General features: G+C 56.6%; 41 protein-coding genes, 6 rRNA genes and 1 pseudogene (2 of these 48 running past the window's edge). 18 read left to right on the top strand and 30 right to left on the bottom strand.

Features of this window, described 5'->3' with window-relative positions; all coding sequences use genetic code 11:
• From BBCT_RS08170 to BBCT_RS09565, 5 genes are all read right to left on the bottom strand, one after another.
• Positions 1 to 291, bottom strand: the beginning of a protein-coding gene (locus tag BBCT_RS08170) for a hypothetical protein (protein ID WP_003835939.1). It extends 300 nt beyond the left edge of the window; only the first 291 of its 591 coding nucleotides appear in the window; the start codon lies at positions 289 to 291; its stop codon lies beyond the left edge, outside the window.
• Positions 291 to 2,708: a glycoside hydrolase family 2 TIM barrel-domain containing protein gene (locus BBCT_RS08175; RefSeq protein WP_003835941.1), complete on the bottom strand. Its 2,418-nt coding sequence runs from the start codon at positions 2,706 to 2,708 to the stop codon at positions 291 to 293. Before BBCT_RS08175 ends, BBCT_RS08170 begins: the two co-directional genes overlap by 1 nt.
• A gap of 86 nt (positions 2,709 to 2,794) precedes the next feature.
• The gene (locus tag BBCT_RS08180) at positions 2,795 to 3,202 is read right to left on the bottom strand and encodes a hypothetical protein (RefSeq protein WP_226557322.1); all 408 of its coding nucleotides are present in this window, start codon (positions 3,200 to 3,202) and stop codon (positions 2,795 to 2,797) included.
• Positions 3,203 to 3,211: 9 nt separating this feature from the next.
• Entirely contained in the window at positions 3,212 to 4,792 is a 1,581-nt protein-coding gene (locus BBCT_RS09560; RefSeq protein WP_231858059.1) for a glycoside hydrolase family 3 N-terminal domain-containing protein, read from the bottom strand.
• Between the two features lie 39 nt (positions 4,793 to 4,831).
• Positions 4,832 to 6,262 (bottom strand): glycoside hydrolase family 3 C-terminal domain-containing protein, encoded by a 1,431-nt coding sequence (locus tag BBCT_RS09565; RefSeq protein ID WP_231858060.1) that lies wholly within the window; start codon positions 6,260 to 6,262, stop codon positions 4,832 to 4,834.
• A 184-nt stretch (positions 6,263 to 6,446) separates the two neighbouring features.
• Here BBCT_RS09565 and BBCT_RS08190 point away from each other — a divergent pair, with 184 nt between their 5' ends.
• From BBCT_RS08190 to BBCT_RS08200, 4 genes are read left to right on the top strand one after another with little or no spacing between them, the layout of a single operon-like run.
• On the top strand, positions 6,447 to 7,163 hold the full coding sequence (locus tag BBCT_RS08190; RefSeq protein ID WP_003835946.1) for a LytR/AlgR family response regulator transcription factor: 717 nt from the start codon (positions 6,447 to 6,449) through the stop codon (positions 7,161 to 7,163).
• Positions 7,160 to 7,546 (top strand): hypothetical protein, encoded by a 387-nt coding sequence (locus BBCT_RS09570; RefSeq protein ID WP_003835949.1) that lies wholly within the window; start codon positions 7,160 to 7,162, stop codon positions 7,544 to 7,546. The genes BBCT_RS08190 and BBCT_RS09570 overlap by 4 nt, the downstream gene beginning before the upstream one ends.
• 5 nt (positions 7,547 to 7,551) lie before the next feature.
• Entirely contained in the window at positions 7,552 to 8,460 is a 909-nt protein-coding gene (locus BBCT_RS08195; protein ID WP_226557324.1) for an ATP-binding protein, read from the top strand.
• Positions 8,461 to 8,508: 48 nt separating this feature from the next.
• Entirely contained in the window at positions 8,509 to 9,288 is a 780-nt protein-coding gene (locus BBCT_RS08200) for a nitroreductase family protein (protein WP_033512957.1), read from the top strand.
• Between the two features lie 8 nt (positions 9,289 to 9,296).
• Here BBCT_RS08200 and BBCT_RS08205 read toward each other — a convergent pair whose 3' ends face one another.
• From BBCT_RS08205 to BBCT_RS08225, 5 genes are all read right to left on the bottom strand, one after another.
• Complete coding sequence (locus tag BBCT_RS08205) at positions 9,297 to 9,548, bottom strand: hypothetical protein (RefSeq protein WP_003835954.1); 252 nt, start codon at positions 9,546 to 9,548, stop codon at positions 9,297 to 9,299.
• Between the two features lie 293 nt (positions 9,549 to 9,841).
• Positions 9,842 to 9,958 (bottom strand): 5S ribosomal RNA (rrf, locus tag BBCT_RS08210).
• A 222-nt stretch (positions 9,959 to 10,180) separates the two neighbouring features.
• Positions 10,181 to 13,254: ribosomal RNA gene (locus BBCT_RS08215) — 23S ribosomal RNA — on the bottom strand.
• A 453-nt stretch (positions 13,255 to 13,707) separates the two neighbouring features.
• Positions 13,708 to 15,235, bottom strand: a 16S ribosomal RNA gene (locus BBCT_RS08220).
• Together the 16S, 23S and 5S rRNA genes form the textbook arrangement of a ribosomal RNA operon.
• 886 nt (positions 15,236 to 16,121) lie before the next feature.
• Positions 16,122 to 16,460, bottom strand: coding sequence for an MFS transporter (locus BBCT_RS08225; RefSeq protein ID WP_160245618.1), 339 nt, complete (start codon positions 16,458 to 16,460; stop codon positions 16,122 to 16,124).
• A gap of 222 nt (positions 16,461 to 16,682) precedes the next feature.
• Here BBCT_RS08225 and BBCT_RS08230 point away from each other — a divergent pair, with 222 nt between their 5' ends.
• Positions 16,683 to 17,444, top strand: coding sequence for an SIR2 family NAD-dependent protein deacylase (locus BBCT_RS08230; protein WP_003835355.1), 762 nt, complete (start codon positions 16,683 to 16,685; stop codon positions 17,442 to 17,444).
• A 107-nt stretch (positions 17,445 to 17,551) separates the two neighbouring features.
• Here BBCT_RS08230 and ilvA read toward each other — a convergent pair whose 3' ends face one another.
• The 4 genes and pseudogenes from ilvA to BBCT_RS09230 form a co-directional block, all read right to left on the bottom strand.
• Positions 17,552 to 18,817, bottom strand: a complete 1,266-nt coding sequence (gene ilvA, locus BBCT_RS08235) for a threonine ammonia-lyase (protein ID WP_003835354.1) — start codon at positions 18,815 to 18,817, stop codon at positions 17,552 to 17,554.
• A 234-nt stretch (positions 18,818 to 19,051) separates the two neighbouring features.
• Positions 19,052 to 20,872 carry a glycoside hydrolase family 13 protein gene (locus tag BBCT_RS08240; protein WP_034248212.1) on the bottom strand — a complete coding sequence of 607 codons (1,821 nt, stop codon included), beginning with the start codon at positions 20,870 to 20,872 and terminating at the stop codon, positions 19,052 to 19,054.
• 136 nt (positions 20,873 to 21,008) lie between these two features.
• A pseudogene (locus tag BBCT_RS08675) lies at positions 21,009 to 21,419 on the bottom strand (Sip1-related alpha-galactosidase); the annotation flags it as partial.
• A 69-nt stretch (positions 21,420 to 21,488) separates the two neighbouring features.
• Positions 21,489 to 21,668, bottom strand: coding sequence for a hypothetical protein (locus BBCT_RS09230; protein ID WP_147522595.1), 180 nt, complete (start codon positions 21,666 to 21,668; stop codon positions 21,489 to 21,491).
• A 238-nt stretch (positions 21,669 to 21,906) separates the two neighbouring features.
• Between BBCT_RS09230 and BBCT_RS09030 the strand changes: the two genes are divergently transcribed.
• Positions 21,907 to 22,128 carry a LacI family DNA-binding transcriptional regulator gene (locus BBCT_RS09030; RefSeq protein ID WP_035136283.1) on the top strand — a complete coding sequence of 74 codons (222 nt, stop codon included), beginning with the start codon at positions 21,907 to 21,909 and terminating at the stop codon, positions 22,126 to 22,128.
• 441 nt (positions 22,129 to 22,569) lie between these two features.
• Here the strand turns inward: BBCT_RS09030 and BBCT_RS08255 are convergent, their stop codons facing one another.
• The 3 genes from BBCT_RS08255 to BBCT_RS08265 are packed head-to-tail and all read right to left on the bottom strand — an operon-like array spanning position 22,570 to position 25,726.
• Positions 22,570 to 23,445 (bottom strand): carbohydrate ABC transporter permease, encoded by an 876-nt coding sequence (locus tag BBCT_RS08255; protein WP_003835369.1) that lies wholly within the window; start codon positions 23,443 to 23,445, stop codon positions 22,570 to 22,572.
• A 38-nt stretch (positions 23,446 to 23,483) separates the two neighbouring features.
• The gene (locus tag BBCT_RS08260; protein WP_003835368.1) at positions 23,484 to 24,419 is read right to left on the bottom strand and encodes a carbohydrate ABC transporter permease; all 936 of its coding nucleotides are present in this window, start codon (positions 24,417 to 24,419) and stop codon (positions 23,484 to 23,486) included.
• 14 nt (positions 24,420 to 24,433) lie between these two features.
• Positions 24,434 to 25,726 (bottom strand): ABC transporter substrate-binding protein, encoded by a 1,293-nt coding sequence (locus BBCT_RS08265; RefSeq protein WP_003835367.1) that lies wholly within the window; start codon positions 25,724 to 25,726, stop codon positions 24,434 to 24,436.
• A 207-nt stretch (positions 25,727 to 25,933) separates the two neighbouring features.
• Between BBCT_RS08265 and BBCT_RS08270 the strand changes: the two genes are divergently transcribed.
• On the top strand, positions 25,934 to 27,136 hold the full coding sequence (locus tag BBCT_RS08270; protein ID WP_033513429.1) for an ROK family protein: 1,203 nt from the start codon (positions 25,934 to 25,936) through the stop codon (positions 27,134 to 27,136).
• Between the two features lie 75 nt (positions 27,137 to 27,211).
• Here the strand turns inward: BBCT_RS08270 and BBCT_RS08275 are convergent, their stop codons facing one another.
• Both BBCT_RS08275 and BBCT_RS08280 read right to left on the bottom strand, forming a co-directional pair.
• Positions 27,212 to 29,524 carry an alpha-galactosidase gene (locus BBCT_RS08275; RefSeq protein ID WP_003835365.1) on the bottom strand — a complete coding sequence of 771 codons (2,313 nt, stop codon included), beginning with the start codon at positions 29,522 to 29,524 and terminating at the stop codon, positions 27,212 to 27,214.
• 129 nt (positions 29,525 to 29,653) lie between these two features.
• Positions 29,654 to 30,103: a nucleoside deaminase gene (locus BBCT_RS08280; RefSeq protein ID WP_003835363.1), complete on the bottom strand. Its 450-nt coding sequence runs from the start codon at positions 30,101 to 30,103 to the stop codon at positions 29,654 to 29,656.
• 107 nt (positions 30,104 to 30,210) lie between these two features.
• Between BBCT_RS08280 and BBCT_RS08285 the strand changes: the two genes are divergently transcribed.
• The 5 genes from BBCT_RS08285 to BBCT_RS08685 all read left to right on the top strand — a co-directional run bounded on the left by BBCT_RS08285 (position 30,211) and on the right by BBCT_RS08685 (position 35,813).
• Positions 30,211 to 32,283: a cation:proton antiporter gene (locus BBCT_RS08285; protein ID WP_033513434.1), complete on the top strand. Its 2,073-nt coding sequence runs from the start codon at positions 30,211 to 30,213 to the stop codon at positions 32,281 to 32,283.
• 469 nt (positions 32,284 to 32,752) lie between these two features.
• Positions 32,753 to 33,556, top strand: a complete 804-nt coding sequence (locus BBCT_RS08290) for an alpha/beta hydrolase (RefSeq protein ID WP_003835361.1) — start codon at positions 32,753 to 32,755, stop codon at positions 33,554 to 33,556.
• 232 nt (positions 33,557 to 33,788) lie between these two features.
• Positions 33,789 to 34,370, top strand: a complete 582-nt coding sequence (gene dcd, locus BBCT_RS08295) for a dCTP deaminase (RefSeq protein ID WP_003835360.1) — start codon at positions 33,789 to 33,791, stop codon at positions 34,368 to 34,370.
• A gap of 255 nt (positions 34,371 to 34,625) precedes the next feature.
• Positions 34,626 to 34,748 carry an IS3 family transposase gene (locus BBCT_RS09235; RefSeq protein WP_003835359.1) on the top strand — a complete coding sequence of 41 codons (123 nt, stop codon included), beginning with the start codon at positions 34,626 to 34,628 and terminating at the stop codon, positions 34,746 to 34,748.
• A 189-nt stretch (positions 34,749 to 34,937) separates the two neighbouring features.
• Positions 34,938 to 35,813: an aminotransferase class III-fold pyridoxal phosphate-dependent enzyme gene (locus tag BBCT_RS08685; protein WP_003835358.1), complete on the top strand. Its 876-nt coding sequence runs from the start codon at positions 34,938 to 34,940 to the stop codon at positions 35,811 to 35,813.
• A gap of 302 nt (positions 35,814 to 36,115) precedes the next feature.
• Here the strand turns inward: BBCT_RS08685 and rrf (BBCT_RS08305) are convergent.
• From rrf (BBCT_RS08305) to BBCT_RS09035, 4 genes are all read right to left on the bottom strand, one after another.
• A 5S ribosomal RNA gene (gene rrf, locus BBCT_RS08305) occupies positions 36,116 to 36,232 on the bottom strand.
• Between the two features lie 222 nt (positions 36,233 to 36,454).
• Positions 36,455 to 39,528, bottom strand: a 23S ribosomal RNA gene (locus tag BBCT_RS08310).
• A 453-nt stretch (positions 39,529 to 39,981) separates the two neighbouring features.
• Positions 39,982 to 41,509: ribosomal RNA gene (locus BBCT_RS08315) — 16S ribosomal RNA — on the bottom strand.
• Between the two features lie 100 nt (positions 41,510 to 41,609).
• Positions 41,610 to 41,906 (bottom strand): hypothetical protein, encoded by a 297-nt coding sequence (locus BBCT_RS09035; RefSeq protein ID WP_082125120.1) that lies wholly within the window; start codon positions 41,904 to 41,906, stop codon positions 41,610 to 41,612.
• 222 nt (positions 41,907 to 42,128) lie between these two features.
• Here BBCT_RS09035 and BBCT_RS08320 point away from each other — a divergent pair, with 222 nt between their 5' ends.
• Positions 42,129 to 42,590 carry a helix-turn-helix transcriptional regulator gene (locus tag BBCT_RS08320; protein ID WP_033513029.1) on the top strand — a complete coding sequence of 154 codons (462 nt, stop codon included), beginning with the start codon at positions 42,129 to 42,131 and terminating at the stop codon, positions 42,588 to 42,590.
• A gap of 158 nt (positions 42,591 to 42,748) precedes the next feature.
• On the opposite strand, the gene BBCT_RS08325 is transcribed toward BBCT_RS08320, so the two are convergent.
• Positions 42,749 to 45,745: a cation-translocating P-type ATPase gene (locus BBCT_RS08325; RefSeq protein WP_003835838.1), complete on the bottom strand. Its 2,997-nt coding sequence runs from the start codon at positions 45,743 to 45,745 to the stop codon at positions 42,749 to 42,751.
• 586 nt (positions 45,746 to 46,331) lie between these two features.
• Here BBCT_RS08325 and BBCT_RS08330 point away from each other — a divergent pair.
• Together BBCT_RS08330 and BBCT_RS09650 are read left to right on the top strand one after the other, a co-directional pair.
• Positions 46,332 to 47,210, top strand: a complete 879-nt coding sequence (locus BBCT_RS08330; RefSeq protein WP_407921707.1) for an HdeD family acid-resistance protein — start codon at positions 46,332 to 46,334, stop codon at positions 47,208 to 47,210.
• A 309-nt stretch (positions 47,211 to 47,519) separates the two neighbouring features.
• Positions 47,520 to 47,642, top strand: coding sequence for a hypothetical protein (locus tag BBCT_RS09650; RefSeq protein WP_267471485.1), 123 nt, complete (start codon positions 47,520 to 47,522; stop codon positions 47,640 to 47,642).
• A 134-nt stretch (positions 47,643 to 47,776) separates the two neighbouring features.
• On the opposite strand, the gene BBCT_RS08335 is transcribed toward BBCT_RS09650, so the two are convergent.
• On the bottom strand, positions 47,777 to 49,057 hold the full coding sequence (locus tag BBCT_RS08335) for an MDR family MFS transporter (protein WP_033513031.1): 1,281 nt from the start codon (positions 49,055 to 49,057) through the stop codon (positions 47,777 to 47,779).
• Positions 49,058 to 49,124: 67 nt separating this feature from the next.
• Here BBCT_RS08335 and rlmB point away from each other — a divergent pair, with 67 nt between their 5' ends.
• On the top strand, positions 49,125 to 50,126 hold the full coding sequence (rlmB, locus tag BBCT_RS08340; RefSeq protein ID WP_003835826.1) for a 23S rRNA (guanosine(2251)-2'-O)-methyltransferase RlmB: 1,002 nt from the start codon (positions 49,125 to 49,127) through the stop codon (positions 50,124 to 50,126).
• A 230-nt stretch (positions 50,127 to 50,356) separates the two neighbouring features.
• Here the strand turns inward: rlmB and BBCT_RS08345 are convergent, their stop codons facing one another.
• Positions 50,357 to 51,766, bottom strand: coding sequence for a DUF4032 domain-containing protein (locus BBCT_RS08345; protein WP_033513033.1), 1,410 nt, complete (start codon positions 51,764 to 51,766; stop codon positions 50,357 to 50,359).
• Between the two features lie 367 nt (positions 51,767 to 52,133).
• Positions 52,134 to 53,261: an ABC transporter ATP-binding protein gene (locus BBCT_RS08350; RefSeq protein WP_003835822.1), complete on the bottom strand. Its 1,128-nt coding sequence runs from the start codon at positions 53,259 to 53,261 to the stop codon at positions 52,134 to 52,136.
• A 318-nt stretch (positions 53,262 to 53,579) separates the two neighbouring features.
• Here BBCT_RS08350 and BBCT_RS08355 point away from each other — a divergent pair, with 318 nt between their 5' ends.
• Positions 53,580 to 54,296 (top strand): LytR/AlgR family response regulator transcription factor, encoded by a 717-nt coding sequence (locus BBCT_RS08355; RefSeq protein ID WP_033513035.1) that lies wholly within the window; start codon positions 53,580 to 53,582, stop codon positions 54,294 to 54,296.
• Between the two features lie 104 nt (positions 54,297 to 54,400).
• A complete protein-coding gene (locus BBCT_RS08360; protein ID WP_033513049.1) occupies positions 54,401 to 55,087 on the top strand; it encodes an ATP-binding protein in 687 nt (228 codons plus the stop codon).
• A 104-nt stretch (positions 55,088 to 55,191) separates the two neighbouring features.
• Here BBCT_RS08360 and BBCT_RS08365 read toward each other — a convergent pair whose 3' ends face one another.
• From BBCT_RS08365 to BBCT_RS08375, 3 genes are all read right to left on the bottom strand, one after another.
• Positions 55,192 to 56,598, bottom strand: a complete 1,407-nt coding sequence (locus BBCT_RS08365; protein WP_003835814.1) for a chloride channel protein — start codon at positions 56,596 to 56,598, stop codon at positions 55,192 to 55,194.
• Positions 56,599 to 56,601: 3 nt separating this feature from the next.
• Positions 56,602 to 56,943 carry a DUF4143 domain-containing protein gene (locus tag BBCT_RS08370; RefSeq protein ID WP_231858061.1) on the bottom strand — a complete coding sequence of 114 codons (342 nt, stop codon included), beginning with the start codon at positions 56,941 to 56,943 and terminating at the stop codon, positions 56,602 to 56,604.
• A gap of 383 nt (positions 56,944 to 57,326) precedes the next feature.
• Positions 57,327 to 57,671, bottom strand: the end of a protein-coding gene (locus tag BBCT_RS08375; protein WP_003835811.1) for an isopeptide-forming domain-containing protein. It continues 444 nt past the right edge of the window; the window shows 345 of its 789 coding nt (coding positions 445-789); its start codon lies beyond the right edge, outside the window; it ends in the stop codon at positions 57,327 to 57,329.

Here is a 57,671-nt window from a genome sequence, read left to right on the forward strand (position 1 = left end):
GAAATATCCAAGGCCACCGCCGATCACCACTTCCCCGGCCGCATTGCGCGCCACCCCATAGCCAAGCACATTCCACGAGTAGTCGATGCCTGCGAACGATATCGGAATATGCGGCCACATGAATGCCGTGGAGGCCAGCCCCTCGCCAAACAGATACGGCAGGAACGTGAACAACGCATATTGCAGCACGGTGACCGCCAGACTGAACAGATAGAACACGCCTATCTGCCAGACCCATTTTGCGGCCTTCGGATGATTCCTCGCAAAGGTTCGCCAAGGATTGACCGCCATTATCTCACCTCGATTCGAGCCGTGGCCTCACCGTACGGACTGCTTGCCTTCACGCTGAGGATTCCCGTCTCGCAAGGCCTGATGATGGCCATCGCCTCGCCGTAGTAGGTGTCGGCGGTATCGCTGCGATAGCTACGCTCGTAGTATGGGCAGGCGCTGCCAAAACCTAGGATTTCGCCGTTTTCCACTTCGATATGCACGTCACCTCGCAGTAATGGTTTGACGGTTCCCGCAGCGTCGGCATACATGAACCGCACATATGCGAGCCCGTCACCGAGCGCGATGCGCTCCGCTTCCGGCACGGCATGCAATCTCGTTTCCTTGCCCGCCGTGGCCAGTGATGTTCTCGCGATTTCCACGCCGTCGGCGTCATACGCCACCGCCGTCAGACTGCCCGGCCTGTAGACGGCCGTGAATGTCACGCGAGCGTCACGTCCGACACGAGCCGACCCGATTTCACACCCGTTCAGCAAGAGTTTCACCCTGGCGGCACGCGCATATACCTCCACTTGCGTGCGTTCACCTTCCTGACCGTCCCACGACCAACTTTCGACCGCATTGGTCATCTTCCAGGCGGACGGCGAATGTTCACGGCCAAGACCGACCGGCACCACGCCGATCGCAATCAGTTTCAGACCGAATGCGACCTGAGTGTATGAAGCCTCCGCCAAAGGCTTGCCGGTCAGGTCGAATCGACCGGCGCCCGCACTCACCCAGCCAAGTGATCCGTCGAAGTTCTTGGCATATTCCGCATACTCCTGCGAGCCGATACCGACTTCCCCGAGATAATCCATACCGGACCATACGAAATCACCGATCAGCCGCGGATTGCTCTGCGCCAAATCCCAGAATCGCGCCGCATCCGAGCAGAAGGTTTCCGAGCCGACGATCACGCGATTCGGATATCTGTTCAGGTCATGCCTGTATCGGCGGATGCCGTAGTTGTATCCGGCAACGTCCATCACGGCGAACGCGCCGCGCGTCTTCCAATCGCAAGGAGGCAAGGTCGCACCGAACTTCATGAAGTCGGCTCCCATGATGCCTGCGAGCCGATTGAAGAATTCGCTGCCGACCGCCTTCTTCTTGCCGGAATGTTCGATTTCCTTCATCGCTTTTTCGTCGGTATACACGCCAAGTCCCATAGATGACAAGAAATTGAAGAAGATATTGACGCCGCAGGTCACTGGTCTGGTCGCATCGAGCCCATGCAGATATTGCGTCATGGCATCGGTCAGAGCGATACCTCGCGGCTGCGCGGTTTCCGACACTTCATTGCCGATCGAATACATGATCACGCTCGGATGGTTATAGTCCTTGGCCACCAGATCAGCCAGATCATCACGATAGTTCGCCTCCACTTCAGTGCCGTAGTCGTAGCGGGTCTTGTGGATGTACCAGCCGTCCACATACTCGTCGAGCATCAACATGCCCAGTCGGTCATAGGCGTCAAGCAACGCCTTGGAACAAGGATTGTGCGCGGAACGGATGGCATTATAACCGCCGCCTTTCAGCAACGCCACCTTGCGTTCCTCGGCAGCCGGATATGCGCATGCACCCAGCAGTCCGTTGTCATGGTGGAGGCAGCAACCACGCAGGATCACACGTTCGCCATTGATACGGAATCCCCGTCGCGCATCACATTCCACCGTACGCACGCCGAAGACCTCACGTTGCTCGTCATCACCGAACCGCACCACACAGGTGTAGAGATTCGGCTCATCGGTGTTCCACAGGCGAACATCGGGAATCACGCATTCCTCATGCATGAGATTGCCCTGCCCATCGAGCCGATCCGACAACGCCTTGAATTGCGCCATGGACCTGCCATCGACATCAAGAACGCTCACATATACGACTCCCGGATGGCTGGTGCGTACGTCGACCGCGATGCGTCTGGTACGGTAATCGACCGTCGTTATGCGCACGCCGTCGGGCATGATATGTCGCTCCGGCATGACACATAGCCATACCGGACGATAGATGCCGGTACCGGAATACCAGCGACAGCTCGGCTGGTCGCTGTTATGCGCTTCGACCGTCAACACGTTGTCGCCTTCGGCTATGTACTCGCTCAGATCCGCATAGAAGCCGGAATAGCCATAATCATGGGAGGCGATCAGCCTACCGTTCAATCGTATGCGGGCATTACGGTAGACACCTTCGAACTCGAGCAGGGTGAGATCACCGGAAGATCTGCGAATGTCGGCGGAAGAGAAATGCTTGGTGTACAGGTAGTCGCGAGCGCTGTACCAGCCGCTGTTCACTCCGGATGGGCTGTCGGCGCTTTTCGGATCCCACTGCATGGCGTCGTGGGGAATGGTCACCGGCACTTCCTCGGCCTCGGATGCGGCCGGACGGCACATCCAGCCGGTATTGAATGGGATTCTGTTCATGATGGTGCTTTCAAAGACGTTCACGAAGGAAGGTCGTCATTCGGGCGCAAGAACGATCGTGGCGCCCCTTCGCCCGAACGACGTCTGACAAATGACGGAGGGCCGGCAGCCTACTTACGCTTACGCATAAACGACGACACCATGAGCATCAGCACGGTGACTGCGGTCAGCACGGTCACCGTCATGACCGGACCGAACAGGCTCTGGTCGCCGAACATGTTCAGATTCATGAAATGGCCGACGAACGTATACATGCATTCCATGACGAACGCACACCATGCGATCATGCCTATCGCCGGCGTTACGGCAATCAGCCAGTCATTGTCAAGAGGTATGGTCGCGGCCTGCGCAAGCACGACCAACACAAGCGGTGCGATGACCCACACGTTGTATGAGCCAGCGGCAACGGCATACATGGCGTAGGCAACCAGTGAGACGATGGCCATCACACCGGCGGCGAGTCCTAGGTAAAAGCCGATAGTTCTGTTGGAGAACATGGATGGAGTTCTGCTATTCATAATGATTCCTCACTTTCCCGTCGCGGTTTCGGATTCGACCTTGACCGTTTCCCGCGCATTCTTGCCTCGACGTCCGGAACGCCACATCATGTAGGCGCAGCCAAGCGTCATCAACGCAAACGCCGCATCCACACCGAAGATCGCGTAACGCCACCAAGGGGTGACTTTGACCACTTTGGCGTTGGCATCCAACCCGTTGATCAGGCTGGTACGAGTCAGCGCATAGTGGAAGTTCTTCATTGAGGTGCGCAGATAGCCGAGCATATCGCCGTCGTCATTGTCTTCGATCTGATTCTTGATGCCTGCGGCCGCGGTATTGCCCGGATCGATGCAGTAGGTGGTCACGCCTGCTGCCAATGATGACGGGAAATGCGACTTGTAGGAGCCGCCGGCCACGCCGTCGGTTTCGATCATGCCCTTAAAGCCCCATTCGTTGCGGATCACCTGAGTGGTCAGCGCGGTGCTGGCTGAGGACCAGACCACACCGAGTCTGTTGAACGACATCATCAAAGCGGTGGCGTTCTCGTTGCTGACGATGCCTTCCACGCCCTTGAGCGCACCCTCGCGGAATGCCTGCTCGTTGAAGAACATGTTCAGACCTTCGCGATACAGCTCCTGATCATTGCCTGCAACATGCTTGACACCCTGTGCGAAGCCTTTCTTCTGAGCAGCTGAAAGTTCCACGAGGTTGTCAAGGTAGACCATGATGCTGTCTTCGGACCAGTATTCGCCATTGCGCCCGCCGAACGGAGTGCGGTGCAGATTGCCGCCACCACCCCATCCGACCGGGGTCTTGGCATACAGGGCTTCCTCACCGACCAGTTCGCCACGACGTTGCATGCGTCCATAATCCCAAGTGCTGGCGAGCACATTGGTCGCCGGATACAGGGTGACGTCACGGGCGTCACCGTACTCTTTGGCGTAGGTATTGCCGCCGACGCTGGCGGTACCGTCACCAGCCGCATACGCCGGTCGGTTCACGGAAGCCGCTTCGGCCGTGCCGAACAAATCGGAAAGCTGGGTGGTCATCTCATCGATGGTCATTTCGTCAAGATATTTGTTCCAGGTCTCGTCATCGTTGTAATCGACGTCTTTCATCATCACGAACGTCAGACCATTGTCGGCTCCCTGCGTGTAGTCGCTGACGGACTTGGAATCCTTGGACTGCCGATACAGATCACCCTTAAGCAGTTCGATCATCTTGCCGGTAGCGGTCATCTTGACCGGTTCGGTCGGGAAGGTGCCTTTCCAATCGGAACGGGTCAGATAGGTGACGGCACCATCCTTCCAATAGTTCGCGTCGGCATCCTCGAACCGGTTGGTGACCCGTTCGCCCGCATCGGATTTGGCATAGGTCTTGGTGTCGACGTCGTCATACGACCACCGGTAGGTTTTGGCCGCATCCCCCTCCACCGGCTTGCCATCGAAGTCGGTCATACCAGTGGCGTTTTCGGCCGCAAGTACATTATTCAAAGCATCATGCGCATTGTCGCCAATGGTGAAATAGTAGTCACCGGCGCTCAGAATATAGCCCTTGGCCTTGGTGTAGTCATAGCTGGCCAACAGGTAGCGGTCCACCGTAACGTCCACGGTTTCGGAAGCACCCGGCTGCAATGTCTTGGTACGGCCTTAGCCGGCAAGCTGGATGGCGGATTTCTCGACCAGATTCTTCCGCTCATATTCACCATACGGGGTCTGCGCATACAGTTCCACTACAGAGGCACCCGCAATATCACCGGTGTTCTTCACCGTTACCTTGGCGGTGAATTCATCCTTGTCACGGTCGTAGCTCACACCGTCGAGCGTCTGTTCAAAAGTGGTGTAGCTCAGACCGTACCCAAACGGATAACTGACTTCGTCCGCATAGTTCCATGCCGAGGCACCATGCGAAGCTCCGACCGAGCTGGCCGCTCCGCTGCCCGGATTCGTCACGGCGTCCGCGTAGCGGGTCTCATAGTATTTATAGCCGACATAGATGTTCTCGGGCTGTACGGTCACATTATCGATATTGACCGGCTTATCGCTGACTGCGGCGTTCACTTCATCGACGTTCGTCCATTGGTTTGAGTTCTGGCTGGAAGTGTGCGCGGCCGGCGACGACATGGAATCGACGGCATACGTGTCGGTCAAACGGCCCGAAGGGTTGGCCTTGCCCACCAACAGATTGGCCACTCCTTCGAAACCACGCTGCCCTGGATTGCCGATCCACATGCAGGCATCCACACCGTAGTCATCAAGCCAGCCGACCTCCATCGGAAAGGCGGAATTGAGCAGCACGATGGTCTTGGAGAACTTGCCGGAATCCTTGATCATCCGCAGCAGGTCCTTCTCGTCCTGATGCAGACTCAGAGCACTGATGCCCTCCGGATCCTTCATCATCATCTCCTTGTCTTCACCGCCTTCACGGGCAAGCATGACGATGGCGACATCGTGGTAATCGTCCTGCCAGCTGGCCTTGAGCTGATCGGTATAGAACGATGCCGGCTCCTCGCCAAGCACCGGGGCGTCATTCAACGCGCCATTCGAACGTGGATCGCCGGAAACCTGCAGGTTGTTGCTGGCCACACGCTTGGTATCGCTCTTCGAATAGGCGTCAAACAGAGTGTTGTTCACCGAGAAACCGGCATGTTCCAGTGCGGATTTCAGATCAATCACATATTTGCCGATGTCGGCGGCGCTGTTGGCGCCACCCGGGCTGTAGACCGGCTGCACCACGGCGTGGCCGAACAACGCGACATGTTTGTCTGAGGCAAGCGGCAGCGTGCCGTCGTTGTTGCGCAACAGCACCGAACCCTCCTCCTGCTCAAGCACGGACTCGCCGTACGCGTCGGCGATGAGCTTCTGTAGATTTTCGGCATTCAAGTCGCCATATTCGCTGGCGTAGTACGTAGTGTTTCCGCCGCCTTCACCGGCGACGATTCTCGTGCTGGACGTTCCCAGCGCGGAGTTGATCGTTCCCGCATACATGTACGAGCATTGCGTCCCACAGATGCCAAGCACCAGCAATGTGCCTGTCACCGATGTGAGCCCTCGCCACAGCAGACCGGAATTCCCTTTCATCTCGACTCCTTCGTTGTCACATGTTGATACCGACATCAATGTCAATTCCATGGTGCGCGGCACGGCCACCCCCTACCTTCCCGGATGGCGTAACTGGTCATTCCCAGGGGCATAACTGGTTCTTTCGCCATTCGACCCGAGCATGTGACGTTTCCTATAATGGAATCCGTCGCAATGAGGAGGCATGAACACCGTGAGGATCGCAATCATCGACGATGACGCCGACGAACGCAAGACCCTGCAGGCATCGTTCGAACGGCTTGCGCAGGAGAGCGGATCCGCAATCGTCATCATTGAATTTGCCGGCACCGATGATTTTCTTGACGGCTACGACCGCTCCTTCGACCTGATCTGCATGGATATCGACATGCCCGGCACCGACGGCATGTCCGCCGCACAACGCCTACGTCAGATGGACGCCGATGTTCCACTGGTATTCGTCACCAACATGGCGCAGATGGCGATTCATGGCTATGCCGTACATGCGTTGGATTTCATACTCAAACCCATCAACTACTACTCCTTCTCCATCAAAATGCGCGGTATTCTGGCACTGATCGGCAATCGTCGTAGGAAATCGCTCGTTTTCCCGACGACGGACGGTTTTCTACGCATTTCATCCGACAATCTCTACTATGTGGAAGTGCGTGGGCACCATCTGTCCTTCCACACCACACAAGGCGTCATCCGGCAACGTGACTCCCTACGCAACTGGGAAGCCAAACTGGAGGGATTGCCGTTCGAACGCTGCAATAACAGCTATCTGGTCAATCTCAAGCAGGTTACGGCCGTGGCCAAGGACTCCGTGCAGGTCGGATGCGACTGGCTGCCAATCAGCCGAACCAAAAAGAAACCGTTTATGAACGCACTCACCGAATACATGGGAGGCACCAGCGTATGATCGACCACGCCTGGCTGCAGGTTTCCTACATGGCACAGATCATCGTGGCCTGCCTACTGTTCATGATTCCGGTCGCAAAACGACGTCGTTTCCCCGCACGATTCGCTTCATGCACCATTGTTCTGCTAATGATCGCCTATATGTTCGGCGCCGCCGTCACGGTACCCGACAACCTGCTGTTGGCCATACTGTATTGGCCTGCATTCGCGGTCATATGCCTTCCCGCAGTGGCGTTGTGTCTGCAGGCGGGATTGTCGGAAGTACTCTACTGCACCATCTGTGCGAACGCCACGCAGCATGCGGCCAACGAATGCTATCTGGCGCTCAGCATCGCACTCGGACGCACAACGCCGATCTGCCCACGCTCCTCAACGGACTGTTGACCACGGTGATCTATATCGCCATCTACGGCGCGTTCTTCATCATGTTTGCACGCAAACTCGCAGTGCATGGACATTATCGGGTGAATCGCAATGACCTGTTCCCCATGGCCTGCATTCTGCTGTTCGTGTGGGTATTGGGCGTGTTGTGCCATGATGATGTCTCGCTCCATGGCGTGGTCTACCACATCAGTGACGCATTATGCTGCTTTTACATCATGTGGGCTCAGCGCAGCAATCATGACAAGGCCGAACTGCAGCGCGAACTCGACGGCGTACGATACACGCTGCTGCAGCAACAGAAGCAGTATACGGTCAGCCAGGAGACGATCGACATCATCAATCGTAAGTGCCACGACCTGAAACATCAGATTCGCACGCTGCAGACCATGCAGGAAAGCCCGGAGCGTGACGCATACTTCGCCGAAGCCGAACGGGCGATCATGATCTATGACACCCGCATCGACACAGGCAACAAGGCCCTCAATACCGTACTGATGGAAAAAGGCCTGTACTGTCAATCTCACGATATTCAACTCACCTGCATGCCGAGCGGCGATTCACTGGACTTCATGCAGGTCGCGGATATCTATGCACTGTTCGGCAACGCGCTCGACAATGCCATCAACGCCACTATGGAACTGAATGACCCATCCAAGAGGGTAATCAACGTACGCTTCTCATCACAAGGCAACCTGATGCTGATTCAGATTCAGAACTATCATCAGCGTCGGCTGCGTTTTCGTAATGGCCTGCCCATTACGACGCATCAGGATGCCACCCGACACGGATTCGGCATGAAAAGCATGCTGCACACGGTCGAACAGTACGGCGGCACCATGCAGGTGGATGATACCGACAGTGTGTTCACGTTGCGGATCCTGCTGCCGAAGAATCCGGAATCCTCTACCGGCTGAACCAAGGCATCCTTGCGTAATCCTGCAAAACGGACGAAAATGGGTGACATGAGCAATCTTCTTCACAATGCCACTGTTGACACTCTGCTGGAACGTCGTTCCATCCGCAAATTCAAGTCGAAGCCGCTGGGGGATGATGTAATCGAAACCCTTGAAACCGTTGCACAGCATGCGGCGAGCAGCCAGTTCCTCAATGACTGGTCCGCAATCCGCGTGACCGATCCCGCAGCCAAGAAGCGTCTCGCCGAAATCGGCGGACAGCCGTATATCGCCACCGCGCCACTGCTGTATGTGTTCGTACTTGACGAACACCGCAATGCCGCAATCGCTTCCACAAAGGGCGTAGATACCACTTCCGACACGTTTACGCTGAATGGCAGTTACCGCTACTCACAGGCCCAGAACGATGCCGTACTGGCCCTGCATGCGATGGAAACGGCCGCATACTCACTCGGCCTTGGCTGCGTGATTCTCGGCTCGCTGCTGAATGACGTTCCGGCGCTGATCGATCTGCTGAATCTTCCGGAATACACGTACCCTGTGCTGGGACTTGCGATCGGTAAGCCCGATCAGGATCCTGCACTTAAGCCGCGTATGCCGCGTTCCATGCAGTTCTTTGAGAATGAGTATCCGTCGAACAATGAGACGTTGCTTGCCGGTTTGCAAGATTTCGACGAGGAAGTGCATCGATATTACGATTTACGCAATACCGAGCGCCCGGTTGATACGTTCAGCGATCAGATCGCATCAAATGCGGTCGATCCCGGTGTGACCAGCAAGACCGTGGCTCCAAACGCCAAGCGCCAAGGCTTCCGCCTCGAACGCTGACGGAACTACTACTTGCGGCGTGGTTTGTAACCTTTTTTGCGGGAATGCGGTTTAATCTGCTGATTGAAAGGCACGTACGTGTAGCTGGATTGTGGATCGCGATGCGTGAGATGCCAAGTTCCGCAGAATTCGCACCGATAGACCCAAAGTTCAGTGCCGCGTTCACGCCAACTTTGGTCGGCGGCCTGCTGGGCTGTTGCTTTGTCGTGATACATGATTTTGTTCGATTCGACACAGCGTTTGGGTACGAAATAATGCATAGTTCTTCAGTCTATTCAACCATCGGATAAGCGCAAGAGGCTCCCCCTGAAATTCCTGAAATCCCTCGGCGTTCTAGATCTCCCGGCGCGTGGAATAATCCGGACGCCGAGCAACGGGAAAGGCCCGACGGGAACCCCCGAGGCAATGGGCTCCGGTCGGCGGGCCGGCACAACAAAGCATAAAAAAGGGGGTTCCCGGAGCGTTACGCCCGACGGGAACCCCCAAGGGAAATACGAAAAGGGACCTTCCGGGAATCCCGCAGGGGACTCGACCAGAAGGTCCAGACAGTTGGATGCGGCGGCGTGCTACTCTCCCACACCCTCTCGAGTGCAGTACCATCGCCGTGCCAGGCCTTAGCTTCCGGGTTCGGAAAGGGACCGGGCGTCTCACCTGGGCCATGACCACCGCAAAACCACTCTAAACGGCCAACCCCCAACCGGGATCGGCCGGCAACGGAACCAGCCACACGACCGATTCCGGTCGTGGCGGTCCGGGAACCGGACAACGGACGCAAGCAAATCAAACGCCTTACCAGTATCGTCGTCGTGACCACAAGAAACAGCGTTCCTTGCCATCCAACGAGAAAACCACCACAGGACGAGACCCAATCCCCAACCAGGGGATCGGAAAGAGTGTGCCGCGTTCGCCCGTTAGTACCGGTCGGCTCCATCCCTCGCGGGACTTCCACCTCCGGCCTATCGAACACGTGTTCAACATGCGGGCTACAGACACCGAAGTGCCAAGGAATCCTAATCTTGGAGCAGGCTTCCCGCTTAGATGCTTTCAGCGGTTATCCCTCCCGAACGTAGCCAACCGGCCATGCCGCTGGCGCGACAACCGGCATACCAGAGGTCCGTCCACCCAGGTCCTCTCGTACTATGGGCAGGCCTCCTCAGGATTCCAACGAGCGCAGAGGATAGAGACCAAACTGTCTCACGACGTTCTGAACCCAGCTCGCGTGCCGCTTTAATCGGCGAACAGCCGAACCCTTGGGACCTGCTCCAGCCCCAGGATGCGACGAGCCGACATCGAGGTGCCAAACCATCCCGTCGATATGGACTCTTGGGAATGATCAGCCTGTTATCCCCGGGGTACCTTTTATCCGTTGAGCGATGCCGCGCCCGTGCGCCGGCACCGGATCACTATCTCCGACTTTCGTCCCTGCCCGAACCGTCGTTCTCGCAGTCAAGCCCGCTTGTGCGATTACACTCGAAACCCGATTGCCAACCGGGCTGAGCGGACCTTTGAGCGCCTCCGTTACTCTTTGGGAGGCAACCGCCCCAGTTAAACTACCCGCCAGGCACTGTCCCTGAACAGGATGACTGTTCGAGGTGAGACGTCAAACGAGAACAGAGCGGTATTTCACCTTGCGGCTCCACACGGGCTGGCGCCCGCGCTTCGAAGCCTCCCGCCTATGCTACACAATCCGCGCCTAACGCCAATACCAAGGTATAGTAAAGGTCCCGGGGTCTTTTCGTCCTTCTGCGCTTAACGAGCATCTTTACTCGTACTGCAATTTCGCCGAGCTCCTGGTCGAGACAGTGGGGAAGTCGTTACGCCATTCGTGCAGGTCGGAACTTACCCGACAAGGAATTTCGCTACCTTAGGATGGTTATAGTTACCACCGCCGTTTACCGGGGCTTGAATTCACCGCTTCACCCGAGGGCTGACGGATCCTCTTAACCTTCCGGCACCGGGCAGGCGTCAGTGCATATACAGCGGCTTGCGCCTTCGCATGCACCTGTGTTTTTGGTAAACAGTCGCTACCCCCTGGTCTGTGCCACCCCCGAAAGCTCCGGAAGCAAGTTCCATCACCATCAGGGGTCTCCCTTATACCGAAGGCACGGGAGTGATTTGCCGAGTTCCTTGACCAGGATTCGCTCGATCGCCTTGGTATTCTCTACCTGACCACCAGTGTCGGTTTGGGGTACGGGCGGCAACGCCCCTCGCGCCGAGGCTTTTCTCGACGGCCTGGACCACCGGATATCGCGCCTGAAAGGCGCCCATCATCGCACCTCACCCTGCATGTCCCACGGATTTGCCTATGGGACGGGCTGCGTGCTTGACCACGGAAAACCACCTCCGCGGCCGGCTCCCATTCCGTGTCACCCCTGTGCGCTAACCTACCAGGACTACATTCCCAACAATCGCGCGCCCCGAACCCCGAAGGGAACGACGCCACGCGACCGGAGGTTAGTACTCATCCGTTCGGCTCTTGCGGTTCGCTGCCGGTACGGGAATATCCACCCGTTCATCCATTCGACTACGCCTGTCGGCCTCGCCTTAGGACCCGACTCACCCGGGGACGACGAACGTGGCCCCGGAACCCTTGGTCATCCAGCGGACGGGATCCTCACCCGTCTCTCGCTACTCATGTCTGCATTCTCACTCCCCCGAAGTCCACGGCGCGCTTGCGCGGCCGCTTCGCCCCTCGGGGGACGCTCTCCTACCCAACAGCAAAAAACTGTTGCCGCGTCTTCGGTGGTGTGCTTGAGCCCCGCTACATTGTCGGCGCGGAACCACTAGACCAGTGAGCTGTTACGCACTCTTTCAAGGATGGCTGCTTCTGAGCCAACCTCCTGGCTGTCTATGCGACTCCACATCCTTTCCCACTTAGCACACGCTTCGGGACCTTAGACGACGATCTGGGCTGTCTCCCTCTCGACGACGGAGCTTATCCCCCGCCGACTCACTGCCGGAATACACATCAACGGTATTCGGAGTTTGGCTGCTGTTGGTACCCCATACGGGCCCGCAAGCATCCAGTAGCTCTACCCCCGCGATGCAATCAACCGACGCTGCACCTAAATGCATTTCGGAGAGAACCAGCTATCACGGAATTTGATTGGCCTTTCACCCCTAGCCCCAGGTCATCCCCCCGGTTTTCAACCCAGGTGGGTTCGGTCCTCCACGCGGTCTTACCCGCGCTTCAACCTGCCCAGGGCTAGATCATCCCGCTTCGGGTCCAGGGCACGCGACTCAAAACGCCTTTTGAGACTCGCCTTCGCTACGGCTCCCCCACGACGGGTTAGCCTCGCCACGCACCACTGACTCGCAGACTCATTTTTCGATAGGCACGCCGTCACCCCACTTGAGGAGGCTCCGACGGATTGTAGGCGCACGGTTTCAGGAACTCTTTCACTCCCCTCCCGGGGTGCTTTTCACCTTTCCCTCACGGTACTGGTACGCTATCGGTCAGACAGGTATGCTTAGACTTACCCCACGGTCGGGGCCGATTCACACGGGATTCCACGAGGCCCGCGCTACTTGGGACACATGATCGGAAGACGGCAAGCTTCCAGGTACGGGGCTGGCACCCTCTGCGGCCAGGCCTTCAAGCCTGTTCCCCTGGCAAGCCGTTTTATGACTCCCGCCCGGTCCGTCGGAACCGGGACACACGCTCCCGCAACACCACGGACGCAACCCCCGACGGGTATCACGCGCCCATGGTTTGGTCTGATCCGCTTTCGCTCGCCACTACTCACGGAGTATCCCTTCCTGCAGGTACTGAGATGTTTCACTTCCCTGCGTACCCCCGGAACAACAAGGTTCCGTGCCGGCCCATGACGGCCGGCGGGTTGCCCCATTCGGAAATCCTCGGATCGAAGCCATGTTGGAGGCTCCCCGAGGCTTATCGCATCCTCAAACGTCCTTCATCGGTACTGTCTGCCAAGGCATCCACCATACGCCCTTCAGGGCGGCACACGCCCCGAAAAAACCTAATGATAGCTTTTCTACGCCAGACGACAAATCATCACACTGTAAAAAATGATCACAAAACGATCGATCTCGAAACCAGACTCCAAAAAATAGAGCCTGGCGAAATCGCGATAAAGCAAACGATGACATCAAAATCATCGCATTGCTCGCGTCCACTATCCAGTTCTCAAACCACCACGCACCCAAGAAACGATCCGGACACGGCACACCGGCCGGCCGACCGCCCCAAGGGGACATCCGGAAAACCGCACGCGACCAAGTCGCGGGTGGCGGTCCGGGAACCCAAAAGCATACCCATACCACTGCCCGCAGGCCCCCAAAAGAACCCGCGAAGCCAACGATCTCTTCCACACCAGCACGCCCACACCACTCCGGGAACCGTTCCCGGCATGTGGGCCACACGACGGACGCCAGACCGGCGTCCTGAAAACTCCGTAGAAAGGAGGTGATCCAGCCGCACCTTCCGGTACGGCTACCTTGTTACGACTTAGTCCCAATCACGAGTCTCACCTTAGACGGCTCCATCCCACAAGGGGTTAGGCCACCGGCTTCGGGTGCTACCCACTTTCATGACTTGACGGGCGGTGTGTACAAGGCCCGGGAACGCATTCACCGCGGCGTTGCTGATCCGCGATTACTAGCGACTCCGCCTTCATGGAGTCGGGTTGCAGACTCCAATCCGAACTGAGACCGGTTTTCAGGGATCCGCTCCATGTCGCCATGTCGCATCCCGTTGTACCGGCCATTGTAGCATGCGTGAAGCCCTGGACGTAAGGGGCATGATGATCTGACGTCATCCCCACCTTCCTCCGAGTTGACCCCGGCGGTCCCCCGTGAGTTCCCACCATGACGTGCTGGCAACACAGGGCGAGGGTTGCGCTCGTTGCGGGACTTAACCCAACATCTCACGACACGAGCTGACGACGACCATGCACCACCTGTGAACCCGCCCCGAAGGGAGACCGTATCTCTACGGCTGTCGGGAACATGTCAAGCCCAGGTAAGGTTCTTCGCGTTGCATCGAATTAATCCGCATGCTCCGCCGCTTGTGCGGGCCCCCGTCAATTTCTTTGAGTTTTAGCCTTGCGGCCGTACTCCCCAGGCGGGATGCTTAACGCGTTAGCTCCGACACGGAACCCGTGGAACGGGCCCCACATCCAGCATCCACCGTTTACGGCGTGGACTACCAGGGTATCTAATCCTGTTCGCTCCCCACGCTTTCGCTCCTCAGCGTCAGTAACGGCCCAGAGACCTGCCTTCGCCATTGGTGTTCTTCCCGATATCTACACATTCCACCGTTACACCGGGAATTCCAGTCTCCCCTACCGCACTCCAGCCCGCCCGTACCCGGCGCAGATCCACCGTTAAGCGATGGACTTTCACACCGGACGCGACGAACCGCCTACGAGCCCTTTACGCCCAATAATTCCGGATAACGCTTGCACCCTACGTATTACCGCGGCTGCTGGCACGTAGTTAGCCGGTGCTTATTCGAAAGGTACACTCACCCGAAGGCTTGCTCCCGATCAAAAGCGGTTTACAACCCGAAGGCCGTCATCCCGCACGCGGCGTCGCTGCATCAGGCTTGCGCCCATTGTGCAATATTCCCCACTGCTGCCTCCCGTAGGAGTCTGGGCCGTATCTCAGTCCCAATGTGGCCGGTCGCCCTCTCAGGCCGGCTACCCGTCGTAGGCTCGGTGGGCCGTTACCCCGCCGACTACCTGATAGGACGCGACCCCATCCCATACCGATGAAATCTTTCCCGACACCCCATGCGAGGAGTCGGAGCATCCGGCATTACCACCCGTTTCCAGGAGCTATTCCGGTGTATGGGGCAGGTCGGTCACGCATTACTCACCCGTTCGCCACTCTCACCAGGCAGCAAGCTGCCTGGATCCCGTTCGACTTGCATGTGTTAAGCACGCCGCCAGCGTTCATCCTGAGCCAGAATCGAACCCTCCACAAAAAAATTTCATGAAGAGAACCAACATGTGACTCTCAAAAAATAAGAAAATTGACGATCGCCTTATAAGGAAAGGCGCATCGCACGAAAACCCCACCGTCCTTCAAAGGCCTCCCGGCCACTCCCCCACACGGGAGAAGCGGACGATGGACTGGCAATCATTGACTATAAAGAAGTAGTACAAATACGCTCTTGAGTTCTCAAACCACCACCACTCACCCACCTTACGGAACCCCGACCGGGGAACCACTCGCTGAGCGGCAGCGAAGAGTTAATTTACACGAACCCCGGCAATCACGCAACCCGGCACCCCGAAAACACCGCCAAAACCCCTGCAAAACAACACATCCACCGGCGTGTCGAAATTCCGTCCTCCCTGCCGCGCAGATCGCAAGACCGACTCCACCACCGCCAAAAAACCGTCAGAAAAACCGATCGCAGCGTGTCGCACAACGCGACGACACGGCAATCAGCAGCCCGGCAACGCATCACAGGTATCCGAAATCATCCTGATCCAAGTCGGAGATCACTTGGCAATCTTCCGGAAGCTCGTCGGTATGCGGGAAAACTTGATCTGCTCGACCGGCGTAGGAATCGGGTCAAGCTGGGTCGGCGACGGCGGCGCCACCATCGATTGCCCCGATCGCCGTAACCGTCTCGGTCATCTCGGCCGCATCGGCGCCATCATCTGTAATGCTTTGTGCAGTATCAGTAGTCATAATGCACCTCTCACTCCTTTTTTGTTCCATACATGATTATCAAGATTGCTTTTCTCGAATTTGATTGCCCGATGCTCCCTGTTTCACGTGAAACATCAGAAGTTACGTCGCGCGACCATGGCCTGAAATACATGGCCGCACATCGCTCTTGTTTTTACGATTAATCGCACTTAATTGCGTTTCTTATCGAATGCATTGAAAGCAACGATCATAATGCAGACAATCATGAGCACGGCTGCAAAATTTAGCGACTTCCACGTGCTTGTCATGCCGGTAATCGCCGAAGAGAAGATCGTGGCACCCAAGCCGACCATGGTCGACCGGATACCCATCAGGGCGTCAGCCTCGCTGCCCTTCTTAAAGCAGTCCACAATCAGCGACGCGGAAAGCGGCTGAATCAGTCCGACGCCAAAGCCACATATCGCGCGCAGCACAATCTCCAACGTGAGCGAAGGCACAAACATTGGCAGGAATCCACCAAAGAAGCACACCAGCAGAGATAGCGACAAGACAGCCGCCTTGAGCATATGTCTGCGAGGTCCAGGTTGAGGCAACGCCTCCACAGGATTGCCGACAGATCGATTACTGACAGAATGATGATGGGAGAATGATGATGAGAGATTGATGATTGGTGGATCGATTATTGACTTGCGCCGCTGCCAACTTGCGTTTTCACCAACTTGGGACTTCGCCGACTTGGGACGTTCACGAAAAACGGCTATACCTAAGATATGAGCAAAAAGATCGCAGTATTGACGGGGGCGGGGATTTCCACGTCCGCAGGTATTCCCGACTTCCGCGGACCGGACGGCGTCTGGACCAAGCACCCTGAACAAACGAAAGTGTATGATATCGACGCATTCCTCGCCAATGAGGAAGACCGCGAGTATTCCTGGCGTTGGCAGAAGGAATCGCCTGTATGGAACGCGCAGCCGGGCACCGCGCACAAGGCGCTCGTCAAACTGGAACAGGCTGGACTGCTAACACTGCTCGCCACACAGAATTTCGACGCGCTGCACGAAAAAGCAGGCAATAGCAGCGACGTCATCGTCAATTTGCATGGCACCATCGGCACCTCGCACTGCATGAAATGTCATGCAAAATACGACACCGCCGACATCATGGCGAATCTCGACAACGAACCAGACCCGCACTGCCATCGCAGACTGCCGTACAGTGGCAACATGCCATGCAACGGACTCATCAAAACCGACGTGGTCTATTTCGGCGAAGCGCTGCCGGACGGCGCGCTTGAAAAATCGTATCGCCTCGCGACGCAAGCCGACGAACTGTGGGTTATCGGATCCACGCTGGAAGTCATGCCCGCGGCAAGCATTGTGCCCATGGCCGCAGAGGCTGGCGTACCAATCACCATTATGAACATGGGGCGCACGCAATACGACCGCTTGGCAGACCGGCTCATCCACGACGATATTGCCGTCGCCCTGCCGCAACTCGTTGATGAGGCAGTCGCCGCCGAACAAGGCAAGTGACGTCAAGTACACAAAAGTACGCAAAAAAGGCTCCTCGACCCGATTGGATCGAGGAGCCTTTTTGATGAGGAAGATATGCGGAATCCGCACGTATCTACCGTGGACAATCAGTAAATACGCTTAGGCTGGAAACCGGCTTCGCGCATCGCGTCAAGAATGCGGTCGATATGCTCGGGACCGTTGGTCTCGACGGTGACGCCCAAGGAAACCGAATCAGTGTAATGGCTGGAAGCCTTGAACTGGTCATGGTCAAGCGCAATGACATTGGCGCGCTGCTCGGCCAGAATCGTAGCCACCTTGACAAGCTGGCCCGGAGTATCCGGAAGCTCGACCTCAAAGTTCATGATTCGACCGCGGGCGATCATGCCCTTCTGAATCACCGCACTGATGGAGACGGTGTCCTCATTGCCACCGGAAAGAATCGGCACCACCACATGCGGGTCCTTAGCCTCGGCGAACTTGCGCGAACGCAGGTTGAGATGTTCAAGCGCAGCCAGAGACACGGCGCCAGCAGCCTCGACAACCAACTTGTGCTTTTCGAGCATGAGCAGGATCATCTCGTTGATGTCGCGCTCGGTCACGGTGACGATGTCATCAAGGAATTCGTTGAGCAGCGCGAACGTGAGATCGCCCGGACGCTTCACAGCAACGCCTTCGGCGGATGTACGCACCTGGTCGGCGGCAACCACATGCCCTGCGGCCAGCGAGTTCTTCCACGCTGGGCTGCCTTCCGGGATCGCGCCAATCACGCGCACTTCCGGCTTGAACGTCTTGATAGCAAGCGCCACGCCGGCGCCAAGGCCTCCACCACCCAGCGGTACGACCACATCGGTGACGTTCGGCACATCTTCGAGAATCTCGAGGCCAATAGTACCTTGACCACACAGTACCTCGTAATCGTCAAACGGCGGCACGTAAATCATGCCTTCCTTGTCGCTCAATTCCTGGGCGCGGGCTGCGGATTCGTCGAATACCTCGCCGTACAGCACCACATCTGCGCCGTACGCCTTGGTGGCGTCAACCTTCAGCGGCGGGGTGATCTGCGGCATGCAGATCGTTGCTTTTGCGCCGCGTTCGCGAGCCGCATATGCCACACCCTGCGCATGATTTCCTGCGGAAGCGGTGACAATGCCGCGAGCAAGCTGCTCATCGCTCAAGGATGCGATCTTGTTGTACGCACCGCGAATCTTGAATGATCCGGTAACCTGGAGATTCTCAGGCTTGAGCAAAATCTCATGTCCAGTCATTTCGGACAGCACCTTGGACGGAATGATTTCCGTATGGCGTGCAGTGCCCTCGAGTCGTTCGGCGGCTAGTTTCAGTTCAGCTGCGTGATTGCGCTGCAATGCTTTGAGAACCTCGTTTTGTTCCATAAGCGTTATTGTAAGCGCACGTCTGCCGAAACTACCTGATCATGCGGATTTTGCAATCAAAAGTGAGATTATTTGCGCAAATACTTGCAAAATTGAGATTGCCCACAAACGCAATCGGGGCAATCGGAGGCAATCAGAAATAATCGCAGTACAACAATCGCAATAAAAAGCGTTCGCACGATTCCGTGATGAATCGTGCGAACGCTTTGCAGAGAGTTTATAGGGAAAGATCGATTAGAGCTGAATCACGACTCCCTCCCAACGAGCAAGCTCGCCACGAGCGATCGATTTCACGCCATGCGCAACATCATAAGTGCTGAGCAGTATCTGCGATTCCGCGACGCCATCGCCGAGCAGCTCCGCCACTTCCCCCGGCAGACCGGCGGATCTATCGGTGAGATTGACGACAACAAGAATCGTATCGTCGCCGCTGGTACGGGTGAAGGCATACACCTGCTCGCTGTCCGCCGCGACCAGATTCCACTCGCCCGTCGCGACGGTCGCATTGTCGTGGCGCATGGCGATGAGCTTCTTGTAGAAGCCGTACACGGAATCCGGATCGTCGAACTCCTCGGCCGCGTTGATCTCCACGTGATTCGGATTCACGCCGATCCACGGCTCCGTCGCCGCGTCCGCCGGGGTGAAGCCGGCATACCTGGAAGCGTCCCACTGCATGGGAGTGCGCGAATTGTCCCGCCCGATAAGCGCGAGGGCCGCCATCATCGATTCCGGCGACTGGCACCTGGCCTCCTCCACGCGCTGGCGGTAGGCGTTGATGGCCTCCAAGTCGCGGTACTGGCCGAGCTCGGTGAAATGGGCGTTGGTCATGCCCAGCTCCTCGCCCTCGTAAATGTACGGGGTGCCGCGGTGCATGTGCAGCAGCATGCCGAACGCCTTGGCGCTCAACTCGCGCGACTCGCGGTCAGAGTCGTTACCCCAACGGGACACGACGCGCGGCTGGTCGTGGTTGCAGAAGAACAGGCTGGCCCAGCCGGCATTCCTCACGGCCTGCTGCTGGTCGGCAAGACGAGCACGCAGATTCTTGACTTCGAACGGCACGGTGTTCCACTTGGAACCTTCCTGGTCAATGCCCACGTGGTCGAAGAGGAACAGCATATCAAGCTCACCGTTCTTCGGATCGGTGACGTGCTCGTTGCGGGCCGGAGTGATGCCCGGCGCCTCGCCGACGTTCATGTAGCCCTCACGGCCCTCGAACACTTCGCGACGCATTTCAGCGAGGAATTCGTCGATGCGCGGACCGTCGGAACACCATGGGAACGGGCTGGAATAGCCTTCCTCACCAACTGGATAATCCTCAATTTCAGAACCGTCTTCACCCGGCAGTTTGCCGTTCTTATCAACAGTCTTCGAAACCTGAGTGATCACGTCCATGCGGAAGCCGTCGATGCCGCGATCCATCCACCAGTTCATCATCCTGTACACGGCCTTGCGCACCTCCGGATTCTCCCAATTCAGATCCGGCTGCTTCCTGGAATACTGGTGGAGGTAGTACTCGCCGCGCTTCGGATCGTACTGCCAAGCGGAACCGCCGAAATACGAACCCCACCGGTTCGGCTCGGCGCCCGGAGTGCCCGGCTCATGGCCCGGCCTGGCCGGACGCCACCAATACCAGTCGGCATGCGGGTCGTCCCTGTCTCGGGAGGCCTGGAACCAGGCATGCTCGTCGGACGTGTGGTTGACCACCAGATCCATCACGATCTTCAGACCGCGCCTGTGCGCCTCGGCGAGCAGCTCGTCCATGTCCTCCAACGTGCCGAACAGCGGGTCGATGTCCTGGTAGTCGGAGATGTCGTAGCCGTTGTCGTCCTGCGGCGACCTGTAGACCGGGGACAGCCACAGCACGTCCACGCCAAGATCAGCCAAATAATCGAGACGGCTGGTGATGCCCTTCAGGTCGCCGATGCCGTCGCCGTTCGTGTCCTGGAAGGAACGCGGGTAGATCTGGTAGACCACCGCGTTGGCCCACCACGGGTTCGGGGTCGCGCCGTTGGAACGCACGGCGTCGGGAAGGACGGAACGATTGAAATCAGTCATTTCGATGAGGCTCCTTTGCTTAAGTGAAATGGGTGAACTTTACTATGTCCAATGGTATACAAAGCGTTTTTTCTTTCTTGCCCGCGGCGCGTTTCGACAAGCGGGAAATGAATGCTGGCGATGAACGAGACAATCGCTATTCCTCGAAAACCATAGCCTCCCCATAGGAGACGCGTTCCGAAATGGATTCCCCAGCTTGCAGCAATCGGACGTCGCCACTTTCGGGACGGATGACGCGGCCCGGCCTGCGTGCGGTTATGCGCGTCAAAGATTCCTTCATACGCCGGGCGACCTCGCCGTTCGGATCGACGCCGTTCCAATAGCTTTGGAACGCCTGCCACACGCCGACATACTTCACGCCGAACTCGTCCTTCAGCAGACGCACGGTGTGCGAAAGTCCTTTGGGGAAGCGGCTTGGATCCGCACCGAACGAGCGCAACGTGCCATTCTTCCGATCGACATCGGACCATCCATCGTCAAGCAGCACCCAGGATACTGGTATGTTCTTGCGACGGAATTCCTCCATTTTGGCGATGATTGCCCGTTCGCTGACGTCCTGCCCGAGCGAATCCCACGTACACCATCCAAACCCGGCAAGTTCCTTCGGGAATGCGCGTTAGGAACGCATGCGGATATGCGTCCGTGTGACGGCAGCGCGCACGCATTCATGGATGGCCCGATATGGATCATCGGACACGGCGGCAACGCCCAGCATCCCATCCAGCCGGGTGAAGCCCATCGCGTTGGTGGACGCCCGCAACCGCAACCGTCCGTCGGAAGCCTCCCAAATCGGCACGGATATTACCCTCGCGCACTGCCAGCATCGCGTACCGCGTATCGGAGGAGCGCCACAGCAGAAGCTGGGTCCGTTCGGGAATGTCAGAGAACGTCCGCTCCCATATCGGACGCATCCACCATTCCTTGTGCTGGTACAAAGACAGAATGCAGCCGTCGTGCGGCACGTCGACGTCGAAACAGACCTCGACCGCGCAGAACGGATTATACGTGTCCTGCTCCTGGAACCGTACAGCACGATGCGCGGTCTGGAAGACATGTCCGTGGCCGGGCACGACGGATCGGATGTGGCCGCCAGCATCAAACTGACCACCATGGCGCAGCCCGCGAGCGAAATCGGACGAATCGCGGCACGCAAAAACATTGGATCTCGCCGCAAAAAAACACTGGACGAGCCGCGCACAATCATCCAGACCGTGCTGACGCCCGGCGATACGACGCGGCCAATCGCTCACGAATAGCGATTGGATGGCCGGCGGACGGGAAGGGACGTCGGACGGGACTCCAGCCGATCGAGTAAATAAGCGAATAAATCGGTTTCGTATCGAAAAAATCGAGTTTTTCGGGTTTGGGGGTACGCTTTCGATGCGATTCGACGGAAATTGCGCCCCCATATATGCACCGGGATTCATTCGATGATGGAAAACCGACTTTTTCGAATACGGGGGCAGAGCGATAGAAGACAAAGGTATAAAAGGTATAAAGGTCAGGCACGCAGAATCGACGCGCAGCCGCTGATATATACGAAAAAGCGGGAATCCTCGAAAAAGGGGAAACGAGGATTCCCGCTCGGCGCTGTGAAGTGTTACTTCCTGAACGGACGGCCTACGGCCGCATTGTCCCTGCCTTCACTCGCCTATCGGCTCGCTCAGGGGGAGCCTATGAACAGACCACTGGGCTGTTCACTTAACGGCTCCCCTCATCACTCCACCGACGACCCACTTTTGAGCGAAGATGTAAACGATGAGGACCGGAGCCATGGCCATCAGGTAGGACGCGAAGGCCATCGGATAGTTCGACGTGAACTGGCTTTGGAACACATACTGTGCGAGCGGAATCGTCTGATTGCTCTGATCAGTCAGCGTGATCAACGGCAGCAGGAAGTCGTTCCAAGCCCACAGTGCGGTCAAAATCGCAATCGTGGCATTAATCGGACCCATCAGCGGGAAAATAATCGTCCAGAAAATGCGCCAAGTGGAAGCACCGTCGATGCGAGCCGCCTCTTCCAACGAAATCGGAATCGAACGAATAAAACCAATCGCAATAAACAGATTCGTACCAATACCGAGAATCGTATACAGAATAATCAGACCAAGCTGATTATCAAGATGCAGCGAACCCATTTCCTTCGCGATCGGCAGCATGATCACCGTGAACGGCACGAACATCATCGCAAGGAAGAAGTAATACAAGAAGCGGAAGAATCGCTTATCCATATTCCTTGCCACAGCATACGCGACGAACGTGTTCGTCAGCAGCGTCAACACCACCGCGCACACAGTGATGATCGCAGAATTAAGCGCGGCCTTCGGATAGTTCACCTTATTCCATGCATCGGCGAAATTATGCCATTCCCACGTGGTTGGCAGGCTGAACGTGCCAGCCTCGCCCGGCGTCTTCAGCGCGGTGACCACGGTGAAATACAGCGGCACGAGCACGGTGAGGCTCAACACGGTCACAACCGCGGTCAGCCACCAGTTGACCTTGTGATCCCGGCGGATTTTCTCCGGCCTTGCTTGCGCTTGAACGCCAGTCTTTGCAACAGTTGCGCTAGTCATGATATTTCCTCTTTACCTTCAGACTTTCAGACCCTTGCTCAGACCTTTTCCTTGCCGCTGAAGAACTTCAGCTGCACAAAGGCCAGGATTGCCAGCACGATGAAGAACGTGACCGCGTTCGCCATCTGGTAGGAGTATTCGCCATTACCAAGGCCGTTCTGGAAGATCAGGTACGAGACGGTTTCGGTCTTGGAATCCGGGCCGCCCTTGGTCAATGCCATGATCTGGTCGAACGCGCCGAGCGAATTCTTGAGGCTCAACACCATGTTGATGGTGAAGAACGGGCCGATCAGCGGGAAGGTGATCTGCCAGAAGTTCTGCCAAGCGCTCACGCCGTCGATTGCGGCTGCCTCGTAAATCTCGTTGTCGATGGTCTGAAGGCCAGCCAAGTACAACAGCGTGGAGTAGGCCACGCCCTGCCAGATCGACAGGAACACAATCGGGAACCATGCCAAATCCGGATTGGAAATCATCGACGTCGACAGCCAATCAATATGCAGCGCCTGACCGATCGCCGGCAGCGGCGTCATGAAAATGTACTTGAACACGTAGCCGATCACCAGCACCGACAAGGTGTACGGAATGAAGAAGATCGCACGGAATCCGTTTTTGAACGCGATTTTCGAATTCAGCAGCACCGCAAGGAACATGCCAAGGAAATTCGTGCCAATCGTAATCAAAATTGCGATGAAAACAGTAAACAGGTACGCGTGACCGACGCGAGAATCCTGGAACATCGCAATATAATTCTTCAATCCGATGAATTTAAAATCACCGTAACCCTGCGAATTAGTGAACGAGTATGCCGCGCCCTGCAGGAACGGCCAATACAGGAAGATGGACACCAGAATCACAGCCGGAATGGTCATCCAATAAAATGCCGGATCAACCTTGCGCTTGGAATATTTCGAAACCTTATTCTTGGAAGTTTTTGCCGATTTCTTCGCAGTATTTGCAGTATGTGCGGTAGTCATGTCCGTTCCTCCTCTCACCTGAAGTTTCTGGCTTCGATCTTGTCGTATTCGGATTGCATGCTGTTCAGGAATTTTTCGGTGTTGCCCGACTGAATCAGCGTCTGCAGGAAGCCTGCGAGATTGATGCTGGCTGGCACGTAATGGTCGCAGAAGTCGGCCAGTTTGCCCGCCCGGTAGAAGTCGAGCACGCCATTCAGCGCTTCGTCACCCACATACGTGTCTTTGTAGGGGGTAAATGCGGACTGCTGCTTGGAGTAGTCCTTGATGTTTTCGTCGTTCATCAGAAAGTCGATGAATTCGCGCACTTCCTTCTCATGCTTGGTGTGCGCACCCATGGTCAGAATCACGTCATCGCCTGCCGTGAGCTGCTGTTCTTCGGCATTATCAGTTGCCGGCATTTGCGCGAACCGCAGGTTGGCATCGCTGTTGATGAGTCGGATCTGCGGAATCGCGTAGGTGCCGAGTGGCAGAATCGCAGCTTTGTCTGCGGCCAGATCCTGCGTGGCCTGCTGGTAAGTGACTGCCGGATTCTTCTGCGTGTAATTCTGGTAGATCTCGACCAACTGATCGCTGACAGTGCCCCACAGGTCGGAGAATTTCTTCGATCCGTCTTTGAGGGAAAGATATTCGGATTCCGGCACCAGCGTGGAGTTGAGTGACGCCAGCGGCGCCTGAAGTGTCCACGGATCGGCAGTGCTCGCTTCGAGCGGTACAATACCCTTGCTCTTGAAGCGTTGCAGCAGGTCGATAAATTCGCTCCATGTCTGCGGCGGATTGTCGGGATCCTCACCCGCCTGCTCCCACACGTCGGCGTTGATGATGTAGCCGGATGCGTTACCCGCATACGGCAGGCCGTACAGGCGCTTCTTGGATTCGTCGTTGGTTTGTACAAGGCTCTTGGCGATGTTGACCATGCCTGGATTGAGTTCGTCGACGATGTCGTCGTCGGTAAAATCGTGGAAGACACCTGCTTCGGCGAGCATACCGAAATTAATATCGCCATTGATAGTGATGACATCGGGTTCGCGATTTTTCACCAGTCGAGTACGCAGATCGGTAGTTGCGTCGGACGAATTGTTGACGTTGACTTTGATGTTGGGATGGGTTTTCTCGAATTCCTTTGCTTTTGCGGTGAACCAGTCCGCCGCTTCGGCTTTATACTGAAAGAAATCCAAAGTGACGGTTCCAGCGGTACTGTTGCCGCAACCGGCAAGACCGGCAGTCAATGCGACTGCGCATACGGCTGTGAGCGTACGGCATACAATCCTCCTGAATTTACCTACACTGGTGGTGGAATCAGGTTTCATTCTCGACTCCTTTGTATCTTTTCTCCACTACGGTGCAGCAGCTTCCTTACCGCATCACCGTTACTGGAAATTGTAGAAGGAGGCAGTTTTCATTCCCAGCTCAGCGCGCCTGTACGGGGCGGAAAACAAAAACGACGAGATTTTGTCACTCTGAGAAAGTAATTTGATGCACGATGTACGCGAACAGGAGCACGAAGGATGGTGCAGATGGCGGTTTCACCTCTGCCACAGTGGTTTGAAGGCTCGGAATATACCCATAAAGTCGCGGTTTGCGTCATGAAATACGGTCCGATTTCGCGTATTACTTTGGCACAGATTTTAGGACTTTCGCAAGGCGCGGTTTCCCGTATTACCAGCGATCTGATTTATGCTGGTGTGATCGAGGAGACGCCGATGCCGTCCGGCAAGGCCGGTAAACTGCCGAAAGGTTTCGTTCAGAAAGAAAATACGGAACGTCGCGGCCGCCCGCAAATGGGATTGCGAATAATCAAGAACGCGCGATCTTTCGTCGGCATGAAAATCAATGCGACGCATATTTCGGCGGTTGCGGTCAACGCAATCGGGCAGATTATCACCGGATGCCACGATTTGGAAATCGAAGACACGTCGCCGCAAACCGTGGTCACGCTGATCAAACAACTGACGATCGACTGTTCCGACGAGGCGGAGATGGCAGGATGGCCGAAACCGTGCGCCGTGGGAATCTCGCTGGGCGGGTATGTCGTCGACAATGCCGTAGTGACGTTCGCACCGTTCATGCACTGGTCGCAGCCCGTGGAGCTTTCCGCTATGGTTCGCGAGGCTACCGGATTGCCGACAGGCATTTACAATGATATCGATTCGTTGGTCGTTGATGCCTGCCTGTTTGGGTCCGGTGTTGGATTGGATAGCTTCGCGGTGCTGACGTTCGGCGCAGGCGTCGGCTATTCGTTGACGGTCAACGGCGAGCTGGTGAGCTGTCCGGATAAAAGTTACGGTTTGGTTGGGCATATTCTGGTCGATCCGGATGGACCGCGTTGTGTTTCCGGACACAAGGGATGCGCGCAATGCCTGTCCGACAACTCGATCGCGGCGGAATATTCGCAGATTATCGGCCATCCCGCATCATTCGACGATTTCGCACGTGACGCACGCGCGAACAAACCGCAGGCGACGAATCTGGTGAACCGCACCTGCTTCCGTCTCGGCACCATGGTGGCGACCATCGCCAATCTTGCCATGCCAGACAAAATCATGATCGCCGGAGAATCGTCGTTCATCGCGAAATTCGGCATTGACGACTTGCGCAACGGCATCAACATGTATCGGCATAGCCAGGCCGCGCCAGTGGATTTTGAAATTCCCGACCATGATTGGGCATTGTGGGCCAAGGCTGCCGCAGCGCAGGCGATTCGGCAATATGTTGGCTGATTGATTACTTGATTGTTTTTTAATGCAAAAATCCTCCCTTTTGTTCAGGGAGGATTTTTGTTATGCGATTACGGCTTATTCAGCGCTCTCGACGGGCGCAAGCACAGCCTTGAAAAGGACTGCTTGCGCCGGATGCAGTGCCGGCGGGCGGATGCCGTACGTGGCGAGCGCACGTCCGGTCATCTTCACACCTTCGGTCTTCCACCAGCCGAGCGGGCTCTGTCCGTTGGCGATGTCTTGCTTGGCGAGGTCGAGGCTCACGTCGAGCGGAGACACCTCATACACCTTGTCGGGGTCGAGGCCGGGCAGGCGTACCGGCGCGGCCGGGTAGGTCTGCGAGGTGGTGAGCTGGGTGAAACGGTAGATGGCGGCTGCCTTGTTGGGCATGACCACACCGTCCAAGCGCACTGCCGGATCGGCGGCGTCGGAATGCACGACTGTGTCGACTGCGAACCATTCGCGATGCTTCTTGAATTCGGCGACCCATTCGGCGAGCGCGTCGATGTCTTCCTGCGGTTCCTTGAGCAGGTTCCATTCGATGCCCATATGCCCGAAGAAGGCCATGGCCATGCGCAGTTCCTGCGTGGTTGCGCGATGCGTGGAGTGCGCCGGTGATGCGCCCACGTGTTCGCCGATCATTTCCGGAGGCACGAGCAGCGATGTATAGCGCTGGATGTCGGCGCGTTCCACCGGATCAACGCAGTCGGATCCCCAAATGCGGTCGGCTACTTCGAGAATGCCGAGGTCCACGCGGCCGCCGCCGGAAGAGCAGCTTTCGATTTCAAGTCCCGGATGTGCGGCCTTCAGATCGGCGAAAATGCGATATACGGCGAGCGTCTGCTGGTGCACTGCCGGGCGTCCGGTGCGCGGGGAGACGGCTTCGGTGACGAGCTTGTTGTGATCCCACTTGATGTAGTCGATGCCGAGTTCACCAACGAGCTTGTCCATTGCGTCGTAAATGTAGTCGTAGGCGTCCGGATTGGTCAGGTCCACAACCTGCTGGGTACGTCCCTGCATTGGCAGACGGCCTTCAGTGGGCTTCAACACCCAGTCGGGATGCGTGCGGAACAGGTCGGAATCCGGGTTGACCATTTCCGGCTCGAACCACAGGCCGAATTCGAGTCCCTTGCCATGCACATAATCGGCGAGTGCCTTGAGTGACTTGTCGCCGTCGGGCCACACGTCTTGCGAGATCTGCCAGTCACCAAGGCCGGAGGTGTCGTCGCGGCGGGAGCCGAACCAGCCGTCATCCACCACGAAACGTTCCACGCCACTTTCCACGGCCTTGTCGGCGAGTGCGGTGAGGGTGTCGTAATCATGGTTGAAGTAGACGGCTTCCCACGTGTTGAGAATGACCGGGCGTGGCTTGGGTGCGATGTTGTGTTCAGCGAGCCAGTCGCGGTGCACGCGGCGAATGTAGCCGTGGAAGCGGGCTGCGACTTCGTTGAGGCCTTCGCCATAGGAGCCGATGAGCCATGGGGTGGTGTAGGACTCTCCGTTGGCGAGACTGATTTCACCGCCGAACAGCACTTCGCCGCCGCCAATCACGCCGCTGGTATAGGGCAGGCGTTCCGCGGAAAGCACGCTGTTGCCGCTCCAGGCCACGTGTGCGGAGTAGACGTTGCCGTGCGTGAAGCCGAAGCCTTTTTCGCCGACGCTGAGCAGCAGGGTGGCATCGAAGTCTGGGCGTCCGGCCATGGATGCTTTGGCGAAGCGGCCGAGGGTGAAGTCTTGACGCTGTGGGGAGCGTTCGCGCAGATGGTGGCCGGTGGTGGTGAGGATTTCGTTGGCGTCGGCCGGCACGGTGAATGCGAGTTCGATCTTGCCGACTTCGAGCTGGCCTTCGCCAGTGTTCACGACTTCGGCGTTCTGACGGATGAGGCCGGTTTCGTCGAGTTCGCAGGTCCAGATGAGTTTCACATGCTGTTCCACGTCTTCTGCGGTGACGGTAACGGTTGGGGTCTGCTTGGGTTCGTCGGCCACGCTCCAGCTCGGGTATCCGTCTTTTTCACCCATGACGTAGGTTTTGCCAGCTGCCACGGTTTCGGCGGTGATGTTGCTGACTGCGAACTTGCAGAACAGTTCCACGCCGTCGCGGCGCACGTCGAAGCGGGTTGCGCCAATCCAGGATTCGGATTGCGTGGGCAGTACGCTCGGCCATGGGGTGTAGTCGAGCGCGCCGGAAACGCGCTGTGGCATTTGCGCGTCGAACATGTCGATCACGGTTGCCGGGACTGCGAGCGGACGGCCCCAGTGCACAAGTCGCGGCAGATCATTGCCGGGGAATACGAGTGCGAACGCCACGTTCGCGGCTGGCTGTTCGGCGTAGACCGCAGTGAGTTCGGTACCGTTGGTAGCGTTGCCATGGAAGGTCTGAATGAGCGTCATTGCAGCATCCTTTACATATTGCGATTGCCTTGTATTGTCACCTTCGATGATATGTCAAGCTTTATTTGTTGACGTCGTCGAGCGTGTTTCTTTCTTTCGGAAAGTATTTCTTGCGACTGCAAAATCGAGTTACCGTTTTCCAGCAAAAAAATCAGTCATTAATCGTGCGCATTCCATTTCGCACACACCACCGACGACTTCCGGAACGTGGCCGACGTGAGGGTCACGCGGAATGTCCCAAATCGAACCGCATGCACCCAACTTGGCATCCCACGCGCCGAACACGATTCGTCCGACATGCGTTTGCAGACACGCGCCGGCGCACATCGGGCACGGCTCCAAGGTAACAATCAACGTGCAATCGGCAAGATTCCACGTACCAAGCGACCGAGCGGCCTGCGTCATGGCCTTGACCTCGGCGTGCGCCAACGGATCGGCATGCGCCTCACGCAGATTACGCCCCCGACCAATCACCGCTCCCCCAGCGTCAAGCACGACGGCACCGACCGGCACCTCACCCTCCGCGGCAGCCTCGCGAGCCAACTCAATCGCAAGTCCCATGTCGTCACTCCACTGCATATCCGCCACTATACGGTTCCATTCACGTGAAGCAAAAGGCGAAACACACCCATAAATACCTCTTGGTAGGCTGGAAGAGTTTGGAAAATGCGCGCAAAGGAGGCACGTTGGCGGTATTCGAATTGATTGTATGTATTATCGCCGCGGTTGTGCTGTCTTCCTTTATCAGCCGTTTCATTCCCAAGGTTTCCACGCCTCTTGTACAGATCGCGTTGGGTGCGTTGGCATCGCAATTGCCGTTTTTCCCGAACGTCACGCTCGACCCGGAACTGTTTATGGTGCTGTTCATTGCGCCACTGCTGTATTTGGAAGCGCATGAGATCGACAAAAATGAGCTGTTGAAATCCGTTAAATTGTCGCTTTCATTGGCGATTGGATTAGCGATCGCCACGATGGTTGCCGTTGGTTTCGCACTGCATGCCGCATGGCCCGCAATTCCCCTTGCCGCGGCTTTGGCACTCGGCGCCGCGCTTGGACCGACCGACGCGGTCGCCGTATCTTCGCTTGGCAAGGAAGCCGCTCTTACGCAACGGCAAACCAGCGTGCTCAAGGGTGAATCCCTGTTCAACGACGCGTCCGGCATCGTCGGCTTCCAGTTTGCGATTGCAGCGGCCATCAGCGGCGTATTCGAAGTGGGCGATTCTGCCATACAGTTCGTGTTCTCGTTCTTCGGCGGCGCTATTTTCGGCTTGGCAGTAGGCATGATCGCCGACCTGTTATTTGAATCGTTGCGATCTTTCGGTTGGGAGACGACCACAAGCCGTATTTTGATGGAATTGTTCCTGCCGTTCATTCTGTATTTGGGTGCGGAAGCGGTGCATGTTTCCGGCATTCTTTCGGTAGTGACGGCCGGTTTGATCATCCGTTTCGACCGAACCGGCATCGGCCCGAATGTTGCTCGCACCAACATTGTTTCGTCAAGCGTATGGGGGGTATTCTCGTTTACGCTCAACGGCACGGTGTTCATTCTGCTTGGCATGCTACTGCCGAATGCGATGAGCGCAAGCTGGGATGATCCTCAGGTCAGCAATTGGCGGCTGCTGGTTGCGATTCTTACGGTTTCCGCAGTGGTGATCGTCATGCGATTTCTGTGGATTTCGTTGATGCTGCGTCTCGCACGAGATACCGTCACCGGTAAGCGACGCAAGATGACGGCGCAACGTTGGCGTTCGGCCGCGGTCATGACGTTCGGCGGGCCGAAAGGCACCATCACCCTGTCGTTGATGTTCACGATCCCGTACACCATTACGGGAGGCGCGTGGTTCCCCATGCGTGACGAACTGATCTTCATCGCAGGTGGCGTGATCGTCGTAACCTTGCTGCTCGCCAACTTCCTGCTGCCTCTGCTGGCGCCGAATCGCAATAAAGACGCTTCCGTGGAAATGACTGAAATCACCATCGAAGTGCTGCGACGGACCGTGGAGGAACTGACGGGACGAGTCACACCCGACAATCGTCGTGCGGTGCTGATGATCATCGACTCGTATACGAAACGTATTACACGGCTGAAGCAGCGCATCGGAGAAATCGATCCGCAAGGGTATATGCAATTGCAGATCGACGCGCTCAATTGGGAGAAGGAATACGTCAAGACGCGACTGGCGAAAGTCAAAGCGACGCCGAACGACGACAAGGCAGCGCACGATCTGGAAATCGAAGCATGCGAGCGCCTGCTCGACCAGATCATGAGCTCACTGCGCCATATTGAAACGGAACATAATTCCGGACGCACCATCTGGCGAGCCAAAGGCCGCTTCAGGGCGTTACAGAGGCGTATGGGCACCATGTTGAAGCGTGTGAACAGCCGCATTCGCCGCACTACCCCGCTGTTCAGCGACGACGAGCTGTTCGCGCACACCCGCGTGGTGCAGGTGGATGCCATCGAACATGTAATCGACCGCCTGTATGAGGAGATGGGCCGCGACACATACAATACGGAACATTGTTCGGCACTGCTGCTGGATTACCGACGCGGCGAGGCTACGCTGAGGTCGCGCCCGAATGTGGGCACGAGCGCGGAGGCGCAGGCGCAGGCGGAAGATGTGAAGCGCGAAAGCTATGGTATCGAGCTGGGTGTGATCCAAGACATGTACGAGGCGGGCGACATTACGCGTGCGCAATCCAAGCAGCTGCGACGCAACGTGTATGTGATGAGCGTGGACGCCGACGCGCAGATCTAGCATCCGCTGATCTGATTGGGTTAGCAAGCTGGCGTGAGCCGGTGATCCGCCATGAGTTTGTTTGCGAACGAACTGTGGGAACGTGGAGGATGAGACAACTGCGCGGAAACGGAACACGCGTATAACGTGGCAAACTGGAGGCCATTCCACAATCTAAAACATGAGGGAATTGAAATTCTCAGATATTTCCCAGAAAACGCCAGACATGTACTCAGCATCGTCTGCTTATATGGGAGATGTCAGCAAAAGAGCCGACCAGGAACCCACAGCAGTTCCCGACAATTGAACCCTTTCTTCTTCTCTCTCCTTTCTCTCCCCGGTGGTCTTCTCTCCACCGGGGTTTCTTTTTGCCTTCAACGGGTGGATTCCTCCAGTCAGTGGGAGAATCTGCCCGCTTACAAGCCGCTCAGCGTCACAATCCTTCCAGTGACTGGGAGGATTGCCCCGTTGAAACGGGTATATTGGAGGCATGAGTGAAATACGCGAGCACGAAACCAGCGATTCCCACGATTCCAGCAATCCAAACACCCCGACCGGTCTGATCGGGCACGAATCGCAGGTGGTTCCGGGGCGGTTCGGCGAGCCGCTGCAGGTCACGCACGTGCAGTATTCGCGCGGGGGCGGCAATGCGGCTCCACGACGCCCGCTGTTCCTCTGCCTGCACGGCTGGGGTTCCAATGAGGCTGATTTGGCCGACATGATGCGTTACGTAGCTCCCTACAACGATTTCGCGTCGTTGCGCGCGCCGCTCGTGCTGCAGAAGGCTGGTTCCGGTGAATTCGGTTTCGGTCAAGGCGCGTATTCGTGGTTCCATGATTGCGTGCCTTCCGGCGAAGATTTGGATCGCGACGCTTATGCTGCCGCCCAAGCCATTGACGATTGGGTCGCGCGCAATGTTTCCGAAGATCGCGCTGTGGTGCCGATCGGTTTTTCGCAGGGTGGTTTGCTGGCGATTCAATTGCTGCGCGTCCATCCGGAACGGTACGCCGCATCAATCTCACTTTCCGGCTTCCTTGCTCCGGGAATCGTCGCCGGTAGCGCGCCTGCCGACAGTTATGTCGCGGAGTTGAATATTCCTGTGTTCTACGGTTATGGCAAGAACGATACCGTGATTCCGATGCCGGAGCTTTTCGCGACTGCCGCCTGGCTGGACGAGCATACGTTCCTCACGTCGAAAAGCTACCGTGGGCTCGATCATGCAGTTAGTCTCAACGAATTCAGCGATTTGCGCGACTGGCTTGCAACACATGATATCGCGCCGGGAATCCTGTAAGAAATCCTGCAGAAGAATCCCGTAGAAAATCCATGCATCGGATTTTGCGCATCAAGCACACGGCAATCGTTACAGCCCGATATAAGCCACGATATAGCGATACCGCGTTAGACTAGAGCCAGCTAATAATCATTTCGCAATTGCCGGCATTCGCACGCTCAACCATGCGAACGTTCGAATGTTGGCGAGCGCCATACCGGCACATTCGCGTGCCTGGCAATAAGGAGTTTCGATGCTGCTGTCCGATCGCGACATTCTCGCCGCGCAGGCCGAAGGTCATATTTCACTCGATCCGTGGACCCCGGAAATGGTGCAGCCCGCTTCCATTGACGTGCGTTTGGACCGTTTCTTCCGCCTGTTCAACAATCATGCGTACACGTATGTCGATCCGGCTGAGAATCAGGGCGAGCTGACCGAGCAGTTCGAGGTGGCTTCGGACGAACCGTGGATTCTGCATCCGGGTGAGTTCGCGTTGGGGTCCACGTGGGAGTATGTGAAGCTTAATCCGACAATTGCCGCCCGACTGGAGGGCAAGAGCTCGCTGGGCCGCTTGGGTATTCTCACGCATTCCACCGCAGGCTTCATCGACCCTGGTTTCGAGGGTCATATCACGTTGGAATTGTCGAATGTGTCGACGTTGCCGGTGAAGTTGTGGCCGGGCATGAAGATCGGTCAGATGTGCTTTTTCCAGCTCAGCTCCCCCGCAGAACATCCGTACGGTTCGCAAGGCACCGGCTCGCATTATCAGGGTCAGCGCGGTCCGACGCCGAGCCGTTCCTACGTGAACTTCTACAAAGCCGACATCGCCGACTAATCATCAAATATTCTTGGATTATCGCAATATATTGTCGGCAATACATTGTCGATGTAGGGCGATTGATATCTTCCAAAATACAAAAAGATTGGCTATCACATATCGCATGATAGCCAATCTTTTTTGCAATCCTCTATTGAGATTTCTTGTTGCAATATCAGCAATATCGAATGATATTAAAAGATACTGCAACAGCTATTGGTAACGCCCTTTAGCGCTTGTGCATGGTACGGAGGGTAGTGGGGCTGCGGACGCATGAAGACGGAATCCGTCTATCTCGGGCATTGGAAGGAGTGTACCCGCGATGAGGCGCTCGTCCTGATCGACGACTACATCCACTGGCACGACCATGAGCGCATCAAGCAATCACTCAGCTGAATGAGTCCGGTACAATACCGTCAAAGCCAGGGAATGGCTGCGTGATTATCTCCAAGAAAACGTCCGCAGCTCTTTCGGTCTGTTTTTTGGTTTGAAATGCTTTAAGGCAATTTTTCCGTCATCAGTAAGAAACAATTCGAACTTATTCCTAAACGCATCACATGAAAATATGGAGCGAAAGAAGGAATCATGGCTGAGAAGACAACGATTCTCGACATGAACAGATTCGATGATTCCAATCTTGACGGACTGGATGAGAACAAACGCGAATTGGTTCGTCGCCGCCGCATCCTTGGCAAGGGCTATCGTCTGTTCTATAAGGACCCGGTTGAAATCGTTCGTGGCAAAGGTAGCCACGTTTTCGATGAAAAGGGCAACGACTATCTCGATGCCTATAACAATGTGGTTTCAGTCGGTCATTGCCATCCGCATGTAGTTGAAGCAATCACCAAACAGGCCGCCACGCTGAACACGCACACCCGTTACCTTCATGAGACCATTCTCGACTATTCCGAAGCACTTATCGCGAAGATGCCGAGGGAGATCGATCGTATCACCTATCAGTGCACCGGTTCGGAAGCGAATGATCTGGCCATCCGCATCGCACGAAACTATACCGGCGGTCGTGGCATCATCATTACAAACGAGGCCTACCATGGCAACACGGAGAAGAAGCCGGACGAACCGGGCGATCCGTGGTTCAATTTCCATGCGGGAAGGAACGATTTCAAACTGCGGTACGCGCTGCAGGGCACACGGTATTGGGGAAGCTACATAACCGACGCGATCAAGGATTACCAGGAAACCAATTCCGGTGAAGTGGAAAAGACACTCAGAAAAGACCCGAAACGCGTTGATGAGAACCTCAAGGGATTGAGGGAGGAGCTCGAGCTACTCGGTGGCAAGCCTGTGTTGGTGGCTCTCGGATACGCCGCCGAGAAAAAACTGAGACGCATGAGGTCGGAAGGGTATGAAGTGGTCAGGATATTGCATCCCGCACGCTACATCGGCAAAAAGGAGTATCGCGATAGAGTGCTGGAGGTCTTGGACAACATTCGAAAATAACGAGGCATCCAACTTCGAGCCGCATCCAACCATCCAATCCGAACGGTCATGAGAGAAAAACGGGTCTCCCGCGACCCGCGTCCGCCGGTAAGCCCCGGATAGGAGAAGAACCCTTCGGGAAGTCATGGATGCCCGGCCGGGAGGTCCGGAGGAACGAGAGGGACGCAAGCCACGGAAAAACACCTTCGACGAGCCTGAAAGGCGTTGCCGGGAGGTCCGTGAAGGCCCGGAAAAATCCGGAAGAAAAACAAAAAAAGGGGGTTCCCGGAGCGTTACGCTCGACGGGAACCCCCAACATGTGAATGCGGCGGCGTGCTACTCTCCCACACCCTCTCGAGTGCAGTACCATCGCCGTGCCAGGCCTTAGCTTCCGGGTTCGGAAAGGGACCGGGCGTCTCACCTGGGCCATGACCACCGCAAAACCACTCTAAACGGCCAACCCCCAACCGGGATCGGCCGGCAACGGAACCAGCCACACGACCGATTCCGGTCGTGGCGGTCCGGGAACCGGACAACGGACGCAAGCAAATCAAACGCCTTACCAGTATCGTCGTCGTGACCACAAGAAACAGCGTTCCTTGCCATCCAACGAGAAAACCACCACAGGACGAGACCCAATCCCCAACCAGGGGATCGGAAAGAGTGTGCCGCGTTCGCCCGTTAGTACCGGTCGGCTCCATCCCTCGCGGGACTTCCACCTCCGGCCTATCGAACACGTGTTCAACATGCGGGCTACAGACACCGAAGTGCCAAGGAATCCTAATCTTGGAGCAGGCTTCCCGCTTAGATGCTTTCAGCGGTTATCCCTCCCGAACGTAGCCAACCGGCCATGCCGCTGGCGCGACAACCGGCATACCAGAGGTCCGTCCACCCAGGTCCTCTCGTACTATGGGCAGGCCTCCTCAGGATTCCAACGAGCGCAGAGGATAGAGACCAAACTGTCTCACGACGTTCTGAACCCAGCTCGCGTGCCGCTTTAATCGGCGAACAGCCGAACCCTTGGGACCTGCTCCAGCCCCAGGATGCGACGAGCCGACATCGAGGTGCCAAACCATCCCGTCGATATGGACTCTTGGGAATGATCAGCCTGTTATCCCCGGGGTACCTTTTATCCGTTGAGCGATGCCGCGCCCGTGCGCCGGCACCGGATCACTATCTCCGACTTTCGTCCCTGCCCGAACCGTCGTTCTCGCAGTCAAGCCCGCTTGTGCGATTACACTCGAAACCCGATTGCCAACCGGGCTGAGCGGACCTTTGAGCGCCTCCGTTACTCTTTGGGAGGCAACCGCCCCAGTTAAACTACCCGCCAGGCACTGTCCCTGAACAGGATGACTGTTCGAGGTGAGACGTCAAACGAGAACAGAGCGGTATTTCACCTTGCGGCTCCACACGGGCTGGCGCCCGCGCTTCGAAGCCTCCCGCCTATGCTACACAATCCGCGCCTAACGCCAATACCAAGGTATAGTAAAGGTCCCGGGGTCTTTTCGTCCTTCTGCGCTTAACGAGCATCTTTACTCGTACTGCAATTTCGCCGAGCTCCTGGTCGAGACAGTGGGGAAGTCGTTACGCCATTCGTGCAGGTCGGAACTTACCCGACAAGGAATTTCGCTACCTTAGGATGGTTATAGTTACCACCGCCGTTTACCGGGGCTTGAATTCACCGCTTCACCCGAGGGCTGACGGATCCTCTTAACCTTCCGGCACCGGGCAGGCGTCAGTGCATATACAGCGGCTTGCGCCTTCGCATGCACCTGTGTTTTTGGTAAACAGTCGCTACCCCCTGGTCTGTGCCACCCCCGAAAGCTCCGGAAGCAAGTTCCATCACCATCAGGGGTCTCCCTTATACCGAAGGCACGGGAGTGATTTGCCGAGTTCCTTGACCAGGATTCGCTCGATCGCCTTGGTATTCTCTACCTGACCACCAGTGTCGGTTTGGGGTACGGGCGGCAACGCCCCTCGCGCCGAGGCTTTTCTCGACGGCCTGGACCACCGGATATCGCGCCTGAAAGGCGCCCATCATCGCACCTCACCCTGCATGTCCCACGGATTTGCCTATGGGACGGGCTGCGTGCTTGACCACGGAAAACCACCTCCGCGGCCGGCTCCCATTCCGTGTCACCCCTGTGCGCTAACCTACCAGGACTACATTCCCAACAATCGCGCGCCCCGAACCCCGAAGGGAACGACGCCACGCGACCGGAGGTTAGTACTCATCCGTTCGGCTCTTGCGGTTCGCTGCCGGTACGGGAATATCCACCCGTTCATCCATTCGACTACGCCTGTCGGCCTCGCCTTAGGACCCGACTCACCCGGGGACGACGAACGTGGCCCCGGAACCCTTGGTCATCCAGCGGACGGGATCCTCACCCGTCTCTCGCTACTCATGTCTGCATTCTCACTCCCCCGAAGTCCACGGCGCGCTTGCGCGGCCGCTTCGCCCCTCGGGGGACGCTCTCCTACCCAACAGCAAAAAACTGTTGCCGCGTCTTCGGTGGTGTGCTTGAGCCCCGCTACATTGTCGGCGCGGAACCACTAGACCAGTGAGCTGTTACGCACTCTTTCAAGGATGGCTGCTTCTGAGCCAACCTCCTGGCTGTCTATGCGACTCCACATCCTTTCCCACTTAGCACACGCTTCGGGACCTTAGACGACGATCTGGGCTGTCTCCCTCTCGACGACGGAGCTTATCCCCCGCCGACTCACTGCCGGAATACACATCAACGGTATTCGGAGTTTGGCTGCTGTTGGTACCCCATACGGGCCCGCAAGCATCCAGTAGCTCTACCCCCGCGATGCAATCAACCGACGCTGCACCTAAATGCATTTCGGAGAGAACCAGCTATCACGGAATTTGATTGGCCTTTCACCCCTAGCCCCAGGTCATCCCCCCGGTTTTCAACCCAGGTGGGTTCGGTCCTCCACGCGGTCTTACCCGCGCTTCAACCTGCCCAGGGCTAGATCATCCCGCTTCGGGTCCAGGGCACGCGACTCAAAACGCCTTTTGAGACTCGCCTTCGCTACGGCTCCCCCACGACGGGTTAGCCTCGCCACGCACCACTGACTCGCAGACTCATTTTTCGATAGGCACGCCGTCACCCCACTTGAGGAGGCTCCGACGGATTGTAGGCGCACGGTTTCAGGAACTCTTTCACTCCCCTCCCGGGGTGCTTTTCACCTTTCCCTCACGGTACTGGTACGCTATCGGTCAGACAGGTATGCTTAGACTTACCCCACGGTCGGGGCCGATTCACACGGGATTCCACGAGGCCCGCGCTACTTGGGACACATGATCGGAAGACGGCAAGCTTCCAGGTACGGGGCTGGCACCCTCTGCGGCCAGGCCTTCAAGCCTGTTCCCCTGGCAAGCCGTTTTATGACTCCCGCCCGGTCCGTCGGAACCGGGACACACGCTCCCGCAACACCACGGACGCAACCCCCGACGGGTATCACGCGCCCATGGTTTGGTCTGATCCGCTTTCGCTCGCCACTACTCACGGAGTATCCCTTCCTGCAGGTACTGAGATGTTTCACTTCCCTGCGTACCCCCGGAACAACAAGGTTCCGTGCCGGCCCATGACGGCCGGCGGGTTGCCCCATTCGGAAATCCTCGGATCGAAGCCATGTTGGAGGCTCCCCGAGGCTTATCGCATCCTCAAACGTCCTTCATCGGTACTGTCTGCCAAGGCATCCACCATACGCCCTTCAGGGCGGCACACGCCCCGAAAAAACCTAATGATAGCTTTTCTACGCCAGACGACAAATCATCACACTGTAAAAAATGATCACAAAACGATCGATCTCGAAACCAGACTCCAAAAAATAGAGCCTGGCGAAATCGCGATAAAGCAAACGATGACATCAAAATCATCGCATTGCTCGCGTCCACTATCCAGTTCTCAAACCACCACGCACCCAAGAAACGATCCGGACACGGCACACCGGCCGGCCGACCGCCCCAAGGGGACATCCGGAAAACCGCACGCGACCAAGTCGCGGGTGGCGGTCCGGGAACCCAAAAGCATACCCATACCACTGCCCGCAGGCCCCCAAAAGAACCCGCGAAGCCAACGATCTCTTCCACACCAGCACGCCCACACCACTCCGGGAACCGTTCCCGGCATGTGGGCCACACGACGGACGCCAGACCGGCGTCCTGAAAACTCCGTAGAAAGGAGGTGATCCAGCCGCACCTTCCGGTACGGCTACCTTGTTACGACTTAGTCCCAATCACGAGTCTCACCTTAGACGGCTCCATCCCACAAGGGGTTAGGCCACCGGCTTCGGGTGCTACCCACTTTCATGACTTGACGGGCGGTGTGTACAAGGCCCGGGAACGCATTCACCGCGGCGTTGCTGATCCGCGATTACTAGCGACTCCGCCTTCATGGAGTCGGGTTGCAGACTCCAATCCGAACTGAGACCGGTTTTCAGGGATCCGCTCCATGTCGCCATGTCGCATCCCGTTGTACCGGCCATTGTAGCATGCGTGAAGCCCTGGACGTAAGGGGCATGATGATCTGACGTCATCCCCACCTTCCTCCGAGTTGACCCCGGCGGTCCCCCGTGAGTTCCCACCATGACGTGCTGGCAACACAGGGCGAGGGTTGCGCTCGTTGCGGGACTTAACCCAACATCTCACGACACGAGCTGACGACGACCATGCACCACCTGTGAACCCGCCCCGAAGGGAGACCGTATCTCTACGGCTGTCGGGAACATGTCAAGCCCAGGTAAGGTTCTTCGCGTTGCATCGAATTAATCCGCATGCTCCGCCGCTTGTGCGGGCCCCCGTCAATTTCTTTGAGTTTTAGCCTTGCGGCCGTACTCCCCAGGCGGGATGCTTAACGCGTTAGCTCCGACACGGAACCCGTGGAACGGGCCCCACATCCAGCATCCACCGTTTACGGCGTGGACTACCAGGGTATCTAATCCTGTTCGCTCCCCACGCTTTCGCTCCTCAGCGTCAGTAACGGCCCAGAGACCTGCCTTCGCCATTGGTGTTCTTCCCGATATCTACACATTCCACCGTTACACCGGGAATTCCAGTCTCCCCTACCGCACTCCAGCCCGCCCGTACCCGGCGCAGATCCACCGTTAAGCGATGGACTTTCACACCGGACGCGACGAACCGCCTACGAGCCCTTTACGCCCAATAATTCCGGATAACGCTTGCACCCTACGTATTACCGCGGCTGCTGGCACGTAGTTAGCCGGTGCTTATTCGAAAGGTACACTCACCCGAAGGCTTGCTCCCGATCAAAAGCGGTTTACAACCCGAAGGCCGTCATCCCGCACGCGGCGTCGCTGCATCAGGCTTGCGCCCATTGTGCAATATTCCCCACTGCTGCCTCCCGTAGGAGTCTGGGCCGTATCTCAGTCCCAATGTGGCCGGTCGCCCTCTCAGGCCGGCTACCCGTCGTAGGCTCGGTGGGCCGTTACCCCGCCGACTACCTGATAGGACGCGACCCCATCCCATACCGATGAAATCTTTCCCGACACCCCATGCGAGGAGTCGGAGCATCCGGCATTACCACCCGTTTCCAGGAGCTATTCCGGTGTATGGGGCAGGTCGGTCACGCATTACTCACCCGTTCGCCACTCTCACCAGGCAGCAAGCTGCCTGGATCCCGTTCGACTTGCATGTGTTAAGCACGCCGCCAGCGTTCATCCTGAGCCAGAATCGAACCCTCCACAAAAAAATTTCATGAAGAGAACCAACATGTGACTCTCAAAAAATAAGAAAATTGACGATCGCCTTATAAGGAAAGGCGCATCGCACGAAAACCCCACCGTCCTTCAAAGGCCTCCCGGCCACTCCCCCACACGGGAGAAGCGGACGATGGACTGGCAATCATTGACTATAAAGAAGTAGTACAAATACGCTCTTGAGTTCTCAAACCACCACCACACCAGCAAGCCGCCCCAATCTCCAGGAGCGAGGCCGCCGTGCTGAGCAGCGAGAAGTAAACTTACACGAACTTGCCGATCCACGCAACCCGAACCCTCACGGACGACCCGCGAACCATTGCAAAACAACGCATCCACCGGCGTGTCGAAATTCCGTCCTCCTGAATCGTTTTTCTCCTTTTCCACAGAAACCAGCCTATCCTTCCGGAAAACATGTTCGTCGTATGAGTCGCCTTATCAGGAATTGACGGAACGATACGCTAAGGGGATTCTGTTATCCTGTGGGGCGCAGCGGAGCAAAATATGCCCTGCCAAGACGGGATGGTCCCTTTCATGAACAGGCTTTTAACTCGAAATAGAAGACGGATCGAATATTCCGTAGTGAATACCGTGAAGGGAGGGAACGGCATGGAGGCGCAGCTTATGAGGCTACAGGACCTGAGACTCGAAGAAGGAATGTCTCTGGAACAACTGGCCGGGCTCTCCGGCGTGGATCATGATCGTCTCGCCATGTTCGAAAACAATCCGGAAACCGTACGCAATATGCATTTGGACACCGCTTGCCAAATTGCCAAAGCATTGCACTGCAACGTGTTGGAGCTCCATCCCGACGAAGGTTGGAGAGGCGGAATCCACTGCGCTGAATCCGGTCTAAGAGACATTCGTCGGACTCGCGGCTATACGCAAAGCGAGTTGTCAGAGATGACAGGGATTCCCCAGCCGAACATCTCTTGGTTTGAGACAGGCTATCGCTCAACCTCAGGCATGCGGCTGGATACAGCCAGGCGTCTGTCGGAAGCGCTTCAATGCGATCCAACAGATTTCCTAAAAGAAGCGTATCGCCGATATGAATTTAAGTGTTGTATCTGATTTAGATACAACACTTAAATTTCATCGGACGCCATACTTCGACAAACGAATGCATCCCACGCACCTCCCATCTCACCAAAAGGATTAGGCAAGAGAGAAGCCCTTCAATCATTGACTTCACAAACGATAACGTCCGAAATCTTGCGCACTTTCGGACGTTATCTGGCGCGGAGGACGCATTTGCGCAGTTCGGAGGCGATGAGCACGATCATGGCAAGGCCCAAGCATTCGACCCATGCGCCGGCGCTGAGCGGTACCGTGCCGAAAGCGATGTTGAGGAACGGAATGTAGATCACCGCCAACTGCAGCACCGTGCTCAGTGCGAGCGCGCCCCATAGCCACTTGTTGGAGAACAGTCCGACGAACGCCGACTGCAAGTGCGAGCGCGAGGCAATCGCGTTCAGCATTTGGGCGAATACGAGAATCGTGAAGCCCATGGTGCGCGCTTCAGTCATTTGCGCGTCGTGGCCGATCGCATCGACGGAGCGGTCGGTGAACAGGCCTCCGGCCAAATGCATGTCCATGCCGATCAGGGTGACGGCCGCCATAATCACACCAATGAAAATGATGTCGCCCCACATTTCGGCGTCAATCACACGATCGGTGAGTTTGCGAGGTTTGCGTGCCATCACGTCATCGGTAGACGGGTCGACACCCATAGCGAGCGCGGGCGCAGCATCGGTGAGCAGGTTGATCCACAGCAGCTGCGTGGCGAGCAGCGGCACAATCACGCCTTGGCTGCCGGGCTGGGTGATGCCGAGGAATCCGGCGAGCATCACGCCGCCGAACACGGTGAACACTTCGCCCACATTGGAGCTCAGCAGGTAGCGCAGGAACTTGCGGATGTTGTCGAAAATGCCTCGTCCTTCGCGCACGGCTGCGACGATGGTGCTGAAGTTGTCGTCGGCGAGAATCATTTTCGCGCTTTGTTTGGTTACTTCAGTGCCGGTAATGCCCATGGCGACGCCGATATCGGCGGTTTTGACGGCAGGAGCGTCGTTCACGCCGTCGCCGGTCATGGCCACGATATTCCCTTGCCTCTGCAACGATTCGACGATTTTCAGCTTGTGTTCCGGCGCGACTCGCGCATAGACGGACACTTCACTGGTCACCTTGTCGAAGGCCGCTTCGTCGGGCAGTTCGTCAAGCTGACTGCCGGTCATGGCCTTGCCACCCTTGTCGATAATGCCCAAATCGGTGGCGATGCGAGCTGCGGTCAGCGGGTGGTCGCCGGTAATCATTACCGTACGGATGCCGGCGCGATGCGCTTCTGCCACGGAATCACGCACTTCCGTACGCGGCGGATCGATGATGCCGACCATACCGACCCAAATCAAATCATTCTCAAGCACATCGCTTTGTTCCGCAATATCGGCAACATGACCCGCGGAGTTCAGCATGACTCCTGGCACTTGTGCAAGCGAAGCGGTACCGAGCGGACGGTAGGCCTGACCCAACGTGCGGTACGCGTCGGAAGAAAGCTGTTCGACAGTCGCAAGAATCTGCTGACGATCACCTTCCGTAAGTGGACGAACGGCACCGCCGACCGCAATTCTGCTGCAATATCCAAGAAGCACATCGGGGGCACCCTTGGAGAAGACGGTCAAGCGGCCGGCATCGGTGTTGTCTCGCGCCACGATGGACATGCGCTTACGTTCAGAAGTGAAGGGGATTTCGCCGACGCGCTCATAGTTGGCATACTTGCGATTCGCCTTCACTTTTCGTGCTGCGACAATGAGTGAGACTTCGGTCGGGTCGCCGACCGCTTCCCACGTTACGTTTTCCGTATTGCCGGCAGAAGCGGCGACTTCGCGCAGTTCGCCGTCGTTTGCCAGCGCACCCACGGCAAGGGTTGCGACGGCTTCCGATTCGATAATCTCGCGTATTTGCGCATGTTCCATGGTCTGCGAATCAACCACCATGCGGCCTTCCGGCGCATAGCCGGTGCCCGTGAGCTGCACTTCACCGCTCGGTGTGACCACACGCTCCACGGTCATCTCATTGCGGGTGAGCGTACCGGTTTTGTCGGAGCAGATCACCGAAGCGGAACCGAGCGTTTCCACCGAATGCAGTTTCTTGACGATCGCATTGTGCATGGCCATGCGCTGCACGCCGAGCGCGAGCACTACCGTAAGAATCGCAGCCAAACCTTCCGGCACGGCCGCGACAGCCAGAGAAACGGCCAACAGTAGCGAATCGATTACATCGTGAACGTCTTGGAATCCTTCGGTAAGCGCGAGCGCGACCAGCACCACGACCGCAATGATGCATACCGCAATGCCGAGGATTTTGGAAACGTAGTTCATTTCCTTTTGCAGCGGGGTTTCGTCGTCTTCCGTGGCTTGCAGCAGGTCCGCGATTTTGCCGACCTGCGTGCCCATACCGGTGCTGGTTACGATGGCGCGGCCGGTGCCTTGCGTTACGGACGTGCCGTTGAACACCATGTTGGCGCGGTCGCCGAGGGCTTTCGCCTGTGCGAGGGTGTCGGTCTTTTTGCCGACGGGCACGCTTTCGCCGGTGAGGCTGGCTTCCGCGATGCGCAGGCTGGCGGCCGTAAAGAGGCGTCCGTCCGCGGAGACGGAGTCGCCTTCACCGAGCACGATGATGTCGCCGGGCACCACGTCAACCGTGTTGATGCGTTCGATTTGACCGTCACGCAGCACGTTGGTCTGCGGCGCGGTCATGCTGGAGAGCGCTTCGACGGCCGCTTCCGCCTTCGATTCCTGAATGTAGCCGAGCACCGCGTTGACGATGAGAATCAGCACGATGACGATGGCGTCGAACGGCAATGCTTCGCCACCTTCCGCACCTGGTACGGCGTTGGCCCGTTCTATGAACCATGCGACGAACGAAATGCCGGTTGCAGCCAACAGCAGGTAGACGAGGGGATCTTTGAATTGTTCGAGGAATTTCTTCCATTTTGGCACCGGTGGTGCGGATGCGAGTTCGTTCGGTCCGTACTTGTCGAGTCGCCGCTTGGCTTCCGCTTGGCTCAGGCCGGTATTCAAATCGACGCCAAGCGATTGCGCGACGGTTTGTGCATCGGCGAGCGACGGATCGACTTGCGTTTGCGTTGCGATATTCTTCGCTTGTTCGAAATTTCCCGAACTGGTCTCGCGGAATTGGGTGGATTGATCTTCCTTGCGATCAACCATGATGATCTCCTTGGGAGCGCCGCGGAGTAGTCAGCTCTCCCCTGCCGTTGCGATAGCACGAAAACCGCGGAAAATTGCGATTTTCGCAACCACTCGCTGAACTGGGCAATGCTGCGCGGTTGTGGACACCGGGCGTGTGCCATCGGTGCATTCCTGTCATTATTGCACACCATGCCCATTTTGCAAGACTGCCACACACCGTCTTTTGTCAAAAATTCGCAAATTCGTGAAACGTGTCGTGAAACATAATTCGCAATCTCACTTCAATCACATACCCAATCGATTGTTCCATCACAAGACAACATGGGTCGCAACGTCGCTACCATCTTTGTCGGAAAAATCGTGAGGTCACCAGATCAAAATCGTGTGGCAATTTGTTCAAATCGCGTGGCAAGACAGCCAAATCATGCGACCCATCCATCAAAATGGACGATGAGGAGGATTTTGTTGATGGCTTAAATTAGACAGATTGCCTAGAATGAGGGATAGGACTTCCGAAACGTTCGAGCGCAGTCGAACACATTCACACACGTCCGAACGTCACGAAGCAAGCTCTTCAAGGAAAGGGGCCATCATGAGCGACGCAATGAACAACCCGTATGCGAACAATCCGAATCAGAACGGCAGCAACGGACAGCAGCCGCAAGGTCAGCCGGAATACGGGGCATACGCGCCAAATCAGCAATCGCAAGGCCAACAACAGAACGGCAATCCCAACAATTCGAGCAATCCGTATCCGAGCGAGCCGCAGACCCCACGCTACTTTGACGGCCCCAACGCCAACCAAAACCCGAACCAGAACGGCTTCTTCTACGCGAGCTACACCACCGGCCAACCGTACGGACAGCAGAACAGCCAACCAGGAACCGGCAACGACAATTGGCAGCCAATCAGCCCGTTCAAACTTGCGGAGGAATGGCTGCCAAAGAAGGCGAAGAACGCGATCCGCGGCACCTACGCAATACTTGGCATCGCCGCCATCATCCTCGGCCTGGCACTGCTGATCTGGCCGGGAGCCACGCTGAAAGTCGCCGCAATCGCACTCGGCGCATACTTCGTGGTTTCCGGCGTGGTCCGCATTGTGACCGCAATTGTGGAACTCGGGCTTCCGGGCGGATGGCGCGTGCTTGACATTCTGATCGGTCTGATGCTGTCTGTCGGCGGTGTGGTCATGTTGAAGAACGCAGCGCTTTCCGGAGCCACGCTCGCGGTGCTCGTCACCATGGTGGTCGGCCTCGGCTGGATGTTGGAAGGCGTGATGGCGCTCGTGGAATCATGGCGCATGCCAAGCTCCGCATGGGCCGTGATTTACGCGCTGCTGTCGATTGTCGCCGGCTTCATCGTGCTGTTCTCCCCCATCAGCTCCACGACCTGGCTGATTCTGTTCGGCGGATGCGCGCTTGTGGTGATCGGCATCGTCGCAATCGTGCGCGCATTCATGTTCGGCAAACCCAATCGCAAGTAATTTTCACGGCGAAGGCCGTAAAGTCTGATTATCTCTGTTTTCCCAAGGGCACCAAGCAACAGCTCAGTGCCCTTTTTTCACGCCTATCATCGTCCGCTTTTCATATGTTGTTACTTTTTTTCAAGATTAGCCGATGATTTTACAAAAGAAGTGACGATCGTCGCATGACATCGATGGTTTGCCCGGCTTAGAATAAAGGCACAACAGAAGAACGAAGAAAAAAGATAAACACAATACAGACTTACGGCAGCGGCCAGAGGAATGACAAGAAGAAAAGACGCGCCGCCAAGCCAAGTGAAAGGAAACATCATGAAGAACAACACTTTCGACCAGATCATCAACTCCGACCTCGCCTCCATCGACCCGGGCTTCGGCCAGTTCGCACTCGCCAAGGCCTCTGCCGACCTGATGAAGAAGGTCCTCAACAAGTAAGACCGCTTCCTAGACGGAAGGCAAGGCGCAGGCGCGACAGCACCCCGCTCCTCTTCTTTCCAATCCTTAAATCACATAGCGGGAGGCCGCGGTTCCAAACGGAATCGCGGCCTCCCGCTTTTCACGTACGTCGGCTACACCTCCTCAGCAGCGAGATTACGGGCTGCGGCACGTTCGCGGGGAACGCGCGTCACATAGAAACCAATCGCCACAATCACGAACATCACCGTGCAGCAGGTCCACAGCACGTGGCTGCCGAACGCGTTCAGAATCCAACCTCCGACAAGCGGCGAGAACGCATTGGACAGCGACCACACCAGGTTGTACAGGCCCTGATACGTGCCGCGCACATCCTTTGGCGCGATGTTCGCCACCGTCGTGGCGGCAATCGGGAACGTGCCAAGCTCGCCGAGCGTCCACAACACGGTCGCAATCGCAAATGTCACCCATGAATCGGCGCCGATTTGGAACGCGTAACCAACCGCCGTGATGGACATGCCAAGCACCAGCACACGGGTGTTGCTCATCCGCTGAAACAACGCGATCGCTGGAATCTGCAGCAAGCACAGAATGCCACCGTTGATGGTCAGCAGGCTGGAATATTCGTCCGTGCCGAGCCCAATCTGCGTCATGGAGATCGGCAGGCCGCTGACGATCTGGTAATACGCCAGCGTGTACAGGAACATCAGCACCACCATCGACATGAGCGCTTTGTCGGCGCACGCGCGACGATAGCTACGCCATATGGAGAATTGCTGCGATTGGGTAGTTTGCGAAGTTTCAGAACGTTCCATAGGTTGTTTCACGCCGCGTTTCACAAACCGTCCGGCAACGCGCACACCCAATCCGGCTTCCTTGAAGAATACCATCATCAGCAACGTGGCGAACACCAGCACCGCCGCTTCCACATAGAACATCAGCGAATAGGAAATCTTGACAAGCTGGTTGGCGATGATCGGCCCGATCGCAAAACCGAAATTCACAGCCCAAGTCTGCAACGAATACGCGCGCTTCTGCTTACGGAACGGGACAACGTCGGAAACGTACGCCGCGACCGCGGGCGTCGGTACGGAGGAAATCACACCGTATATCAGCAACGCAATCGCCATAATCCAAGGATCGCCGATAAAAGCCAGCAAAACCAGCATCGCGGCGGAACCCAAGTTACCGATGACAATCATCGCAGGCCGCCCGAATCGGTCAGACAACGCGCCACCGTACAGGCAGCCGAAAATGCCACCGAAACCGTACATGGAAACGATGGTGCCGGCCACGCCCGCGCTCACATGCATGTCGGAAACAAGATACATGGAAAGGAACGATGTGACGAAACGGCCCATCCACAGGATGAGCAACGTGACCCACAAACCCCAGAACATGACGGGCAAACCAAAAATCTCTCTTCTTTTCTCCATTCCATCCATCATATCGGTTAGGAGCGAAGCAGCCGTTTTTCCCGGGGTGCTGGGACAATAGGCAGTTATGGCAATGAAAAAAGGACCGACCAAGGGGTCGGGTGGAAAGCATCGTAACTCGCTGAGGGGCAAGGGACCGACTCCCAAGGCCGAAGACCGAGTGTATCACAAGGCTTACAAGGAAAAGCAGGCCACTAATCGCCGTAAGATGGCGGATCCGCGGCTGGCAGCACGCCGCCGCGCGGCAAAGTTCAGCTCGGAATCCGATGATCTCGTCATCGGCCGCAATGCCGTGCTCGAGGCGCTGCGCTGTGGCGTGCCCGCAAGCACGCTGTATGTGGCCGCACGCATCGAACATGATGATCGCACGCGCGAAATCATTCGTCTCGCCGGCATTCATGGACTGAACCTCATGGAAGCTGACCGTTTGGAAATGGATCGTATCGCACGCTCCTCCAACCATCAGGGCGTGGTGATGAAGGCGCAGCCGTTCCAGTATTCCTCGCTCGCCGAGCTGGTGGAACGCGCTGACAAGAAGTCCCGCGCCATGGAAGCGGCCAACTCCACAAGCGCACGCATTGCGGCACGTCCGCTGTTCATCGCGCTTGACGGCGTTACCGATCCGCAGAACCTGGGCGCGGTCATCCGTTCCGCGGCCGCATTCGGCGCGAACGGCGTGATCCTACCGGAACGTCGCTCCGCTTCAGTCACCGCAGCCGCATGGAAGGTGTCCGCAGGAGCTGCCGCACACATGCCTGTCGCCCGCGTGGTGAACCTCACCAAAGCCATTGAAAGCCTGAAGGAACGCGGATACTACAGCGTCGGCCTCGACGGCGGCGGCGACGCCCTTGTTGGCGAAACCGGTTTCGAAACCGATCCGCTGGTTGTAGTGCTTGGTTCCGAAGGCAACGGCCTGAGCCGTCTTGTACGCGAGACATGCGATTCCATCGCCGGCATCCCAATGTCGAACATGGTCGAATCACTGAACGCTTCCGTCGCAGCAGGCATCACACTGTATTCCGTCGCACGCGCCCGTCGTGAGGCCGGTGCCGCCGCCAACGCGAAGTAATAACTCGCAAAGTAACAGCAAGCACAGCGAAACTGCGGAAGCAACCACAGCAAAGCAGCACGTCTGGAATGATTATGAGCGGATAGTCCATACGGATTATCCGCTCATTTGTTATGCAAGTCTGCACTTGGATTGATCCTGGGCTTACCGCAGACTCAGCATTGCCTTCGACTCGACTATCGTCTTGTCTCAGGGCGCACTAGCTGAGACTCCACTGGAGCCTCAGCTTTTCAGTGCGCCCATACGGCTGCGTCGGGATCGTCGTCGGGGTTGTAGCCATCGTCAGGATCGTCATAGGTGTATTCGTCGTCGACCACACCGGAATCAGCTTCAGCGTTCAGGGCGTCCACATCCTTCGTGGTGAGCTTGTACTGCGGAAGCACCTTGTCCACATAGCTTTTCACAGCCTCGGCCATCGGCACATCATGACCAGCACTCTCAGCCAAGAACCAACGGTGGTCAAGCACCTCATGGAAGAACTGCGCCGGTTCGATCTGCGAACGATATTCGCGCGGAATCATGCGTACGGTCGGTTCGAACACTTCACGCATCCAATCGGTAGCAACAATCTCAAGATCCTCACCATCACGCCATGTGGAAGCACGGTAGGCATCTAAATCGTTGAGAAGTCGACGAGCCTGATTCTCCTGCACATCAAGACCAGTCAAACGCAGCAGCTTACGATTCGCATAACCGGCATCGACCACACGCGGACGCACCAGCACGCGCTTGCCATCCTCAGCGGTCTTCATTTCCAGCTCATCCACATCAAAACCAAGCTCATTCAGCTTGTTGACGCGCTTCTCAATCTTCCACATCTCATCCGGACCGAACTTGTCGGTATCAGTCAGCGCACTCCACAGCGAATGATAACGATCCACCAAACGGTTACCGATCTCAATCTCATCAACATCGCTCGGCAGCAGCGAACCGGATGAAAGATCCATCAATTCGCCAATAATGTTCGTACGAGCCAAATCAACATCGTATTCACGCTGGCCTTCCGTCAGATTAATCTGCAGATCACCGGTTTCCGCATCAACCAAAAATGCGGAGAACGCGTAGGCATCACGCAGGAACAACACGTTCGACAGCGACACATCACCCCAATAGAAGCCGGCCAAATGCAAGCGCACTATCAGCACAGCCAGTGCGTCGATCAGTCGTTCCGCGGTATCTGGGCGCAGATTACGCGCGAACAGCGCACGATACGGCAGTGAGAACTTCAAATGCTTGGTAACAAGAATCGCTTCCAGCGGCTCGCCTTCACGGCTATGACGGCCCGTGACCACGGCGATCGGCTGCACGGTCGGCAGTTCCAGCTTCTGCAGGCGACGCAGCAGCTCGTATTCTCGTTCCGCCACATTACGCGTAATTTCCTTCATGGCGTACACTTCGTCGCCCACGTGCACGAAACGCACCACGTGCCTGGAAATACCACGCGGAAGATTGGCCAGCAGGTCTTCCGGCCAAGTAGCCAGCGGCTTTTCCCACGGCAGGGTGAACATCTTCGGATTCGAGCTTGCGGCGGTGATTTTCAACGCCTGCGGCTCCGGAGATGGTGCGGCCGGATCTTCGGCCTTCACGGAAGTTGCTTTCAGCACACGGGGATCCATCTGTGGCAATTCAAGAGATTCCATAAAACAACAATCTACCTGTTGACCTACCCGAAGAAGCAAGTATGGACGAATCCGTTTCACCTGCCGATATTGCATCCATCGATATGCGATGATCACCATTGAAATTCCAATATCGCATTTCATTTGAGGTCTCACCATTGCAATCTCAATGATGAAATCTCACTACAGGAAAACAAATCTCACTATTGCAGATACAACAAAAGAAGCCCCGCACCAACGCGGGGCTTCTCCAACGAGACGGTAAGAGAGGAAGAGTACGTCTCGTTTAATGGTTGACGGAAGTTCGCACTTCCGCCAAGTTTTTATTCAGCCACCCGCCAGCCACTTCTCGAAAGCAGCAATCGACGGTTGGTTACTCGGTATCAGCTCAGTTCAGACGCAGCTCGGTCGACGGAGCGAACAGGTGCATCTTGGACGGGTCGATCTTGATCTTGACGGTATCGCCGACCTTCGGGAGAGCACGCGGGTTCACGCGGATCGTGGTGAGCTTGTTCTGGTCGGACATCATGGTGGATGCCTCAGCAGCGGATCCATCGGTGATGATGTTGCCGTAGATGTAGCCGTCAGAGCCCAGATCCTCAACGTTCATGACCTTGAGGGAGAAGGCATTGGTGTCATCCGGGGCAGCCAGAGAAGCGTCTTCCGGACGGAAGCCGACAACGATCTGGTTGTTGTCTTCAGCGGTGAGCTTGTTGACAGCCTCGGCCGGCAGATCCACAGTGTCTTCGCCGATCTTTGCCTTGCCGTTGACCACCGGGTGGGTGTTGATGTTCATCGACGGAGAGCCGATGAAGCCAGCGACGAAGACGTTGGCCGGACGATCGTACAGCTCGGTCGGAGCGCCGACCTGCTGCAGGACGCCGAGCTTGATGACGGCGATGCGGTCGCCCATGGTCAGAGCTTCGGTCTGATCGTGGGTCACGTACAGGGTGGTGACACCCAGCTGGCGCTGCAGAGCAGCAATCTGGGTACGGGTCTGCACGCGGAGCTTGGCATCGAGGTTGGACAGAGGCTCATCCATGAGGAAGACCTTCGGCTCACGGACGATTGCACGGCCCATAGCCACGCGCTGACGCTGGCCACCGGACAGAGCCTTCGGCTTACGATCAAGGTACTCGGTCAGGTCGAGGATCTCAGCGGCCTTCTCGACGCGCTTGCGGATCTCTTCCTTCGGAGTGCCGGCGATCTTCAGGGCGAAGCCCATGTTGTCGGCCACGGTCATGTGCGGATACAGAGCGTAGTTCTGGAACACCATTGCGATGTCGCGGTCCTTCGGCTGCATCGTGGTGACGTCCTTACCACCGATGAGGATGCGGCCCTTGTTGACCTCTTCAAGGCCAGCGAGCATTCGCAGAGTAGTGGACTTGCCGCAGCCAGACGGGCCAACCAGCACCAGGAACTCGCCGTCCTTGATGTCCATATTCAAATCATCCACCGACGGCTTATCGTTGCCCGGGTAGATACGAGTAACATGGTCGAATACGACTTCTGCCATGATTTGTCATCCTTTCAGAGGCAGGTACGTGCCTCACGATCCGTTGTAAAGGGATTTCTTTCGGTGCCTCGCCTTGCGGCTTACAACTTCGACAAAGCCACAATTCAAAGCGTTAATTTATTTCTTTGGTTTAGCGAAGGTTCTCTTCGTCGAGCCACGTTCCATGATACATACAACGCTAAAACTGTCAATGCGTGTCGCGAGTCGCGCTGTTTGCCTCCGCTGGCAAAAGAGGATTAACGGCGTAGTAAATACACGCATTTATCGCCATCATGCAAGACAATGGTGCGGAGCGAAAGACAGAACGGGGAGGTTGCAATGCGCAATATTCGAATCGGCGTGGTCGAGGACGATCCCGCAAGCTGCCAACTGGTACTTGACTATCTCAACCGATATCAACAGGAAAATGGCGAGCAATTTACCGTTTCCGTATTCGACGACGGCGCACGAATCGTAGAAAAATATACCCCCGTTTATGATATCTTACTGCTCGACATCGAGATGAGCGAAATGGACGGCATGGCCGCCGCGAGACGCATCCGCGAGCGCGACGACAAAGTCGTGATCGTGTTCATCACCGCTGCCCCGCAATATGCAATCAGCGGGTATGAGGTGCGTGCGTTGTCGTACTTGCTTAAACCTCTACCGTGGTTCGCGTTTTCGCAGGAGCTCAAGAAATCGATCGACATGGTGCGACGCAATGGCGACGATTCCATGCTCATCGAAACCGGCAACGGACAGATGCGCCTGAATCTTGCCGACATTCTGTATCTTGAATCGATTCGGCACACCATCGTCATCCACACGCTGGAAGGCAAACTGTCGATCAACGGAACGCTCAAAGACATGGAAGCCAAGCTTGCCGACCATCATTTCTTCCGCTCGAATTCCTGCTATCTGGTGAATCTCAAGCATGTGACGGGCGTTGCCGACCAGGATTGCATAATGTCGAACGGTGAGCAGCTGCGCGTGAGCCGCCCACGCAAGAAGGCGTTCATGGCCGCACTTACCGATTATATGGGAGGTGGCAGGTGATCGGCGCAGCATTGCCGAATATGTTGGCCGGATTGACTGCAGGATTGGCGAACATACTCCCTACAACACCTTCGGCCACGATAACCGTGCTTTCGGCGCCGTCGATGACGCCGATTACCAACGCCCTGCCCGACATTCCTCGCTCATATACAGCGATCTGCGAATGGGCTGCCTGCATGGTGTATATCGCAGTGCTGTATCGGCGCGTTCCACTCCAGCGGTCGATCATCGTCAGCGCGGCCGGACTGCTGCTGCTGACTGCAGTGCAGTATTTTGACGGCAGTATGCCGATCTGGTTCTGGATTATCGGCATGCTGCTCGCATTCGCCTGCATGTATGCGACGATTCTGCTTGACGTTATTCTGACCGCGAAAGAACGCGCCTGCGCCGATCGCGGAATCACGTTCACCGCGGTCGCGGACGGATCGCTGTTAAGCGGCATGTCGTCGATGGATATCGCGTCGCTGTTCGGCAACGCGCTCGACAATGCGATCGAAGCGACGTCGAAACTGCCGAAACACGAACAGCGACTAATCAAACTTGCGTTATACGAGCAAAATCACTTTATTGTCATCCGTGTGGAAAATTATTACGATTCCCGGCTGAAGAAAGATGCGGAAGGCAATTTGCGCACCACCAAGCGCGACGACCAGCACCGGCACGGTTTCGGCGTGAAGTCAATTCGTCATATCGCGCAACAGTATGGCGGCGAAGTGACGATTCGCACCGAAGACCACTGGTTTGTGCTGACCGCGCTCATTCCGAAGAAAACCGGTCTTATGGCCATATGAAAAACCGCGCCTGAGTCATCTTCATTATCGGGCGCTCAACACCGGCCACCTGTACGCCAACCCCCTAGTCTACCGTCTAATGCACCCTTACATGCGCATTCTTCTTAATTAGCCTCTTTTTTCGCACTTTTCGATAGATGAACAGCAGCAAGCGGTCCACCCAAACGGCTTGCGACGAACGCACTGACCGCAACCGCGAAGCCAATGGGCACAAACAGATTAATCGGAGCATCCGCAAGTTCCATCACCAAACAAATCGCCATAAGCGGAGCCTGCTGGGACGCAGCCAACAACGCGCACGCACCCAGCAGAGCATACATGCCAATCGAATTCGTGTGGAACACCTGCATCCACAGAACACCAAGCAACGCACCCCCCGAAGCGCCGAGCGCAATACCCGGCTGCAACACACCTCCGGAAGCGCCGGAACGGATCGTCAACAGCGTGACAATCGCCTTCGCAAGGAATGAAACCAACAAAATCGGCAGCACAGCCAAATCAACGTCGGACGAGAAACTCAACTGCGCGGTGGCGCGACCATTGCCCATAACCTGCGGCACCCAAATCGCCACCACACCGGTCAGCAAGCCCGCGAGCGGCAGCATCCACAGAATGCCAACGCCCGACGGCTTGGATTTCTCAGCCCACTGCGAGCCGCGACGGAACAGCGCGCCGGCAGCGCCGAAAATCATGCCGGCAACCAGCGCGAACGCCATGTAATCGGAGGTAAACAAACCGTCGGTTTCACCGATCAAATAGAACGTATGCGTGCCCTTGACCAGCGACGCCACCCACGAAGCCAGCGCGGAACAGGCGAATGCGAGCGTCACCGTTTCGAGAGTTATATCGGCGAGCAGAATCTCGACCGCGAAAAACGTACCCGCAAGCGGCGCGTTATACACACCCGCAAGGCCAGCCGCAGCCGTGATTGCCACCAGCATACGGGTGTCTTTCGCATCAAGATGCACCCAACGCGCGAACCGTTGGCCGAACATCGCACCCAACTCGCGCGGTGCCACTTCTCGACCGATCGACATGCCCGTACCGACAATGAAAATCTGCAGCAGCACATGCACGACGGTCTGCCAAATCGGCATAATATCGCCATTTACCGCCTTTTTAACGGACGGTACTTTCGTACTGCGCGTACGCAACAGCCACCAAATCACGGCCGCGATGGCCGCACCCGCGGTCACGGAAATCAGTCGACGAATCACAGGAACGTTGAACGGGCCGGATTCCTGCGAATTCTCAACATAGCCGAGCGTAAGATGCTCGACGCCGTACAGCATCAACGTCAGCAGACCGGCGGCCGCACCAATGGCCACTCCCACAATCACCACCGCCGCAATCAGCGCCGGAATTCTGCCGATCTTTGGCTGCGTTCCTTGAGAATTCTGCAACTCCTGCGATTCCCGTGTTTTTTGCGATTCCCGCGATTCCCGCGCTCCTTGCACACCGTCTCCTTCGTTCAATCCACCCCCAATTGTCCCACCTGCCGCAGCGTTCATTTGTTACGCCCCGAGCGTGGCGATCGGCAGCACCAGAATGCCGTCATCACGACGGTATGCAATATCACCACGCCCGACAATAAACGTCATGAATTCAGGCTCACGAACTTGAGATAGAGGATTTCCGCACACTTTTTCTTTGAAAGCATGTAGTTTGTCCACATTTTTCTCCGTGACTTTCAAGTCGCTCAGCTTAATCTCCACCGCAGCCCAGCGACCATCCACCAATTCAAGAATCACATCAACTTCAAGACCTTTTTCATCCCGATAATATGCGATTCGATTCGCACCACCCATCGATTCGAGATATACGCGCAAATCACGAATCACCAATGTTTCAAACAAATCTCATACTGAATCAAAGACAATAATGATGACGCTCTCAGCTCATCCAGCACAACTCATTGCACATCATTTGATAGGGATTGCTGCGAGAGCTGCACTTTAGGTCATCGACTTTTAATCCCAAACGTCTGATATAAAGCGCCTGTCGACGGATAATCAAATCACGCATATCATTTCCACCGGTTCCAGGGTTACCTTCATTCGTGCGACTGGAAGTAACCTCAGAATCGGGGAGATTCACCATTTTCAGCACTCGAAACGCATTCACGCTTGAACCACTCTGCATATCGGATACGTGAACCAGTAATACTTGACTGCAGACAGCGAAGCCAGATATTGTGCTTGTTCCGGAGAGAATCGTTCGTCGCTCATGCTTACTTTTTTCACTTCATCGTGCAATCATCTGTATGGGATTTGCCGGCCGAATTGACGTCCCGTATGCGGCGCCTCATGCGCAATCTGAACAAAATGAACGCAACAAGTAACATGAGCCCCGCTGCCGCAGCAATGCTGCCTACGGCGGCACCCGTATGACCGATAAGGCCAGGATTGCCAGGCTCCTCGCTCGGGTTATTTTCGGGCGGGACAACAGGAGTTTCAGTGCTAAATTTCGGCTCTACTGTGATGTTGAGATCAGCGGATGTGTCTCCACTGCCAGGAATCGAGATGAGGAACGGATCACAGTCGTATGCTTTGTTGGCTTTCGCCGAGCTCGTGCGGGAGACCAG

It is taken from the genome of Bifidobacterium catenulatum DSM 16992 = JCM 1194 = LMG 11043 (assembly GCF_001025195.1).
Lineage (GTDB): Bacteria > Actinomycetota > Actinomycetes > Actinomycetales > Bifidobacteriaceae > Bifidobacterium > Bifidobacterium catenulatum.

Coding starts and splice junctions, on each gene's coding strand:
- BBCT_RS08180 (WP_226557322.1), bottom strand. CDS start 3,202: ATGAATAGCAGAACTCCATCCATGTTCTCCAACAGAACTATCGGCTTT.
- BBCT_RS09565 (WP_231858060.1), bottom strand. CDS start 6,262: ATGAAAGGGAATTCCGGTCTGCTGTGGCGAGGGCTCACATCGGTGACA.
- BBCT_RS08190 (WP_003835946.1), top strand. CDS start 6,447: ATGAACACCGTGAGGATCGCAATCATCGACGATGACGCCGACGAACGC.
- BBCT_RS09570 (WP_003835949.1), top strand. CDS start 7,160: ATGATCGACCACGCCTGGCTGCAGGTTTCCTACATGGCACAGATCATC.
- BBCT_RS08200 (WP_033512957.1), top strand. CDS start 8,509: ATGAGCAATCTTCTTCACAATGCCACTGTTGACACTCTGCTGGAACGT.
- BBCT_RS08205 (WP_003835954.1), bottom strand. CDS start 9,548: ATGCATTATTTCGTACCCAAACGCTGTGTCGAATCGAACAAAATCATG.
- BBCT_RS08230 (WP_003835355.1), top strand. CDS start 16,683: ATGAGCAAAAAGATCGCAGTATTGACGGGGGCGGGGATTTCCACGTCC.
- ilvA (WP_003835354.1), bottom strand. CDS start 18,817: ATGGAACAAAACGAGGTTCTCAAAGCATTGCAGCGCAATCACGCAGCT.
- BBCT_RS08240 (WP_034248212.1), bottom strand. CDS start 20,872: ATGACTGATTTCAATCGTTCCGTCCTTCCCGACGCCGTGCGTTCCAAC.
- BBCT_RS09030 (WP_035136283.1), top strand. CDS start 21,907: ATGCGCGGTCTGGAAGACATGTCCGTGGCCGGGCACGACGGATCGGAT.
- BBCT_RS08255 (WP_003835369.1), bottom strand. CDS start 23,445: ATGACTAGCGCAACTGTTGCAAAGACTGGCGTTCAAGCGCAAGCAAGG.
- BBCT_RS08260 (WP_003835368.1), bottom strand. CDS start 24,419: ATGACTACCGCACATACTGCAAATACTGCGAAGAAATCGGCAAAAACT.
- BBCT_RS08265 (WP_003835367.1), bottom strand. CDS start 25,726: ATGAAACCTGATTCCACCACCAGTGTAGGTAAATTCAGGAGGATTGTA.
- BBCT_RS08270 (WP_033513429.1), top strand. CDS start 25,934: ATGGCGGTTTCACCTCTGCCACAGTGGTTTGAAGGCTCGGAATATACC.
- BBCT_RS08275 (WP_003835365.1), bottom strand. CDS start 29,524: ATGACGCTCATTCAGACCTTCCATGGCAACGCTACCAACGGTACCGAA.
- BBCT_RS08280 (WP_003835363.1), bottom strand. CDS start 30,103: ATGCAGTGGAGTGACGACATGGGACTTGCGATTGAGTTGGCTCGCGAG.
- BBCT_RS08290 (WP_003835361.1), top strand. CDS start 32,753: ATGAGTGAAATACGCGAGCACGAAACCAGCGATTCCCACGATTCCAGC.
- dcd (WP_003835360.1), top strand. CDS start 33,789: ATGCTGCTGTCCGATCGCGACATTCTCGCCGCGCAGGCCGAAGGTCAT.
- BBCT_RS09235 (WP_003835359.1), top strand. CDS start 34,626: ATGAAGACGGAATCCGTCTATCTCGGGCATTGGAAGGAGTGTACCCGC.
- BBCT_RS08685 (WP_003835358.1), top strand. CDS start 34,938: ATGGCTGAGAAGACAACGATTCTCGACATGAACAGATTCGATGATTCC.
- BBCT_RS08320 (WP_033513029.1), top strand. CDS start 42,129: ATGGAGGCGCAGCTTATGAGGCTACAGGACCTGAGACTCGAAGAAGGA.
- BBCT_RS08325 (WP_003835838.1), bottom strand. CDS start 45,745: ATGGTTGATCGCAAGGAAGATCAATCCACCCAATTCCGCGAGACCAGT.
- BBCT_RS08330 (WP_407921707.1), top strand. CDS start 46,332: ATGAACAACCCGTATGCGAACAATCCGAATCAGAACGGCAGCAACGGA.
- BBCT_RS09650 (WP_267471485.1), top strand. CDS start 47,520: ATGAAGAACAACACTTTCGACCAGATCATCAACTCCGACCTCGCCTCC.
- BBCT_RS08335 (WP_033513031.1), bottom strand. CDS start 49,057: ATGGAGAAAAGAAGAGAGATTTTTGGTTTGCCCGTCATGTTCTGGGGT.
- rlmB (WP_003835826.1), top strand. CDS start 49,125: ATGGCAATGAAAAAAGGACCGACCAAGGGGTCGGGTGGAAAGCATCGT.
- BBCT_RS08345 (WP_033513033.1), bottom strand. CDS start 51,766: ATGGAATCTCTTGAATTGCCACAGATGGATCCCCGTGTGCTGAAAGCA.
- BBCT_RS08350 (WP_003835822.1), bottom strand. CDS start 53,261: ATGGCAGAAGTCGTATTCGACCATGTTACTCGTATCTACCCGGGCAAC.
- BBCT_RS08355 (WP_033513035.1), top strand. CDS start 53,580: ATGCGCAATATTCGAATCGGCGTGGTCGAGGACGATCCCGCAAGCTGC.
- BBCT_RS08360 (WP_033513049.1), top strand. CDS start 54,401: ATGACGCCGATTACCAACGCCCTGCCCGACATTCCTCGCTCATATACA.
- BBCT_RS08365 (WP_003835814.1), bottom strand. CDS start 56,598: ATGAACGCTGCGGCAGGTGGGACAATTGGGGGTGGATTGAACGAAGGA.